Here is a 57,386-nt window from a genome sequence, read left to right as displayed (position 1 = left end):
GGACCGCCATGGCCAGCCTCATCGCGGGCACCGGAAAGGGCTGGAGCGGCAAGGGCATGTACGGCCTGGCGCCCGGAGCCAGCATCCTTCCGCTGCGCGTCGTGCCCCAGGGCGCCAACGAGGCCGTCTTCGCGGAGAGCTTCGCGCAGCAGATGTCCGCCGCCCTCCGGGCGGCAGCGGACAGCAGCGCGCAGATCATCAACATCTCGATGGGACAGGTAGAGAACGAGCCGAGCGTGCACAGCGCCGTCGACTATGCGCTGTCCAAGGGCAAGCTGATCGTTGCTGCGGTCGGCAACGACGGGGCGGACGGGAACCCCGTGGAGTACCCCGCTGCTTTCCCCGGGGTTGTGGGAGTCAGCGAGACGGACAAGAACGGGAACGTGGCGAGCGAGTCGGAGCACGGCTCGGAGGTGTCGCTGAGTGCCCCCGGCGCGGGCATGTACGAGGCGTGCGTGGGGCCGTCCGGCTACTGCAACGGACACGGGACGAGCGACTCCACCGCGATCACCTCGGCCTCTGCGGCGTTGATCTGGTCGGTGCACCCCACCTGGACCGCAGACCAGGTCATCCGGGTGCTGAAGAACACGGCCAACGCGGGGAGCAGGCCCGGCTTCCAGGACCCGTACTACGGCTACGGCCTGATCCGCCCCCGTGTCGCGCTGGCCACGCCGGGGGATCCCGGGCCCGCTGATGTGAATCCGCTGGTGCCTGCCGCGGCGAGCGCTCCGGCTGCGCCCCGGGCGGGTGGGTCGGCGGCGGCGTCCGCGCCGGCGGGGGGCGCGCGGGCTGCCGCGGGCGCGGGCACGGGCGGGGGTGGTCGGCGGCGGAGGTCGCGGGGGTCGCGGTGGCCGGGCTGGCCGTCGTCGCCGCGGTGGGGCTGGTGGTGAGCCGACGGCGCCGGAACCGGCCCGGGCCGCCGCCTCCGCCGTCCGCCACGCCGCAGGACCCGTACGCCCACCTGCCGCACCAGTGACGATCACCCGTGTGCGTGATCGTCTTCGCGGAGAAACGGGGCTAAGAATGATGATATGTCAGATAAACCTCCGTTTCGGGTGGTTTCGGCCGTCGTCATCGGCTCCGCCACCGAGTTCTACGACTTCTTCATCTACGGGACTGCCGCCGCGCTGGTCTTCGGGCGCGCCTTCTTCCCGCATCTGAGCACGGCCGGCGGCCTGCTGGCGGCCTTCTCGGTGTACGCCGTGGGCTTCCTGGGGCGGCCCACCGGGGCGGTGCTGTTCGGACACCTGGGCGACCGCTGGGGACGCAAGCGGGTCCTGATCGGGTCGCTGCTGCTCATGGGGCTGTCCACGGCCGGGGTCGGCCTGCTGCCCGGCTACGGCGCGTGGGGCGTGTGGGCGCCGCTCACCCTCACCGCGCTGCGCTTCCTGCAGGGCGTCGGCCTCGGCGGGGAGTTCGGCGGGGCCGCCCTGCTCGCCACCGAGCACGCGCCGCCGGACCGGCGCGGACGCTACGGGGCCTATGTGCAGTTCGGGCCCTGCCTGGGCTTCGCCCTGGCCACCGGGCTGTTCTGGGCGCTGTCCGCGCTCCTGCCGGAGGCGGAGTTCCGGGCCTGGGGCTGGCGGCTGCCGTTCCTCGGCTCGCTCGTCCTGGTCGCGGCCGGGCTGGTGGCCCGGCTCCGCGTCCAGGAGTCCCCGGTGTTCCTGGCGGCCGCCGCCGAGGGCCCCGTCCGGGCGCCGCTGCTGACCGTGCTGCGCCACCACCGCGGGCCGCTGCTGCTGGGCGCGGGCACCGTCGTCAGCGGCTCGGTGTTCTTCTACGTCTCCACGACCTGGGTCCTCTCCCACGCCACCGCCGACCTGCACCTGCCGCGGACCCGGATGCTGGGGCTGCTGCTGGTCGGCAATCTCCTCCTCGGCGCGGCCACCTACGCCGCCGCCCTGCTCTCCGACCGCTACGGACGCCGCCGGGTGATCCGCTGCGGCATGCTGGTCGCGCTGCTGTGGGCGCCGCTGCTGGTGCCGCTGCTCGACACCGGGCGCACCCCCCTGATCATGCTGGCGCTGGCCGGGGCCATGGTGGCGCTCGGCCTGCTGCACGGGCCGCTCCCGGCGTTCCTCCCGGCGCTGTTCCCCTCCCGGGTGCGCTGCTCGGGCGCGTCCGTCGCGTACAACCTGGGCTCGCTCACCGGGGGCGCCCTCGCCCCGCTGATCGCCACCCGGCTGACGGCCACCGTCGGTTCCTACGCGGTGGGCTGGTATCTGATCGCGGCCTGCTGCTGCTCGCTGCTCTGCATCCGCGCGCTGCCCCGGCCCCACCCGGAGGGGCCGCTGCTGGCGACCGCCCAGGAGGCGATTTCGTACTCCGGGCAGTGATCCGGTATTGTCTTCCTCGTTCGCCCCTATAGCTCAGTCGGTAGAGCGTCTCCATGGTAAGGAGAAGGTCTGCGGTTCGATTCCGCATGGGGGCTCGGTAAGGACTGTAGGCCCCCCGCCCGTGTGGCGGGGGGCCTACGGCGTTTCTTCACCCGATCGTGTGGCTTCCGGCGCTGATGATCCGGTGGCTGCGGCTCCGGGCGGACTTCACCAGCTCGCCGTTGGGCCGGTCGTTGTCGGCGATCCGGCTGCGGGTGCGCTCCGCCGAGGAGCCGTTGCCCCGGTGCCGCTCCTCCAGCCGCTGCTCGCGCAGGTCGTCGGGGGCGTCCAGGTACCAGAGCCCGTCGAGCAGTGCCGCCGCCTCGCGCCAGCCGGCGGCGTCCAGCCCCAGGTAGTTGCCCTCGGTCACGACCAGCCGGACGCCGGGCCTGATCACGTGCCGCGCGGCGACCGGCTCGTGCAGGGCGCGGTCGTAGTCCGGCGCGTAGACGTCGTGCTCCGGCGGCGGCACCCCGCCGACCCGGCGCAGCAGCGCGACATAGCCGTGGACGTCGAAGCTGGGCGGCGAGCCCTTGCGGTCCGCGAGGCCGAGTCGTTCCAGCTGACGGTTGGACAGGTGGAAGCCGTCCAGCGGCAGATAGGCGGCAGTGTCAGTGCCGAGGCGTAGGTTGATTCCGTCCACGAGGGCACGGGCGAGTACGGACTTCCCTGCGGCGGGCGGTCCGCACAGCCCGAGCAGGCGCCGCCCGGGGCGGTCGAGCATCCGGGCGGCGTCGTCGGTCAGTGCGTCGGTTCCAGGGAGAGGGGGCATGGGTCCAGCCTGCCAAAGCCGTTCCGGCGCGGGCGGCCGGGCGGGGGTCTGGCGGCGGTGGGCGGTGCCGTGCGGCGCGGTCGGATGCGGACGACCTGGTGAAGTGCTGGCGGTCCGTGCACGGAATGCGCTGTGATGGTGCGTCACGGCCGGGAACGGCCGAGTGAGAGGGGGCGCCACCGTGGGCGTACGGCTCGTGGTGATGGACGACCATCGACTGCTCGCGGAGGCGCTGGCGACGGCGCTGCGGCTGCGGGGGCACCGGGTCCTGGCCGTGGGCACCCCCGTGGGGTCGGCCGCGGAGCTGGTGGTGAACCGCAGGCCGGAGGTCTGCCTGCTGGGCATGGCGCACCCGGAGGAGCCGTCCGCCTTCGACGTGGTGCGGCGGATCCGGCGGGAGCGACCGGAGGTCGCCGTCGTCGTCATGGGCGGCGTGGTGCACCTGGCCGGGGTCGCCGCGGCGCTGGCCGCGGGCGCGGCGGGGTACGTGCGGCAGGACGAGCGGATCGAGGTCGTCGAGCGGGCGCTGACGCGCGTCCGCGCGGGGGAGGCCGCGATCGCCCCGGACCTGCTGCAGTCGGTCTTCGAGCACCTGCTGCGGCCCGCCGCCGAGCCGGACGACGAGGCGGTCCGGCTGCTGCGGGTGCTGACCCGCCGCGAGGTCCAGGTGCTGATACGGATCGCCGAGGGAGAGGACACCCGCGAGATCGCGGACGGCATGGCGATAGCCCCGAGCACGGCCCGGACGCATGTGCAGCGGGTGCTGATGAAGCTGGGCGTCCGCACCCGCCTCGAAGCAGCCGCCCTCGCCGCCCGCACCGGCCTACTGGACCTCCCCCCAGAACCCTGACCGCCGCCCCCGCCGCCCGCCTGGCAGGCCCTCGTGGGGCGGGAGGTCGGCAGCTGGACGGCGCCCTGCGGCCGGAGGTCGGCCGCCGGGCGATGCACCACGTGCCGGTCGCTGGTGCGGTGCCGCCCCTGATACCGACTGGTGCCGCCGGGCCGCACACGGTCGCCGGTGCGGCTCACGCCGGACCGGGCTCAGGTGCCCGCTGCGCGCGTCCGCTCGCGTCCGCCCGCAGCGCACCCGCCGTTCCGCGCTCACCCGCCCCACGCCGCCCTGCACCGCCCGCCTGCCTGGGCGGCGCTACGGGCCTGCCCGGCGTTGCGCGCCTGCGCCGCCGTGCCCGGCCCGCGCACGGCCGTCTCCCCTCGCGGCCCGCGCCCGCTGCTCCGCTCTCGCCTGCGCGTCCGCGCGTCTGCGCGCCCCGCTCGGGGGTCGGGGAGATCACCGACCCTGCATCTGTTGGGTACTGAGTCATTGTGTTTGAATGTGTTGGCATGCGGTTCAGGTTGGTGTGAAGGTGGAGCGAGTGAAGAAGACCAGCACCCGTTTGGCGGATGGGCGTGAGTTGATCTACTACGACTCGCGGGACGACGCCGTCCGGGACGTCCCCGACCGGAGGCCCCTGGGCTCCACGGAGACCGCCTCCGAGCTGCGCTACGATCCGCTGCTGGACGAGTGGGTGGTCGTCGCCTCGCACCGGCAGGGCCGGATCTACCACCCCCCGGCCGACGAGTGCCCGCTGTGCCCCTCCCGGGACGGCCGGCTGAGCGAGGTCCCCGCCGCCGACTACGAGGTCGTCGTCTTCGAGAACCGGTTCCCCTCGCTCACCACCGCCGGTGCCGGGCTCCCCGAGACCGTCAGCGGCGCGCTGCCGCACCTGGCGCGGGCCGGGAACGGCCGCTGCGAGGTGGTCTGCTTCACCTCCGACCACGACGCCTCCTTCGCCGACCTGACGCCCGCGCAGGTCGGACTGGTCCTCGACGCCTGGACGGACCGCACCGCCGAACTGTCCGCACTGCCCGGTATCGAGCAGGTGTTCTGTTTTGAGAACCGCGGCGCGGAGATCGGCGTCACCCTCGGCCACCCGCACGGCCAGATCTACGCCTACCCCTTCGTCACCCCCCGCACCGAGCGCATGCTCGCCGCCGCTGCCGCCCACCGCCGCCGCACCGGCCGCAACCTCTTCGACGACCTCCTCGCCGCCGAGCGCGCCGCCGCCGGCACCCCGGACGACCGGGTCGTCGTCGCCGGTGAGCACTGGACGGCGTTCGTCCCCTACGCCGCCCACTGGCCGTACGAGGTGCACCTCTACCCCCACCGCCGGGTCGGCGACCTGCTCGCGCTGAACGACGCCGAACGGGCCGAGTTCTGCACCCTCTACCTCGACCTGCTGCGCCGCTTCGACCGGCTCTTCGAGGGGACCGGCAACCGCACCCCGTACATCGCCGCCTGGCACCAGAGCCCGGTCGGCTCCGGCCCGGGGAACTGCGGCGAACTGGCACTGCACCTGGAGCTGTTCACGATCCGTCGTACCGTAGGCAAGCTCAAGTTCCTGGCGGGCTCCGAATCCGGCATGGACGTGTTCATCAACGACGTGTCGCCGGAGACGGCGGCACAGCGCCTACGAGAGGTCTCCCCATGAGCAAATACCTGGTCACCGGCGGCGCCGGCTACGTCGGCGGGGTCGTCGGCGCGCACCTCGTCGAGGCCGGCCACGAGGTCGTCGTGCTCGACGACCTGTCCACCGGCCACCGCCGCTCCGTGCCGGCCGGTGCAGCCTTCGTGCAGGGCCGGATCCAGGACGCCGCCGACCTCCTGGACGGCTCCTTCGACGGCGTGCTGCACTTCGCGGCCAGCTCCCAGGTCGGCGAGTCCGTCGCGGACCCGGAGAAGTACTGGCGCAACAACGTCGCCGGCTCGCTGGAGCTGCTGACGGCCATGCGCAAGGCCGGTGTGCGGCGGCTGGTGTTCTCGTCCACGGCCGCCGTCTACGGGGAGCCCGAGACCAGCCCCATCGAGGAGACCGCCCGCACCGCGCCGACCAACCCCTACGGCGCCACCAAGCTCGCCGTCGACCACATGATCACCAGCGAGGCCCGGGCCCACGGGCTGGCCGCCGTCTCGCTGCGCTACTTCAACGTCGCCGGGGCCTACGGCGTCCAGGGCGAGCGGCACGACCCCGAGTCGCACCTGATCCCGCTGGTGATCCAGGCCGCCCTCGGCAAGCGCCCGCACATCGCCGTCTACGGCGAGGACTACCCCACCCCCGACGGCACCTGCGTCCGCGACTACATCCACGTCGCCGACCTGGCCGAGGCCCACCTGCTCGCGGTCGCCGCCGCCACCCCCGGCGAGCACCTGATCTGCAACCTCGGCAACGGCAGCGGCTTCTCCGTCCGCCAGGTCATCGAGTCGGTGCGCCGGGTCACCGGACGCGACATCACCGCCGTCACCGCCGAGCGCCGCCCCGGCGACCCCGCCGTCCTGGTCGCCTCCGCCGCGCGCGCCCGCAGCGTCCTCGGCTGGCAGCCCAGCCGCGCCGACCTCGACGGCATCGTCGCCGACGCCTGGGCCTTCGCCCTGGCCCAGGAACCCGACCAGCAGGACTGACCAGTAACACACACGGTCCGCACGGACCGGAAGAGGAGCAGCCGTGTCCCACCTCGACAGCGCCGTCAAGGGCTTCCGGTCCCGCTACGGCGCCGACCCGGACGGCGTCTGGCAGGCCCCCGGGCGGGTCAACCTGATCGGCGAGCACACCGACTACAACGACGGCTTCGTGCTGCCGCTGGCGCTGCCGCAGGCCACCCGCGTCGCCGCCGTCCGGCGCGACGACGGGCTGCTGCGGCTGCACAGCGCCCAGGCCGCGCAGGTGACCGAGGTCGAGGTGGCCCGGCTGGGGCCGGGGGCGGTCGGCGGCTGGGCGGTCTACCCGGCGGCCGTGGTCTGGGCGCTCGGCCGGGCCGGTCACCGGGTGGGCGGCGCCGACCTGTACGTCGACAGCGACGTGCCGGTCGGCGCCGGGCTGTCCTCCTCGGCGGCGCTGGAGTGCGCCGTCGGCCTGGCCTACGACGACCTGTACGGGCTGGGCCTGGACCGGCCCGGGCTGGCGCTGCTGGCGCAGCGCGCCGAGAACGACTTCGCCGGGGTGCCCTGCGGGGTGATGGACCAGATGGCGTCCAGCTGCTGCACCGAGGGCGCCGCGCTGTTCCTGGACACCCGGGACCTCAGCGCCCGGCAGGTGCCGCTGGACCTGGCCGCCCGGGGGCTGGTGCTGCTGGTGGTGGACACCCAGGTCAAGCACGAGCTGGCGGACGGCGCGTACGCGCAGCGGCGCGCCGGGTGCGAGCGCGCCGCGCGCCTGCTCGGCCTGGCCGCCCTGCGGGATCTGCCGTACGCCGAGCTGGAGGCCGCGCTGGAGCAGCTGCCGGCGGGCGAACTGCGGTCGCTGACCCGCCATGTGGTCACCGAGGACGCCCGGGTGGAGCGGGTCGTCGCCCTGCTGGACGGCGCAGACGGGCCGGAAAGCCCCGGCGGCCCCGACGGCCCCGGCGGCCCCGGCGGCGCCGCGGCCGGTCTGCGCGCCGTCGGGCCGATCCTGACCGAGGGCCACGCCTCGCTCCGCGACGACTTCGCGGTCTCCTGCGCCGAGACCGATCTGGTGGTGGCCGCGGCCAACGCCGCGGGCGCGCTCGGCGCGCGGATGACCGGCGGCGGCTTCGGCGGCTCGGTGGTGGTCCTGGCCGAGGAGGGCGCCGCCGACGGGATCGCCGACGCCGTCGCCGACGCCTTCGCCGCCGAGGGCTGGAAGTCCCCGCGCTCCTTCGCCGCGGTGCCCTCGGCGGGCGCCCGGCGGCTGCTCTGAATTGCGGTATCGCGGCGGTGGCGGACGCCGCTAGCATGACCCGGCTGCCATGGTCCCGAATGCAGGAGTTCCGGCGGGCAGCCGCACAGTACGTGCCCGAATCTGGGGGAATTTTGATACTTCGTTCGCGCCGCTCTCTCGCGGTGCTCTCGTCCGCCGCCACCCTGGCGGCGGGCATCGTCGGCACGCTCGGCGCCACCGCCGCCCACGCGGCGACCCCGGCCGCCGGCGTGCTGGCCTTCCGGACCAGCTCCGGCGAGGCCGCCGTGATCAACAGCGACGGTTCGGGCGAGCGCCTGCTGCCCGCCCTCTCCTACGGCTCGTTCGGACGGGTCGCCTGGTCGTCGGACGGCAGCCGGGTGGCCTCCGCCGTCAACGGCGTGCTCGCCAGCAGCCGGCCGGACGGCAGCTCCGCCTTCCAGCTGACGCCCGCCCAGGGCAACGCCGACGACGCGGCCTTCGGCTGGAGCGGCAGCGACCTGCTGACCGACGCCGACGGCCAGATCTACGCCCAGACCTCGGACGCCGTCGGTGCCCCGGTGCGGCTGATGAACAGCAGCACGGAGCCCGCCTCGGACCAGGACACCCAGCCCGACGTCTCGCCCACCGGCCTGGTCGCCTTCGCCCGCAGCACCAACGGCGGGACGCAGAACATCTGGACGTACAGCACCGGCACCGGCAAGGCCGCCGAACTCGTCGGCAACGCCTACCAGCCGGTCTACTCCGCCGACGGCTCCACGCTGCTGTTCCTGCGCCAGGTGGACGGCCAGCCGGCCCAGGCGTACGCGATCAAGGCCAACGGCACCGGCACCGCCGTCCAGCTGACCGACGACCCCAACGGCGTCCAGTCCGCCAGCCTGTCGCCGGACGGGCACACCCTGGCGTACGCCAGCTACGAACCCGCCGCCGCCGACCAGGTCGTCAAGACGCTGGCCCTGGGCGTCGCCGGAGCCTCGCCGGTCACCGTCGCCCCGGGCACCGACCCGGTCTGGCAGCCGGTGCAGGCGCAGCAGAACGGGCTGTTCGACATCTACGGCACCGGCGGCCTGGGCACCGACGACGCCGCCTCCCGCTGGGACTACAACGCCGCCGGCACCAGCAAGGCCGGGCTGGTCACCGCGTTCAACGCGGTGCTGGTCAACCGCTCGGACCAGGGCGACGCCCCGGCCGCGGTGGCGCTGGCCGCCGAGAAGCAGGGCCCGCTGCTGATGACCTCCGGCGGCTCCCTGGACACCGCCGCCGCCAACGAGCTGAAGCGCTCGCTGCACCAGGGCTGGACGGTCTACCTGGAGGGCAGCACCTCCGAGCTGTCCGCCAGGGTCGCCGCCCAGGTCCAGGCGCTCGGCTACAAGGTCGACCGGATCAGCGCGGGCAACCCCTCCGACGAGTCGGTCGCCACCGCCCGGGCCACGACCTCCGCGCCCACCTGGATCGTCCTCGCCGACGACATGGACTACCGGACCGCGCTGTCCGCGGCCGCCACCGCCGGGAGCGGCGGCTACCACGGCCGCCTGGTCGTCCTGCTCAACAGCACCTGGGGCCTGCCCGGCTCGATCGCCTCCTACATGAACGGCCTCAACCCGTCCTCCACCCACCTGGTGGCGGTCGGCGGCCGCAGCATCTACGCGCTGGAGCACACCACCGCGCTGCACAAGGTCTGGTACTTCTGGACGGTCGACAACAGCAGCAACGGCGAGACCCTCTCCTTCGCGCTGGCCGACTTCTGGTGGGGCGGCGAGGGCGAGGCCACCGTCGCCAACAACACCGGCTGGCAGGACGGCGCGGTCGCGGCCTCCGCCGCCGCCACCTACGGCCCGCTGGTGTGGACCTCGCCGAAGTACCTGTCGCCGGACACCGTCGCCTTCCTGGAGCACGAGTCGGCGTCCGTCAACAGCGTCCAGATCTACGGGACCGCCGGCTTCCCCGGCAACACCCTGTACGAGATCGAGGACTCCGTGGCCGCCGCCGGCACCGAGCTGGTCAAGGTGCCCAACGGCCGGCCCCCGGCGCTGCCGACGGTGCGTACGGCCGCGACCGGAACCGGGCAACTGCCCGCCCCGATCCGCGCCGCGGCCACCGCGCCGCAGCCCCGGCTGAGCGACCCGCAGAGCACCACCGCCGCCGGCTGACCCCGGCCCGGCGGACCGTCGACGCCCCGAGCCCCCCGGGCCCGGGGCGTCGACCCCCTGGACGGCGGGGCTCGGGCCGGGCACGATCGCCCTTCGGAACGATTGCGGTCCCGCGCTTCCCATGCTGTGGACGCTCCGTTGGCCCTACCCTGGGTCTGCGGAGCGGCGGGGGGCCGGTGCCGCACTAAGGGGTGAGCTGTGGGGCGTATCCGGGTCCTGGTCGCCGACGGGCACCGCATCTTCGCGGAGGCACTCGCCACCGCTCTCGCGGCCGAGCCCGATATCGACGTGGCCGCGGCCGGAGGCACGTCCACGGCCGAACGCGCCCTGGACCGCGCCGCCGCCGAGAACCGGCCCTTCCAGGTCCTGCTGGTGGACGCCGACCTCGGCCCCGGACCGCAGCTCCCCCCGATCGCCGACCCGGCCCGGACCGCGACGCCGCCGCCCGCACCGGCCGCACCCATCGGCGGCGGGCACGGCACCGGGCACAGCCCCGGGCACGGCAGCAGCCCCGGGCACAGCAGCGGCCCCGGGCACGGCCCGGGCGGCCAGGGCCCTGCGGCGCCGAGCCGGGCCGCCACCGCCCCCGGACGCGACGACCCGGCCGGGCCGCACCGCCCCGACCGGCCCCGCACGGCCACCACCCGCGCCGTGCTCCCGCTGCCCGCCCAGCGCCGACCCGCGACCGTCGCCCGGATCGCCCCCGCCACCCCGGCCGCCGCCACGCCCGCCGCCACCCCGGTCCCCGGCGCGGCGCACCTCCCCGCACCCCGGCCCGACCGCGCCGCCCAGGACCGCGACGGGGACGGCCGCGAGCCGCGCACCCTCGCCGACACCGGCGACGGCATCGCCCTCGCCGCCCGCGCCCGCGCCGCCCACCCGCAGCTCCGGGTCATCGTCCTGGCCGCCGCCGACGACGACCCGCGCCGCACCGTCCGCGCCCTCCAGGCCGGCGCCAGCGGTTGGGTCGCCAAGGAGAGCTCGCTGGGACGGCTCACCGCCATCGTCCGCGGCGTCCTGCGCGACGAGACGCACATCCCGCCGCTGCTGCTCACCGGTGTGGTCCGGGAGCTGACCGCCGCCCGCCGGGACCGCACCGAGAGCGAACGGCTGGTCGAGTCGCTGACCCCGCGCGAGCGCCAGGTTCTGCGGTGCATGGTCGCCGGGCTCGGACGCCAGGCCGTCGCCGACCGGCTCTACCTCTCCCCGCACACCGTCCGCACCCACATGCAGAACGTCCTCGGCAAGCTCGGCGTCCACTCCACCCTCGCCGCCGTCGCCCTGGCCCGGCGGGCCGGCCTCGGCCCGGCCGACTAGCGCCCGGCTAGGCCGCCGCCGCCCGGGACGTCCGCCGGACCTGCTCCGTCAGCGGACCCACCGCCAGCACGCTGCGCAGCGCGCTCGCCGTCCGCCCCCACTGCCACCCCACCACCTCGCCGTAGCCGGACACCGCGAGCGCGCACGCGATCGCGCACAGGTGCTCGGCCCCGGCCAGGTTCGGCAGCAGTGCCTCCTCCAGCACCATCCCCAGCACCACCGCGCCCCCGGTCACCCAGGCCCGGTAGCGCCAGGCCACGCAGACGGCCAGCGCCACCACCGCCGCCGACGGGCCGGTGTCCCGCACCAGCGCGTCCACCGGCGGCAGCCCGAACGGGCTCCCCGGCCCCAGCCGGACGCCGTTGCGCGCGTACAGCGTCCCGGCGAGCGACCCCAGGTAGGCCACCGCCAGCGTCCGCCACCGGCCCAGCGCCAGCTCCGCGATCCCGAACACCAGGAACACCTGCGCCGCCGCACCCCACACCGGCAGATCCGGCGCCGGCACGAACAGCGACAGGGGAGTGCGCAGCAGCTCCCGCCACAGCGGCAGCGACGCCTGGACCACCCCGATCCGTCCCACCAGCGCCGCCCCGCCCGCCGAGTGCTGAACCACCTGGAACACCAGCACCGCCGCCGTCGCCACCAGCGTCAGCGGAACCGCCGCCCAGCGCCGCCGCAGCAGCGCACCGCGCACCGCCCGGAACAGCGCGCCCCACTCGGCGTCGGCCGCCCGCACCACGTACCGTCGGCACCGGTCACGCAGGGTGCCGGTGTCGGAGGCGCCGGGTCGGCTGCTGCTCACGCCGCTCCTCCGTTCCCGCCGGGGCCTCCCGCCGGGGCCCTGCATCCACGCTAGATCCGTTGCGCCACGCCCGCCTCGGGGACGCGGCTGTGTCGGCGCTTGAACAGGCTGGGCAGGCTGGGCGTGGTGATGAAGCCCTCGGCCCGCGCCGAGGCCAGGCCGATCCGCGGCAGGTCGCCGCTGCGCTCGAACAGCAGGTAGCGGGGCTCCCAGATCGGCCGGTACTTGGCGTTCGCCCGGTAAAGGGACTCGATCTGCCACCAGCGGGAGAAGAACAGCAGCACCGAGCGCCACATCCGCAGCACCGGCCCCGCGCCCAGCTTCGAGCCGCGCTCGAAGACGGCCCGGAACATGGCGAAGTTCAGCGACACCCGCTCGAAGCCGAGGACCTTGGCCTGACCGATCAGCTCGATCACCATGAACTCCAGCAGGCCGTTGTCGGACTCCCGGTCCCGCCGCATCAGGTCCAGCGACAGGCCGTCGCGGCCCCAGGGCACGAAGCTGAGCAGGGCCCGCAGCTCGCCCGTGCCGTCACGGCACTCCAGCATCACGCACTGGCCGTCGTCCGGATCGCCCAGCCGGCCCAGCGCCATCGAGAAGCCGCGCTCGGTCTGGCCGTCGCGCCAGTGGTCGGCGCGCTGCAGCAGGGTGTCCATCTCGTCGTCCGGGATGTCCGCGTGGCGGCGCACCCGGACGGTGTAACCGGCGCGCCCGACCTTCTTGTGCGCCTGGCGGACGTTGCGCATCGCGCGCCCCTCCAGGGTGAACTCGTCGACCTCGACGATGGCCTCGTCGCCCAGCTCCAGCGCGTTCAGCCCGTGCCGGGAATAGACCGTGCCGCCCTCCTCGCTGGCCCCCATCACCGCCGGCACCCAGGCGTGCTCGCGGGCCTGCGCCTGCCAGCGCTCGATCGCGCCGGGCCACGCCTCGACGTCCCCGATCGGGTCGCCCGAGGCCAGCGACACCCCGCCGACCACCCGGTACACCACGGCGGCCTTGCCGGAGGGCGAGAACAGCACCGATTTGTCACGGCGCAGCGCGAAGTAGCCCAGCGAGTCCCGCTCGCCGTTCTTGTCCAGCAGCTCGCGCAGCCGCGCTTCGTCCTCCGGGGCCAGGTACTCCTTGCCCTTGGGGGCGCGGAACAGCGCGTACAGCACCAGCAGGAAGATCAGCACGCTCATCACGTTGATGCTGATGTCCACCCAGTGCGGGGTCACGATGTCGTCGTAGCGGCTGCCCGAGGGCGCCAGCGTGTAGACCCGCATCAGGGTGTAGCTGGTCCGGTCCCACAGGGTCGAGCCGCTGGCGGTGTCCGTCGCCGACACCAGCGCGGTGCCCAGCAGCACGGCCACCGCGCCGCCGCCGATCAGCGCGGCCAGCGCCAGCAGCGGATTGGAGCGGTCGCCCTTGGCCCGGAACTCGCGGCGGCCGACCACCAGCGCGATCAGCAGCGCCAGCGTGAGCACCAGCGAGATCCAGTTGAACCACAGCCCCTTGGCCTGCGGGTAGACCGCCAGGAACAGCACCACCACCAGCAGGTACAGGCTCACCAGCACCACGTTGAACAGCCAGGCGGCCCGCTTGCGTCGGCGCAGCATGACCGCCATGAACAGTGCCAGCGCGCCCGAGGTGAAGCCCGCGCTGAGCAGGTACGGGGTGAAGAAGTCGCCGGTGTTGTGCCGGGTGACCTGACTGCGGAAGGGGGCGGAGACGGCTCCGACGAAGTTCAGCAGCGCGGCGATCCGCAGGTACCAGACGGCCACGGCGCCCGCCCGCACACGCCAGACACCGGAGCTGTTCGTCACAGTTTCGGAGGACACGTCCCTCCCCATCCTTTATCAGAGGATCTTTATAGTTGCATACAGTTTTCTCCTTTCTGGTCCTCCGGAAAACGGAGAGCCCGCCCCCCGAACGGCGGGGGCGGGCTCTGCTGCGGCCGTACGGCCGGGAAGGCGCCTCAGCGGCGGCCCTCCAGCACGCGCTCGAAGACGTTGGCGATGACGCCGTAGCCCAGCGTGTTGGCGTGGATGTTGTGGTACGGCGTGCACTCCCAGGTCCACTCGCAGACGTGGGCCACGTTCAGCGGCACCCGGCCGATGCCGGGCAGCGTCACCGGGCGGCCGAAGTCGTCGGTGGCGAAGGTCCGGGAGACGTCCGCCAGCTGGAAGCCCGAGCTGTGCAGCCCGGCCTGGACGGCGGCGTTGAAGCCGGTCGACAGGGTCACCGAATCCTTCGCCAGCTGCTGTCCGGCCGCGCCGGTCAGCCAGGCGGCGAGGAAGGGGTCGTAGTAGTTCATGCCGACGTACCGCGGCGTGGCGCCGCCGGCCTTGTGCACGGCCCCGGCGATCTGCGGCAGCTCGGCGGCGACGGTGGCGATGCCCTGCTCGGCGCAGGCCATGTCCAGCCCGGTCGCGGTGGTGCAGCCGTCGACGTCGTTGGCGCCGATGTCCAGGGTCACGTACGACACCTGGCCCTTGTGCGCGTCCAGGAACTTCACCGCGGCGTCCAGCTGCGAGGAGGCCCCGGCGTAGGAGCAGATCCCGCCGCTGATCATGGTCTGGGTGGTCTCGCCGCTGCAGCCGAGCTTGACGTGCACCAGGTTCGGGTCGTGCTTCCTGAGCCGCGCGTACAGCTGGTCGGTGTAGGACTCGTCGGTGTTGCCGCCCGCGTTCGGCTGGTATCCGGCGGCGAGGGAGTCGCCGAGGGAGACGTAGTAGTCCGGGGCGTGGTGCGTGGAGCCGTGTGCGTCCGGTGCGGTGGTGCTGTGCGCGACGGCGGCCGGCGCCGTGGCGCCCGTCAGCGCGGCCGCGGCCAGGGCCGCGGAGGCGACGCCCATGAGACAGCGGGCGGTGCGGGAGGTGCTGAGCACGAGTGGGACCCCCTCAGTGGGGCGCCGCGTTCGGATGCGGCCCCCGGTTCCAGGGAGTATGGCAACCGGTGAGTAGCCCTTGGCAAGACTTCTGCAGACACGTGATCAAAAGACATGCGGTCAGGGGACGCGCGATCAGGCCCGTGCTGCCGCCGTGGCCGTGGGCGCGGCCGGGCGGGCTACTCCGGGAGGTTGTCGAACGGCGCGACCAACTGCCGCAGCAGCCCGGCCAGATCGGCCTGCTGGGCCGCGGAGAGCTCCGCCAGCAGCGCCCGCTCGTGGGCCAGCAGCCCCGCCAGCGCCTCGTCCGCGCGGTGCTGCCCGGACTCGGTCAGCCGCACCAGGACGCCCCGGCGGTCGCCGGGGTCGGGCAGCCGCTGGACCAGGCCCTTGCCGGCCAGGCGGTCGATCCGGTTGGTCATGGTGCCGGAGGTCACCAGAGTCTGCGTCAGCAGCTGCCCGGGGGACAGCTGGTAGGGCGCGCCGGTCCGGCGGAGCGCGGTGAGCACGTCGAACTCCCACGGCTCCAGGCTGTGCTCGGCGAAGGCGGTACGGCGCGCCCGGTCCAGGTGCCGGGCGAGCCGGCTGACCCGGCTCAGCACTTCCAGCGGCTCCACGTCGAGGTCCGGGCGCTCGCGGCGCCACGCCATGACCAGCCGGTCGACCTCGTCCTCCATGGAGATCAGTGTATCGGTGGATGTGTCGATGTGAAGTCTCTTGACATCAAGAAACAGACGCGAGCACACTGAAAGTATCTTGATATCGAGATACTTTGGACCCGTCCACCCCTGGAGCCACCATGACCACCGACACCTGGGACCCCGCCCAGTACCTCCGCCACGCCGACCACCGCAGCCGGCCCTTCCACGACCTCGTCGCCCGCATCCCCGGCACCCCCCAGCGCGTCGTCGACCTCGGCTGCGGCCCCGGCAACACCACCGCCACCCTCCCCCGGCGCTGGCCCCGCGCCCGGATCACCGGCATCGACAACTCACCCGCCATGATCCGCCAAGCCCGCCACGACCACCCCGACATCGACGTCCAGCCCGGCGACATCACCACCCACCGCCCCGACGCCGACCTCATCCTCTCCAACGCCGCCCTCCAGTGGATCCCCGACCACACCCGCCTCTTCCCCCGCTGGATCGACGCCCTGCCCGCCGGCGGCACCCTCGCCTTCCAGGTCCCCGGCAACTTCGACCAGCCCAGCCACACCCTCCTCGCCGACCTCCGCGCCACCCCCCGCTGGGCCCACCTCCCCCCGGTGCACACCCCCGCCGTCCACCCGCCCGCCCACTACCTCCACCTGCTCACCGACCTCGGCTGCACCGTCGACGCCTGGGAGACCACCTACCTCCAGCTGCTCACCGGCGACCGCCCGGTCCTCGACTGGATGCTCGGCACCGGCCTGCGCCCCACCCTGACCGCCCTCACCGACCCCGCCGACCGCGAGGCCTTCCTCGACCAGTACGCCGCCCTCCTCGACCGGGCCTACCCCGCCACCCCGCACGGCACCGTCCTGCCCTACCGCCGTATCTTCGTCATCGCCACCAAGGCTCCCGCCACCGAGACGCCCGCCACCGACCGCCCCGCCGCGAACTGAGGAACAGGCCATGATCGTCGCCCTCGACCACGTCCAGCTCGCCGCACCCGCCGGCAGCGAGGACCAGCTGCGCGGCTACTACGCCGGCATCCTCGGCATGACCGAGCTCCGCAAGCCCCCGCTGCTCGCCGCCCGCGGCGGTTGCTGGTTCCAGGCCGGCCCGGTCCAGCTCCACCTCGGCATCGAGGACCCGTTCACCCCTGCCAGGAAGGCCCACCCGGCCCTGCGGATCAGCGGCATCCACGCCTACGCCAAGCAGATCGCCGCCCTCGGCGCGCCCGTCACCTGGGACTACGACCTCCCCGGCCACCACCGCTTCTACTCCCACGACCCGGTCGGCAACCGCATCGAGTTCCTCGAACCCGTCGCCCGGAAGCCCGCCGGATAGGCGCGTGCGGGGGGCCCGGGCGGGCCCGGGCGGCTAGTTCTTGCGCCGCCCCACCAGCTGCGGACGCCGCTCCATCCCCTCCAGGCCGTGCCAGGCCAGGTTCACCAGGTGCGCCACCACCTCGGCCTTCACCGGCTTCCGCACGTCCAGCCACCACTGCCCGGTCAGCGCCACCATCCCCACCAGCATCTGCGCGTACATCGGCGCCAGCTTCGGGTCGTACCCGCGCGACTTGAACTCGTGCCCCAGGATGTCCTCCACCTGGGTGGCGATGTCGTTGATCAGCGAGGCGAACGTCCCCGTCGACTGCGCCACCGGCGAATCCCGCACCAGGATCCGGAAGCCGTCCGTCGACGTCTCGATGTAGTCCAGCAGCGCGAACGCCGCCTCCTCGCACAGCTCCCGGGGGTGCCCGCCGGTCAACGACCCGGTGACCATGTCCATCAGCAGCTGCATCTCCCGGTCGACCACGACCGCGTACAGCCCCTCCTTGCCGCCGAAGTGCTCGTACACCACCGGCTTGGACACGCCGGCCTGCGCCGCGATCTCCTCCACCGACGTCGCCTCGTAGCCCCGCTCCGCGAAGAGCATCCGGCCCACGTCCAGCAACTGCTCCCGGCGCTGCTTCCCGCTCATCCGCACCCGGGCCGTGCGTCCTCCCGCCGCCGGGGCCCTGCGCGCGCGTGCCGCCTTCGCGGGGACCGCCGAGCTCCCCGCGCCCCCTGAACCACCGCTGCTGTCACTCACAGGACCATCATGCCGCCCGCCGCGCCTCGACCCGCTCCGGGCTCGGCCAGCGGACGTCCCGCGCCCACCCGGCCAGCTCGAACCAGCGGATCAGCCGGGCCGAGGAGTCCACCTGCCCGCGCAGCACCCCGTGCCGGGCCGAGGTCGGGTCCGCGTGGTGCAGGTTGTGCCAGGACTCGCCGCAGGACAGCACCGCCAGCCAGGCCACGTTGCCGGAGCGGTCCCGGGACTTGAACGGACGCCGCCCGGAGGCGTGGCAGATCGAGTTGATCGACCAGGTCACGTGGTGCAGCAGCGCCACCCGCACCAGCGACCCCCAGAAGAACGCCGTCACCGCGCCCTGCCAGGACCACGACCACAGGCCGCCGGCCAGCGGCGGGAGCAGCAGCGAGGTCGCGGTGAAGAAGGCGAACTGCCGCGACACCCAGGAGACGTCCCGGTCGCCCACCAGATCCGGCGCGTAGGTCTGCTGCGGGGTCTGCTCCTCGTCGAACAGCCAGCCCATGTGCGCCCACCACAGGCCCTTGAGCAGGGCGGGGACGGACTCGCCGTAGCGCCACGGGGAGTGCGGGTCGCCCTCCTTGTCGGAGTAGCGGTGGTGCTTGCGGTGGTCGGCCACCCAGCGCACCACCGGACCCTCGATGGCCAGGCTGCCGGCCACCGCCAGGGCGATCTTGAGCGCCCGGTTGGCCTTGAACGAGCCGTGGGTGAAGAACCGGTGGAAGCCGATGGTGATGCCGTGGCAGGCGGTGAAGTACATCACCACCATGATCACCACGTCGTGCCAGCCCAGCCCCCAGCCCCAGGCCACCGGGACGGCGGCGAGCAGCGCCAGGAACGGCACCACGATGAAGGACCCGAGCGCGAACTGCTCCGCGAAGCCCTTGGTCTCCCCGCCGCGGGTGGCCGGGGCGGCGGACGGCGGGCGCGGCTGTGACAGGACGGCCGTCGCGGCGGGCGCGCCGTTCTCGTCAGCGGGTTGAGTGGTCATGTCTCGCTACCTCGCGGCCTGGGAGGGGTAAGGGGCGGGGGCCTGCCTACGGTTCCGTAACCTACGGCATCGTAGGTTGATTGCCCCGCTCCGTGCGCGTCCAATCGCGGCGAGCGTGCCGGAGCGATGAGCACACCATCACTCGAACGAGTGATGCGGGCGGCTGTCCGGCCCGCGCCCGGACGGCCGCGCCCAGAGTGGTTCGTATGGACACCGAAGAGGCCCTGCGGGAGCAGGCGGTCGCGCTGCGGCGGGGCGGCATGAGCCGCCGTCAGATCAGGGACGAGCTGAAGATCTGGAACAACGACCGGCTCACCCGCATGCTCGCGGGCGAACCACCGCCCGAATGGACCAGGCGGCCCAACGCCAAGGACGACCTCCGCGAGCAGGCGCGCCGGCTGCGGCGCGAGGGGCGGACGTACGACGAGATCGAGGAGGCACTGGGGGTGTCGCGCAGTTCGGTGTCGCTGTGGGTGCGGGATCTGCCGAAGCCGCCGCCGCGGTTCACCCGCGAGGAGCTTGCCCGGCGGGCCTCGGAGGCGCGGTGGGAGCCGCTGCGGCGGCTGCGCGACGCGGAGCGGCGGACCGCCAAGGAGGCTGCGGCCGCGTCGATCGGGGACGTGAGCGACCGGGAACTGTTCGTCATGGGCGTGGTGCTGTACTGGGCGGAGGGCACAAAGGACAAGGCGTACGCCCGTCGTGAGTCCGTGGCGCTGATCAACAGCGATCCCGATGTGATCACGGTCTACCTGGCCTGGCTGGACCTGCTCGGCGTGGACCGGTCGCGGCTCCGCTTCCGCGTGCACATCCACGAGTCCGCTGACGTCGACGGGGCCCAGGGGTTCTGGGCCGACCTGGTCGGCGTGGACGTCGCCGAACTCCGGCGTCCCACGCTGAAGAGGCACAACCCCCTGACGGTGCGCAAGAACACCGGTGAGGACTATCGGGGATGTCTCGTCATCAACGTTCTCGGGAGCGCCGATCTGTATCGGCGCATCGAGGGCTGGTGGGGCGGATTGGTGTTGGAGACGAAGCGCCGGAAGCCGTAGGCTATGAGCGTTCCGAGAGGAGAAATATTCTCCGCTTGACAAATGATCCGCTGTAGTGTAATTGGCAGCACGACGTCTTTTGGTGGCGTTCGGTCTAGGTTCGAGTCCTAGCAGCGGAGCTTGTGTTCGACGCCTGACCGGCCCGGCCTGGTCATCGGTCGAACCGACCCCGCTATCCTCGAACCGTTCGGGCACGCCTGTGCGATACCCCCTGCGGTAGTGGTGGCCCGGAGCGCATTCTTCCCTCCACCACCCCGTGACGCCGAGGAGCCACCACCCGTGAGCCCGACCCCCCCGGCCGCTGTCATCGTCCTCGCCGCCGGCGGGGGCACCCGGATGAAGTCGGCGGTCCTGCCGAAGATCCTGCATCCGCTCTGCGGGCGCAGCCTCGTCGGGCATGCCGTCGCCGCCGCCCGGGAGCTGACGCCCGACCACCTCGTGGTCGTCGTCGGGCACATGCGGGAGCAGGTGTCCGCGCACCTCGCCGAGATCGACCCGGGTGTCCGGGTCGTCGTGCAGGAGGAGCAGAAGGGCACCGGGCACGCCGCCCGGGTCGCGCTGGAGGCGCTGGCCGCCGAGGGCACCGTGCTGGACGGCACGGTCGTGGTCAGCTACGGCGATGTCCCGCTGCTCACCGCCGACACCCTGCGCCGCCTGGCCGGGGCGCACGCCGCCGACGGCAACGCCGTCACGGTGCTGACCGCCGAGGTGCCGGACGCCACCGGCTACGGCCGGATCCTGCGCGGCCCGGCCGGCGAGGTGCGGGCGATCGTCGAGCACAAGGACGCCAGCGAGGACGAGCGGGCGATCACCGAGATCAACTCCGGCGTGTACGCCTTCGACGGCAAGCTGCTGGCGCAGGGCCTGGGCGAGGTGCGCACCGACAACAGCCAGGGCGAGGAGTACCTGACCGACGTCCTCGGCATCCTGCGCGAGGCCGGGCACCGGGTGGGCGCGCTGGTGGCGGCGGACTTCCGGGACGTCCTCGGGATCAACGACCGGGTGCAGCTGGCGGAGACCCGGCGGATCATGAACGACCGGCTGCTGGACTCCGCGATGCGGGCCGGGGTCACCGTGGTGGACCCGGCGACGACGTGGCTGGACGTCCAGGTGACGTACGAGCCGGACGCGCTGATCCACCCGAACACCCAGCTGCAGGGTGCGACCAGCATCGCGGCCGGGGCCGAGGTCGGGCCGAACTGCACGCTCAAGGACACCCGGGTGGGTGCCGGAGCGCATGTGAGTAATGCCACAGCCGACCAGGCGGTCATCGGTGAGGGCGCCCAGGTCGGGCCGTACGCGTACCTGCGTCCGGGCACGGTGCTGGGGGTGCGGTCGAAGGCCGGGACGTACGTGGAGATGAAGAACGCGGTCGTCGGCGACGGCAGCAAGGTGCCGCATCTCACGTATGTGGGGGACGCCACCATCGGCGAGGGCAGCAACATCGGCGCGGCCTCGGTGTTCGTCAACTACGACGGCGTGAACAAGCACCGTACGACCATCGGAAGCCACTGCCGGACGGGTTCGGACAACATGTTCGTGGCCCCGGTGACGGTCGGGGACGGGGCCTACACGGCCGCCGGATCGGTCATCTACAAGGACGTTCCGGCCGGTGCGCTCGGGGTCACCCGGCCGCAGCAGCGCAATGTGGAGGGCTGGGTCGAGCGCAAGCGCCCGGGGACGGCCGCGGCGGAGGCGGCGGCCGCCGCGCGCGCCGGGAGCGCCCCCGCGAACGCCTCCGTCAGCACCCCGGCGGCCGACCCGGAGGCGACGGAAGCCGCTCCCGACGCGTAACCTGGTGGACATCCGAGCGCCGCGGACGTGCAGTGCAGTCCCCAGGTGTTCAGCCAACCCCCACAGCAGCTGTGCCGCGAGCGGCGGCTAGCCCAGCGCGCGTCAGCAACGAGGAGACGGTGCAGTGACCGGGATCAAAACGTCCGGTGAGAAGAACTTGATGCTCTTCTCCGGCCGCGCACACCCCGAGTTGGCGCGGGAGGTGGCGGAGCAACTGGGTGTGGACCTGGTTCCGACGAAGGCTCTGGACTTCGCCAACGGTGAGATCTACGTGCGCTACGAGGAGTCGGTCCGCGGGGCCGACGCCTTCGTGCTGCAGAGCCACACCGCCCCGATCAACCAGTGGATCATGGAGCAGCTCATCATGATCGACGCCCTGAAGCGGGCGTCGGTCAAGAGCATCACCGTGATCATGCCGTTCTACGGCTACGCCCGTCAGGACAAGAAGCACCTGGGCCGGGAGCCCATCTCGGCGCGGCTGATAGCGGACCTGCTGAAGCAGGCGGGCGCCGACCGGCTGATGTCGGTGGACCTGCACACCGCGCAGATCCAGGGCTTCTTCGACGGCCCGGTGGACCACCTGTTCGCGCTGCCGCTGCTGGCGGACTACGTGGCCAGCCGGGTGGACCGGGACCGGCTGACGATCGTCTCGCCGGACGCGGGCCGGGTGCGGGTGGCGGACCAGTGGTCCGACCGGCTGGCGGCGCCGCTGGCGATCATCCACAAGCGGCGCGACCCGAACGTGGCCAACAAGGTGATGTCGGCCGAGGTCGTGGGCGACGTCAAGGGCCGGGTGTGCGTGCTGGTGGACGACATGATCGACACCGGCGGCACCATCTGTGCGGCCGCGGACGCGCTGTTCGACCAGGGCGCGGCGGACGTGATCGTGGCGGCGACGCACGGTGTGCTGTCGGGTGCGGCGACGGACCGGCTGAAGAACTCGCGGGCCAGCGAGTTCGTCTTCACCAACACCCTGCCGACCCCGGGCGAGCTGCAGTTGGACAAGGTGACGACGCTGTCGATCGCTCCGCTGATCGCCCGGGCGATCCGTGAGGTCTTCGACGACGGTTCGGTGACCAGCCTGTTCGAGGACGCCTGAGCGATCCACTGCTCCACTGCTCCACTGATTGACTGATCGTTTTGGGGCCCTCGCCGGGTCTGGGCTAGACTCCAGGAATTGCCCGGCGAGGGAGTCCCGACTTCGCGTGACTCCGTGATCGACGCGCTGCACCGCACAGGCTGCGGACGGTTGTGCGAGACGCCACCGGGCGACTCATCCAAGAATTCTTTCGGGTGAGGTTCTGCCGGTGGCTTTTTTCATGCGTGCGTCCAGCGCGCGTGCGGGGGCTGTGCCGGACGGCGCCCGCCCTGTGTACGAGGAGTGCCGTCGTGTCTGAGATCCGCCTTGAGGCCCAGCCCCGCAACGAGTTCGGCAAGGGCGCCGCGCGTCGCGCCCGCCGCGAGGGCCTGGTCCCGGCCGTCGTGTACGGCCACGGCCACACCCCGGTCCACGTGAACCTGCCGGGCCACGCGCTGATGCTGGCGCTGAAGACCCCGAACGCCCTGTTCACCCTGGCGATCGACGGCAAGGACGAGTTCGTCCTGCCGAAGGCCGTGCAGCGCGACCCGATCAAGCGCTCGCTGAAGCACGTCGACCTGCTGCTGGTGAAGAGCGGCGAGAAGGTCACCGTCGAGATCCAGATCAACACCGAGGGCGAGCTGGCCCCCGGCGGCAACCTGCTCGAGCACATCCTGAACACCCTGCCGCTCGAGGCCGAGGCCACCCACCTGCCCGAGTCGGTCACCGTCTCGATCGAGGGCCTGGAGGCCGGTACCTCCATCCTGGCGAAGGACATCACCCTGCCGAAGGGCGCGACCCTGGCCGTGGAGCCGGAGACCGTGGTCCTGCAGGTCGTCTCCGCGCAGATCGAGGCCCCGTCCGAGGACGCCGAGGCGACCACCGAGGCCGCTGTCGAGGCCTGATCCTCGCACTGCTCTCCTCCGCTGCCCCGGCCGTGCATCATGGCCGGGGCAGCGGCGTGTGGTTCGGGCGGGTTGCTCGGGCGGTTGGCCCGGGGGCGTGGCTTCGGCAGTGGTTCGGCAGCAGGGAAGGACGACGAGGGTGAGCGACGAGCAGAGCGGTCCGTGGCTGGTCGTGGGTCTGGGCAATCCGGGCCCCGAGTACGCGGGGAACCGCCACAACATCGGGTTCATGGTGGCGGATCTGCTGGCCGGGCGGATCGGGGCGAAGTTCAAGGCGCACCGCAGCCGCAACCAGGTGGTGGAGGGGCGGTTGGCGGGGCAGCGGGTGGTGCTGGCGAAGCCGACGTCGTTCATGAACCTGTCGGGCGGTCCGGTGGCGGCGCTGCGGGACTTCTACAAGGCGCCGCTGGACCGGCTGGTGGTGGTCCACGACGAGCTGGACGTGGACTACGCGGCGCTGCGGCTGAAGCTGGGCGGCGGTGACAACGGCCACAACGGGCTGAAGTCGATCACCAAGTCGCAGGGCCCGGACTACTACCGGGTGCGGGCCGGGGTGGGGCGTCCGCCGGGGCGGATGGAGGTCGCGGACTTCGTGCTGCGGGACTTCTCCTCGACCGAGCGCAAGGAGCTGGACTGGTTCGTGGACCGGGCGGCCGACGCGGTGGAGGCGTTGATCTCCGAGGGCCTGGAGCGGGCGCAGACGACGTACAACTCGTAGGCACGGCACGGCACGGCACGGCACTGCAAGGCGCGGCGCAAGGCGCGGTACGGCGGCGGCCCGCAGTCCTCCCGGTTCGGGGGGCTGCGGGCCGCGCGGTGTTACTGGCGTGCTGTCAGCCGGTGTTGCGCAGGCCGGCGGCGATGCCGTTGACGGTGAGCAGCAGGGCGCGGGCGCGCAGCGGGTCGTCGTCGGGGCCCTGGTCGGCGTTCTCGCGCTGGCGGCGCAGCAGGGCGACCTGGAGGTAGGAGATGGGGTCCAGGTAGGCGTCGCGGATGGCGAAGGTCTGCTTGAGCACGGGGGTGTGTTCGAGCAGTTCGTTCTCGCCGCTGACGTGCAGGACCTCCTTGAGGGTGAGCGCGTGCTCGGCCTCGATGAGGTCGAAGATGTGCCGGAGGTGGTCGGGGACGAGCTGGTCGACGTAGTGGCGGGCGATCCGCAGGTCGGTCTTGGCCAGCGTCATGGCGACGTTGGACAGGAAGTTGCGGAAGAAGTGCCACTCGTTGTGCATCTCCTGCAGGATGTCGCCGAGTCCGGCCTCGCGGGCGGCGGCGAGTCCGGCGCCGACGCCGTACCAGCCGGGGACGATCTGCCGGGACTGGGTCCAGCCGAAGACCCAGGGGATGGCGCGGAGTCCGTCGAGTCCGGCGCCGCTGTCGGGGCGGCGGGAGGGGCGCGAGCCGAGGTGCAGGGCGGCGAGCTGGTCGACGGGGGTGGCGGCGAAGAAGTAGGCGGGCAGGTCCGGGTCCTCGACCAGGCGCCGGTAGGCGGTGTGGGCGCCGTCGGAGACGGTGTCCATGGTGGCGTCCCAGCGGGCCAGGGCCTCGGGGGCCTGGCGGGGCGCGGTGTGCAGGGCGCTGGCTTCGAGGGTGGCGGAGACGGTGAGTTCCAGGTTCTCCCGGGCGAGGGCGGGGATGAGGTACTTGTCGGAGATCACCTCGCCCTGTTCGGTGACCTTGATCTCGCCTTCGAGGGTGCCGTAGGGCTGGGCGAGGATGGCCTCGTGGGAGGGGCCGCCGCCGCGGCCGACGGTGCCGCCGCGGCCGTGGAAGAGGCGCAGCCGGATGCCATAGCGGTGGGCGACGTCGCGCAGCCGGCGCTGGGCGCGGTGGATCTCCCACTGGCTGGTGGTGATGCCGCCGAACTTGCTGGAGTCGGAGTAGCCGAGCATGACCTCCTGGATGTCGCCGCGCAGGGAGACCAGCAGCCGGTAGGAGGGGTCGCGCAGCATCTCGTCGAGGATGGTGTCGGCGGCGCGGAGCTCGTCGGTGGTCTCCAGCAGCGGCACGATGCCGATCTTGGCGATGCCGGCGTGCAGGTCGATGAGTCCGGCCTCGCGGGCCAGGACGGCGGCGGCGAAGACGTCGTCGGCGCCCTGGCACATGGAGATGATGTAGCTCTCGACGATCTCCGGGCCGAAGCGTTCGAAGCTCTCGCGGATGGTCTCGAAGACGCCGAGGGTCTTGGCGCCGGCGGCGTCCAGCGGGGCCGGGGTGGGGGCGAGCGGGCGGCGGGACTTGAGCTCCTTGGCGAGCAGCCGCTGGCGGTACTCGCGGGGCATGTCGGTGTAGCGCCAGGCCTCCTCGCCGAGGCGGTCGAAGAGTTGGCCGAGGGCGTGGTGGTGGGCGTCGGCGTGTTCGCGGACGTCCATGGTGGCGAGCTGGAGGCCGAAGGCGGCGATGGTGCGGATGGCGCGGGAGAGGCGTCCGTCGGCGATCAGCCGGCCGCGGTGGGCGCGCAGCGAGTCCTGGATGATCTGCAGGTCGGCCAGGAGCGGGGCGGTGCCGAGGTAGTCGCGGCCCTCGACGTGGGGGGTGCCCGCGGAGAGCCGGTCGCGGGTGTTGATGAGCTTCTGCCGGATGCAGGTGGCCTTGAGCCGGTAGGGCTCCTCGGCGTTCATGCGCTTGTAGCGGGGGCTGATCTCGGGGAGGTTGGCGAGGTCGGCGTCGAGCGAGCCGATGAGTTCGTCGCTGGCGCCGGAGAGCCGCACGGAGGAGGAGAGGGCGCCGCGGAGGTCGTCGATGACGTCGAGGGCGTCCTTGATGCCGTACTCGTGCTGCAGGACGAGGACGTCGAGGGTGACGGCGGGGGTGACATTGGGGTTGCCGTCGCGGTCGCCGCCGATCCAGGTGCCGAAGGTCAGCGGGCGGACGCCCTCGGGGATGTCGGCGCCGATCCGGGCGAGTTCCTCGTTGAGCTCCTCGAGCACGTCGGGGACGGCGCGCTTGTACAGCTCGTCCAGGTAGTAGACGGCGTTGCGGGCCTCGTCGCCGGGTTCGGGGCGGGCGATGCGCAGTTCGTCGGTCTGCCAGAGCAGGTCGATGACCTCGGCCAGGCGGCGGTCGGCCTGGCGGCGGCCGGTGGGCCGGGTGGGGGTGTCGGTCTGCTCGAGGAGTTCGGCGATGCGGCGGAGCTTGGTGAGGACGCTGCGGCGGGCGGCCTCGGTGGGGTGCGCGGTGAAGACGGGCCGGACGGCGAGGTGGGCCAGGGTGTCGGCGAGGTGCTGCGGGTCGGCCTCGGCCAGCTTGTCGGCGGTGCGGGCGAGCAGCGAGCCCTCCTGGGCGCGGTGGATGCCCAGCTCCCGGCCGCGGTGCACCTGTTCGGCGACGTTGGCCAGGTGGAAGTAGGTGGAGAAGGCGCGGACCAGCTTGGCCGCGGTCTCGACATCGGTGTCCTCCAGCAGGGCGGCGGCGGCCTCGCCGTCGCTGCGGGTGAGGGCGCGTACCTGTTCGACGAGGTCGAGGAGTTCCTGGCCCTCCTGGCGGACCAGGGTCTCGCCGAGGAGTTCGCCGAGGCGGCGGATGTCGGCGCGCAGGGCGGAGTTGTCCGGTTCGGCGGTGCCGAAGGCGCCGGGGGCCGTGCCGGCGGCGGTGCTGGAGGGCGGGGTCGAGGCTGGGCCCGGGGTCGGGGTGTAAGCCTCGCGTGCGTCGCTCACGCTGGTGCTCCCTTGCAGGTGGATGGGGCATCGGCTCTGCGGACCGCGCTGTCCGACGCGACCAGCATAGGTGTGGGCCCTGCCGGGGCACCTCTGGCGGCCGTATGCCGGACACCGCGGCGCGGCCCCGGGCGAGGGGGCGAGGACGGCAGGGGGACAGCCCTACCGACGGCGGGCCGGGGCTTCCGTAGGCTGGCCCCATGAGCATGGCGACGCCCGGGGTGGGCGCGGGGGACGTGGCGGGGCTGTGGCCCCGGCGGCGCAGCATGTGGTTCGACCTGGGGGTGGCGCTGGCGGCGGCGACGGAGTGCGCGTCCAGCGCGGCGAACTTCGTCCGCAACCAGGGGTTCGGCCCGGCGTGGATGGTCGGCGTCGGGGTGTTCGGGGTGCTGGCCAGCCTGACGCTGGTGGTGCGGCGGCGCTGGCCGCTGGTGCCGGTGGTCGCGGCGCTGGCGACCATTCCGTTGCAGGCCGGGTACCTGCTGCTGATGGTGGGTCTGTACACACTCGGCGCGTACCGGCCGGAGGGGGCGGCCCGGCGGTTCGCGGAGCGGCGGGCGATGACGCTGCTGTGCGTGGTGGCGATCCTGGAGACGGCGCTGGTGTCGTCGCTGACCATCGGCACCCAGCAGGCGGCGGCGCTGCGCAGCGGGTTCCCGGAGTACGTGCTGTTGCTGCTGTCGGTGCTGGTGGCGGTGGGGATCACGGTCGCGCCGACGATGCTGGGCCTGTACGTGGGGGCGCGGCGGCGGCTGATGGAGGCGCTGCGGGAGCGGGCGGAGGGGCTGGAGACGGAGTTGGCGCTGCTGGCCGAGCAGGCGAGCGAGCGGGCGCGGCGGGCGCAGACGGAGGAGCGGGCGCGGATCGCCCGGGAGATGCACGACGTGGTGGCGCACCGGGTGAGCCTGATGGTGGTGCATGCGGGCGCGTTGGAGCGGGTGGTGGAGCGGGATCCGGTCCGGGCGGCGGAGAGCGCGAAGCTGATGGGGGACATCGGCCGGCAGGCGCTGGACGAGCTGCGGCAGATCCTGGGGGTGCTGCGGACGGTGGAGTCGGCGCCGGTGAGCGGTCAGGAGGCGGCGGCGGTGCTGGCGGTGCCGACGTCGGACGCGCCGGGGCTGGCGGACATCCCGCGGCTGGTGGACGAGTCGCGGGCGGCCGGGCTGGGGGTGCGGTTGACGGTCGGCGGGGCGCGGCGGGGGCTGAGCGCGGAGACGGAGCGGACGGCGTACCGGGTGGTGCAGGAGGCGCTGACCAATGTGCTGAAGCATGCGCCGGGGGCGGACGCGGAGGTGGTGGTGGCGTACGTCCCGGGCGGGGTGGCGCTGGCGGTGTCCAACGCCTGCCCGACGGAGGCGGGGGCGGAGGCCGTCGGCGGCGGGGCCGGACGGGCGCTGCCGAGCGGCGGGAACGGCCTGGTGGGGATGCGCGAGCGGGTGACCGGGCTGGGCGGGACGTTCACGGCGGGGCCGACGGAGGCGGGCGGCTTCCGTGTCGAGGCCCGGCTGCGGGGCGCGCGGTGACGCGGGGGCGGGGGCGGTGACGGGCGGCGCGGTGACGGGCGGCGCGGTGACGGGCGGCGCGGTGACGGGTGACGCGGTGAAGCGCGGGTGCGCGGGGTGCGGGCAGCCGGTGACGGGCGGCGCGGTGACGGGCGGTGCGGGCATGGCTGGGCGGTGGGGTGCCGTGGCGGGGCGGGGTGCTGTGGCGGTACTACCGTAGGGGGACCGCTGTGCCAGTCCTCCCGGAGGCCCGTTCCGTGCAGATCGTTCTCGACCCCGCCTCGCAGGTTCCGCCGTACGAGCAGATCAGGGCGCAGATCGCCGAGTCGGCGCGGAGCGGCGCCGCGCCGGTGGGGATGCGGCTGCCGACGGTGCGGCGGCTGGCCGAGGAGCTGGGGCTGGCGGTGAACACCGTCGCCAAGGCGTACCGGGAGCTGGAGTCGGCCGGGGTGGTGGAGACCCGGGGGCGGCACGGCACGGTCGTCGCGGCCTCCGGCGACTCCTCGCGCCGGGCCGCCGCGCGGGCCGCGGCCGAGTACGCGCGGCTGGTGCGCGGGCTGGGCGTGCCGCCGCAGGAGGCCCGGGCGGTGGTGGAGGCGGCGCTGCGGGACGCCTACGGCGAGGGCTGACGGCGTCCGGGTGCCGCCCGGCGCCGGACCTGCCGGGGCCGGGCGGCAGGCCGGGCCTGCCGGACGCCTGCCGGGAACGGTCGCGGGCCGGGCCTGCCGGGAGCGGCTAGAGCGCGTCGGCGACGAACTGCAGCCGTTCCGGTGTGGTGCCCACGATCAGGGTGGTCAGCGCGCGGTCCATGGTCTGGCCCAGGAACCATTCGCCGGTGTGGTCCAGGCTGTAGACCCGGCCCAGCGCGTCGATGGCCAGCAGGGCCTGGCCGTCGCGCTCCTCGCCGAGGGGGGCGAGCGGCAGGTCCAGGGCGCGGCCGAGGTCGGCCAGGGTGCGCGGCTGGTGCAGCCCGGCCATGGGGTCGATGGTGAACGGCGTCCGGGCCTGGTCGCGGCCGGCGCCCTCCAGATCGACCGTCAGCCCGCCGAACTCCGCCCAGGCCTCGACGGCGGCGGGGAAGACGGAGTGCCGGTGGCCCTCCGGGGAGCTGTGGTTGATCAGGGCGTCCGCCCACTGCTCGGCGCGGGGCAGCTGGCGGCGGCCGGGGAACCAGCCGGCCTTGGTGAGGACCGATGCTGCGTCGGCGGGGAATCTGACGTCCACGGTGATCCGTTCTGGGTAGTGCGGGGTGCGGCCTCGGCGCGGGTTCAGGCGGAGGCGGGGGCGGAGCCGAGGGCGACGGACTGCACCCCGTAGTGGGCCAGCAGCGGCGCGCAGGAGCGGCAGGGCGGCTGGTGGGTGCCGTGCGCCGGGTCTCCCTCCTCGCGGATGCGGACGGTCGTCATCCGGGCCCCGCGCAGCGACTTGCGGGCGTCGCCCTCGGTGAAGGGCTTGCGCGCGGCGCGCTTGGAGCGGCCTTCCTCGGCGGCGGTGAAGAACTGCGACAGCAGCACGGCCTCCGGACAGCGCCCGGTGAACCGTTCGCGCTGCGCGTCCGGCAGGGCGTCCAGGAACTCGGACACCAGCGGGTGCAGCGGGGGCGGCGGCCCGGTCTTCTCGCCGACGCAGGTGTGGGTGCCGCTGCGCACCGACAGGGCGGCCGCCACGATCGGCATGAGGCTGTCCCGGCGCTGGCGCAGCAGGGGTGCCGCGGCCGCCGGTCGGTGCTCGCCGGTATCCACGTCCATGGGTCCTCCGTGTCCTTGCGCACGGCGGAGCAGGGATACTTGCCGCGCGGCAGCCCCCGTGGGTGAGGGTCGCTCACCGCTGCTGCAGGGTGCCAGCCTGCCAAATGCCCACAGGGATGCGGAAGTCGGGGTGCCGGTGCGGCCCTGCGGAGAATCCGGAGATCCACCGGGCCCGGTCAGCCCCTAGTCTTGGACCGGCAGACAGTTCCAGCAGGGGGCAATCTCGATGACGACAGGTCGGCCCAACGCGGCCTACGCCGGGCAGGTCGTGCACTTCCCCGATCCCGTGCGCGCCGCCAGGTATCCGGGCGGCGTGCGTGTGGACGGTCAGGGGCATCCGGACTTCGGCCCGTACGCGCGGGCGGCGGCCGAGGTGGCCGATCCGCCGCAGGGCTTCGGGGTGGACGAGCTGCGGCTCACCGACTACGTCTCGGCCAATGCCGCGCTGCACGCCCAGGGGCACGAGCTGTGGGCGGGCCTGGAGTCGCCGGTGGCGACCCCGGCGGGCTGGACCTGGCACCACTCGGTGCGCCCGGCGCAGCCCGGCAGCCGCCGGATGGAGTTGATACCGGTCGAGGTGAAGTCGCTGCTGCGGCACCACGGCGGCCTGGCCGTGTCCACCGCGGACCACGGCAAGCGCGGCACCCGTCCGTTGCAGGAGCGGCGGCCGGTGCACTTCGCGCTGGACCCGCTGGAGCCGCAGCCGTCCGGGGCGGAGCCGGACGGGCCGGTCCAGGCCGCGGGGGTGGACGAGACGCGGATGCAGGCGGCGGAGGAGGGGCTGGGCTACAGCCTGCCCGGGCCGTACCGGACATTCCTCAAGGCGGCCGGGGGCCGCGCGCCCCAGGGCATGGCCCTCGACACCGAGCTGGGCGTCCTGGTCGACCAGCCGTTCCTCACCCTGCGTCAGGAGCGCGGCGTCGACGACCTGGTGTACGTCAACAAGTGCCTGCGCGACCACCTGACCAAGGACTACCTCGGGGTGGCCTACGTCCAGGGCGGTCTGATCGCGCTGAAGGTGAAGGGCGCGTCGATCGGCACGGTGTGGTTCCTGCCCTACGACGACGCCCGGGACGACGGCGATCCGGGGCTGACGCCGCAGCAGCGCTGCGAGCGGCTGCTGCTGCCGTGCGGCGACGACTTCGACGGGTTCCTGCTGCGGCTGGCGGGCAGCCCGCCCGAGCTGCAGACGGTGGCACAGCTGATGGTGGACGGCGGCTTCGCCCGCGCCGTCCCGGTGGAGGGGTGAGCCGGGCGTGGTGACCTATGCGGAGGCGCAGCAGCGCGCCGAGGAGTGGATCAACGAGGGTGTGCCCTCGTACCAGCGCCGCGAGGTGCGGGTGCGGGAGTTCGACCTGGGCTTCGTGGCCTGGGCGGTGGACCGCGCGGGCGGCCCCTCGTCGGACGGCGGTGCGGTGCGGCTGGTGATCTCCCGGGACGGCGGGGCGGTCACGCTGTGGCCCGCGCTGCCCGTCAACGATGTGGTGCGCCGCTACGAGGAGGCGTACGGGCGTCCGGTGGGGGCGACCCCGACCAGGACCCCGGCGCCGCCGGACGCGGAGCTGGCGGAGGCGACGTCCTTCCTGCTGAGCCCGCCGCAGTGGCTGCGCGAGGCGGGGGCCGCGGCGATCGCCGCGGAGGCCGCCGGGCTGCCGCTGGGCGCCGGCGCGGGCCGGGAGCCGCACGGCGCTGGCGCGGGGCCGGAGCCGCACGGCGCTGGCGCGGGTCCGGAGGCGCACCGGCAGGCGGTCGAGGAGCCGTCGCTGCTGGTGGCTCCGCCGGTGTCGGACGGCCCGCCGGGGGACGTGCCGACGATGCTGGCCCCGCCCGACGCCCCAGCGGGCCGCGCCCCGGGCGGCCCCGGCGGTCCGGGCGTTCAGGGCGGCCCGGGCGTTCCTGGCATTCAGGGCGGCCCCGGCGTCCCCGGTGTTCCGGGCGGCCAGGGCGGCCCGGGCGGCCCGGGCGGCCCGGTGGACGGCGAGCGTCGGCCGCCGGTGTACGCGCCGCCGTCGGCGCAGTCGGCCTACCTGCCGCCGCAGCCGCCGCAGTCGTCGGTGACGCCGCCGCCCGCCCCGCCCCGCGCGCCCGAGGCGCAGGCCCCGCAGCCGCAGCAGGCTCCGCCGCACACACCGCAGCCGCCGTACGTACCGCAGCCGCCGTACGTACCGCAGCAGGCGCAGGCCCCGCAGCAGGCGCACGCCCCGCAGCCGGGTCGGTCGCCGCAGTCTGTCGGGGGGCCGGGGACGCCCCCGCCCCCGCCGCCCGGGTTCATCCCGGTGCAGCCCGGCGGGGCCGGGCTGGACCATGCGCCGACGATGCTGGCGCAGCCGGGCAGCCTGCCGCCGGTCCCGCCCGGCGCGCCCGCGCCGGTGTCCGCGCATGCGCCCGCGCCTGCCGTCCGTCCGGCCGGGCCGGGGGCGCCGCCTCCGCCTCCGCCGGGGCTGCTGGCCGATCCGGGGCCGTCCGGGGCCGCGTCCCCGGGGCCCGTGTCCTCGGGGCATGCCGGTCCGGGCATGCCTCCGCCGCCGCCCCCGCCGGGGCTGCTGCCGCAGACGCCGGCCTCCGGCGTCCCGGCGGGGGACAGCTACGTCCCGACGCAGTTCGCGCCCGCGCTGGACGGCCGGGCCGGTTCCGGCGCGGTGCCCCCGCCGCCGCCCGCCCCGCCGACGGCGGGCCCGCAGGCGCAGCCGTCGCCGGGGACGCCTCCGCCCGGGGTGCCCGCGGTCGGGCCGGGCTACCTGGCGGTGCTGCGCTACCGAGGCCCGGACGGTTCGGAGCAGCAGATCATCCAGCGGTCCGCGCTGGGCATGCCGCACCCGGAGTGGCAGATCCTGCAGGAGGTCCGGCGGCTGAACGTGCCGCCGGAGCAGGTGCTGGAGCTGCACACCGAGCTGGAGAGCTGCGACCTCCCGGCGGGCTACTGCCGGCGGATGGTGCAGGAGGCGTGGCCCAACGTGCGGGTGAGCAGCATCGCCCCGTACGGGCTGGACCAGGCGGCCCGGCAGCGCGGCGTCCAGCACCTGCTGGAGCACCACACGGAGCTGCACACGCACGCGTCCGGGCCGGCGCCGCAGCGCTCGCAGCGGGTGCCGCTGCCCGCCCAGGGCTCGGTGCCGCCCTCGCCGCCGCTGGCGCCGCAGGCGCTGGCGGACGAGCTGGCACAGGCGTTCGGCGCGCAGAACGTGTTCCGGCACGAGTCGCAGGCGGTCTCCCGGCAGGGCGTGCCCGAGGCCGTCTCGACGGCGCTGATCTGGGCCGGGGTGCCGCTGGAGTTCGGTCCGTTCTTCTGGGCGCAGTCGCAGCCGGGGCGTCCGATGCCGACCCTGGCGGAGCTGGCGGCCGAGCGCGGCATCGCGGCCGGGCCGGACGCGGGCACCTACCTGGTGCTGGGCAACGACTACGGTCGCCAGCTGTGCGTGCAGTACGGCACGGCGGCGATCGTGGCGGTGGATCTGGGGACGCCCGCGCACCCGGCCGGTCCGGAGGCGCAGCGGCCGCGTTTCGTCAACACCGGCCTGCCGGAGTTCATCCGCTGCATGGCGGCGCTGGGACGGCTGTGGCGGTTCCGCTTCGGGCTGACGCCGGAGCAGGCCGCGCGCTGGACGGTGGACCTGCAGACGGAGCTGCTGGCGCTGGACCCGGCGGCGCTGGCCACACCGGAGACCTGGTGGTCGGTGGTGCTGGAGCAGCTGTGGGACGGCCTGTTCTGAGCACGGCTTGTTCTGGGCGCTGGGTGTCGGTCCTCCGGGGTAGGCGATGAGTCTGTGCACAATTGATCAGATACTGATCATTTGCGCACCTGATTCATTCATCGGATGAGAGGACCAGCCCCATGAGCGACGCCGTCTCTCCGCACGGCTTCACCGTCGCCCGCCGCGGCTATGCGATCCCCCAGGTCGAACAGGCCCTGGACGGAATCACCGCCGAGCGGGACCGGGCCTGGCAGCGGCTGGCCGATCTCGGCCGGCTCGCCCGCGGGCTGGAGCAGGAGCTGGACGACGCGCTCCGGGCAGCGGCCCAGGCCGGGCCGCCCGACTTCGCGGAGCTGGGCGAGCGCGCCGTCCGGCTGCTGGACCTCGCCGAGGAGGAGGCCCGGGCGGTGCGCACCGGGGCCGAGGAGCAGGCCGGGCAGCTGGACGCCCAGGCCCGCGCCGACGCCGCCGCGCTCGCCGTCGACACCCGCAGCTACGCGACCCGGGTGACCACCGGGGCGGACGAGGCCGCCCGCCGGGAGCTGGCCTGGGCCCGCAGCGAGGCCGACGCGGAGCTGGCCGAGGCCCGGCGCGAGGCCCGCGCCCAGGCCGAGGCCGCCGAGGCCGACGCCGAGGAGGTCCGGGGCCGGGCCGCGGCCGCCGCGCACGACTCAAAGACCTCGCTGGCGGCCCGGCAGCTCGCCGCCGACCGGGAACAGGACGCGCTGGAGGCCGACGCCACCGCCGTGCTGGAGACGGCCGCCGCCGCGGTGGAGCGCCGCCTGGCCGACGCGGAGCGCTACCGCAAGGCCATGCTGGCACAGGCCGCGGACATCGAGGCCGAGGCCGCCACCCAGGCCGAGCGGCTGATCGGGGCCGCCCACCGGGAGGCCGCCCGGATCGCCGACGCCTCGGTCCGCGAGGAGGAGGTCTTCGCCGAGCACCGCGCCGAGCTGCGGGCCCACCTCGACCACATCCGGCAGACCCTGACCGCCCTGGTCGGCGTGGCCCCGACCGCCCCCGACCCGGACGCCGACGCCGACGCCGACACCGCCACCGTCGCCGTCGCCGGTGCCGATGACGGCGGGCCAGGCCCCGGCGCCGGTGCGCAGGCAGATGCGCCCGCGCCCGCCGACCGCGCCCCCGCCGCCCAGGGCCCGGGAACGGCCCGGGCCGGGCACGACGCCACAGGCGCCGCCGGGCTGCCCGGCCGCGCCGGGCGCGCGCTGGGGGCGTCGCCGCTGTCGGCGGGGCCCGCGCCGTTCCCCGGCTCACCGGGCGCCCGGGGCCAGGCCGGGCCGGTCGGTTCCGGGCCGGGCAGCAGTGCGGCCCGTCCCCAGGCTGTGGACAGCGCTGTGTCCGACAGCGCTGTGTCCGACAGCGTCGTGTCCGAAGAGGCGTAACCGGCGTAACGGCCGGGCGGCGCCCCCGGCCGGGGGCGTACGCTGGAGGCCCCCCGGCTGCCGCGCAGACGGGGTGCTGCGCGTTGCCCCCGGCTGAGAGAAGTCCATGAGCCTGACCGGCCTGCTTGACGTTGTCGCGTCCGACCCGGCCCTTGCCGAGGCGGCGCAGTCCGCGCTTGCCGGGGACCGCCGCCACCTCGACCTGGTCGGCCCGCCCGCCGCCCGGCCCTTCGCCGTGGCGGCGCTCGCCCGCACCCTCGCCGACGCCGCCCGGGACAGCCGCGGCCGGCTGGTGCTGGCGGTCACCGCCACCGGCCGCGAGGCCGAGGACCTGGCGGCCGCCCTGGGCTCGCTGCTGCCGCCCGACTCCGTGGCCGAGTTCCCCGCCTGGGAGACCCTGCCGCACGAGCGGCTGTCGCCCCGCTCCGACACGGTCGGCCGACGGCTGGCGGTGCTGCGCCGGATCGTCCACCCGCGCGCCGACGACCCGGCCGCCGGGCCGCTGCAGGTCGTCGTGGCGCCCATCCGCAGCGTGCTCCAGCCGCAGGTCAAGGGCCTGGCGGAGCTGGTGCCGGTGAGCCTGGCGGTGCGCCAGGAGGTGGATCTGGAGGATCTGGTCCGCCGCCTGTCCGCAGCCGCCTACCAGCGGGTCGAGCTGGTCGAGAAGCGCGGCGAGTTCGCCGTGCGCGGCGGCATCCTGGACGTCTTCCCGCCGACCGAGGAGCACCCGCTGCGGGTGGAGTTCTGGGGCGACGAGGTCGAGGAGATCCGCTACTTCAAGGTCGCCGACCAGCGCTCGCTGGAGGTCGCCCAGCACGGCCTGTGGGCGCCGCCCTGCCGTGAGCTGCTGCTCACCGACGAGGTGACCGGCCGCGCCGCCGAGCTCGCTGCCCAGCACCCGGAGCTGGCGGACATCCTGGACCGGATCGCCCAGGGCATCGCCGTCGAGGGCATGGAGTCGCTCGCCCCGGTGCTGGTGGACGACATGGAACTGCTGGTGGACGTGCTGCCGCAGGGCAGCGTCACGGTCGTCTGCGACCCGGAGCGGGTCCGCACCCGAGCCGCCGACCTGGTCGCCACCAGCGAGGAGTTCCTGCACGCCTCCTGGGTGGCGGCGGCCTCCGGCGGGGACCGCCCGCTGGACGTCGGCGCCGCCTCGCTGTGGTCCATCGCCGACGTCCGGGCGCACGCCGCCGAGATCGGCCTGCCCTGGTGGTCGGTCAGCCCGTTCGCGGCCGACGACGAGGTGCTGACCGGGCCGGACGTGCTGCACCTGGGGATGCACCCGGCCGAGGCGTACCGGGGCGACACCGCCCGGGCCATCGCCGACGCCAAGGGCCGGCTGGCCGAGGGCTGGCGGGTGGTGCTGGTCACCGAGGGCCACGGGCCCGCGTCCAGGATCGCCGAGATGCTCTCCAACGAGGGCATCGGCACCCGGCTGACCCCCGACCTGACCGAGCCGCCCACCCGGGACGTGGTGCACGTCGCCTGCGGCTCCATCGAGTTCGGGCTGGTCGCCGAGGGCCTCAAGCTGATGGTGGTCACCGAGACCGACCTGGCCGGGCAGAAGTCCTCCACCAAGGACATGCGGCGGATGCCCTCGCGCCGCCGCAACGGCATCGACCCGCTGGCGCTCCAGTCGGGGGACTACGTGGTGCACGAGGCGCACGGCGTGGGCCGCTACGTCGAGATGGTCCAGCGCACGGTGCAGGGCGCGACCCGCGAGTACCTGGTGCTGGAGTACGCCCCGGCCAAGAAGGGCCAGCCCGGCGACCGGCTGTTCGTCCCCACCGACCAGCTGGAGCAGGTCACCAAGTACGTCGGCGGCGAGGCCCCGTCGCTGCACCGCCTGGGCGGCGCCGACTGGACCAAGACCAAGTCGCGGGCCAAGAAGGCCGTCAAGGAGATCGCCGGGGACCTGATCCGGCTGTACTCGGCGCGGATGGCCGCCCCCGGGCACGCCTTCGGCGCGGACACCCCCTGGCAGCGCGAGCTGGAGGACGCCTTCCCCTACGCGGAGACGCCGGACCAGCTCACCACCATCGCCGAGGTCAAGGAGGACATGGAGAAGTCCGTCCCGATGGACCGGCTGATCTGCGGCGACGTCGGCTACGGCAAGACCGAGATCGCGGTGCGGGCGGCCTTCAAGGCGGTGCAGGACGGCAAGCAGGTGGCCGTGCTGGTGCCGACGACGCTGCTGGTCCAGCAGCACTTCTCGACCTTCGCCGAGCGCTACAGCAACTTCCCGGTGGTGGTGAAGGCGCTGTCCCGGTTCCAGACCGACTCCGAGGCCAAGGCCGTGCTGGAGGGCCTGCGCGACGGCAGCGTGGACATCGTCATCGGCACCCACCGGCTGTTCTCCTCGGAGACCCGGTTCAAGGACCTCGGCCTGGTCATCGTGGACGAGGAGCAGCGCTTCGGCGTCGAGCACAAGGAGCAGCTGAAGAAGCTGCGCGCCAACGTGGACGTGCTGACCATGTCCGCCACGCCGATCCCGCGCACCCTGGAGATGGCGGTCACCGGCATCCGCGAGATGTCCACCATCACCACCCCGCCCGAGGAGCGGCACCCGGTGCTGACCTTCGTCGGCGCGTACGACGAGAAGCAGATCTCCGCGGCGATCCGGCGCGAGCTGCTGCGCGAGGGCCAGGTCTTCTACATCCACAACCGGGTCGAGTCGATCGACAAGGCGGCGGCCAAGCTGAAGGAGCTGGTCCCGGAGGCCCGGATCGCCACCGCGCACGGCCAGATGGGCGAGACCGCGCTGGAGAAGGTCGTGGTCGACTTCTGGGAGAAGGAGTTCGACGTCCTGGTCTCCACCACGATCGTGGAGTCCGGCATCGACATCTCCAACGCCAACACGCTGATCGTGGAGCGCGGCGACACCTTCGGCCTGTCCCAGCTGCACCAGCTGCGCGGCCGGGTCGGGCGCGGGCGCGAGCGCGGCTACGCCTACATGCTGTACCCGCCGGAGAAGCCGCTGACCGAGACCGCGCACGAGCGGCTGGCGACCATCGCCCAGCACACCGAGATGGGCGCGGGCATGTACGTGGCCATGAAGGACCTGGAGATCCGCGGCGCGGGCAACCTGCTCGGCGGCGAGCAGTCCGGGCACATCGCCGGGGTCGGCTTCGACCTGTACATCCGGATGGTCGGCGAGGCCGTCGCCGAGTACCGGGACAACGTGGACGGCGCCGGCGAGCCGGAGGAGGAGCCGCTGGACGTCAAGATCGAGCTGCCGGTCGACGCGCACCTGCCGCACGACTACGCGCCCGGCGAGCGGCTGCGGCTCCAGGCGTACCGCTCGATCGCGGCGGTCAACTCCGAGGAGGACATCGCGGCGGTCCGCGCCGAGCTGACCGACCGCTACGGCAAGCTGCCCGAGCCGGTGGAGAACCTGCTGCTGGTGGCCGGTCTGCGGCTGTTCGCGCGGCGCTGCGGCATCGGCGACATCACCCTGCAGGGCCAGAACATCCGCTTCGGCCCGGTGGAGCTGCGGGAGTCGCAGGAGCTGCGGCTGCAGCGGCTCTACCCGCGCAGCCAGGTGAAGGCGTCCACCCGGCTGCTGCTGGTGCCCCGGCCCGGCACCGGCCGGATCGGCGGCAAGCCGGTGGTGGGCCGCGAGCTGCTGGCGTGGTGCGCGGAGTTCCTGAGCGCGATCTTCGACGAGCTGGCGACGGCGGCGCCGCGCTGACGCGGGGTGGGCGCTGACGCGGGTGGGCGCTGACGTGCGGTGACGGGTTCCGCCGCCGGGGCGGATAGGCTCGACGTATGCTCTTCGGACTCGTCATGGCGCTCGCCGCCGCACTGTTCTTCGGCGTCGCCATGGTCCTGCAGGCCCTCGGCGCGCAGCGGCACTCGCCCGCCGCCGACGGCTCGGGCCTGCTCGGCACCGTCCGGGCCATGGTCAATCTGCCCTTCGCGGCCGGGCTGCTGCTGGACGGCCTGGGCTTCGTCGCCCAGCTGATCGCGCTGCGCTCGCTGCCGCTGTACGTGGTGCAGGCCGCGCTGGCGGGCGCGCTGGCGGTGACGGCGGTGCTGGGCGCGGCGATGCTGAAGATCCGGCTCGGCCGCGCCGAGTGGCTGGGCGTGGCCGGGGTCTGCGTCGGCCTGGCCGTCCTCGGCGCGACCGCCGGGGCGGAGGGCCACCGGCAGCCGTCCACGGCGTTCCACTGGATGCTGCTGGCGGCGGTGGCGGTGATCGCGGCGGTCGGCGGCTTCGTCTGGCGGCTGCGCGAGCCGCTGCGCGCGGCGGTCATGGGCGCCCTGTGCGGCCTGGGCTTCGGCGTGGTCGGCCTGGCGGTGCGGGTGCTGCCGGCGGTGCACGGTATGGACCTGGTGCCGCTGCTGACCGATCCGGCCACGTACGCGCTGCTGGCGGGCGGCGCGGTGTCCTTCGTGTTCATGACCGAGGGTGTGCGCGGCGGCAAGGTGACCACCGCGACCGCGGCGATGGTGCTCGGCGAGACGGCGCTGCCGGCCGTGCTCGGGGTGGTGCTGCTGGGCGACCGCACCCGGCCCGGGATGGTCCCGCTGGCGATCGCCGGCTTCGCGGTGGCGGTGGCGGGCGCCCTGGCGCTGGCCCGCTTCGGCGAGGTCACCCCGGTTCCGGAGGCCGCCGCTGCGGACGAGCCCACCCGGGTCGGCTGACCCGCCGCCGCCGACCTGGTGACAGTGGTGCTCCGGCGCGCCTATTCTCCCTCTCGGACAGGTGATCAGACGTATCGTCAGTCGCATGCGTGCCCTGTGCCCGCAGCGCCGTCACTGCCAGGAGGCCCTGTGAACCGCCGTCGTCGCCGTACCGCCGTTGCCGCCCTCGCCGCGTGCGCGGCCGCGGCCCTGACCGGGTGCTCGGCGGGGAGTGAGCACCCCGGCGCCGCCGCCGTGGTGGGCGGCCACCGGATCGCCGTGGCGACGCTGCAGGCGGACGTCACGGCCTACCAGACGGCGCTGGCCCAGGACCCGACCGCCCAGCAGGGCTCGGCGGTCTCCGGGCAGACGCTGCAGCTGCTGGTGCTGGCGCAGGTGGTGCAGCAGACGCTGGCCGCGCAGGGGCTGCCCGCGGTGACCGAGGGCCAGGTGCAGCAGGCGGAGGCGGCCGACGCGGCGCAGGCGGGCGGCGCGCGGGCGCTGTCGCAGGACTTCGTCCAGCAGCTGTCGCTGGCGCCGTCGGCGATGGACACGTACTACCGGATGCGCGCGGGCGAGCTGGAGCTGCTCCAGCACGCGGGCGTGGACCCGACCGCCAGTGACGCCGGGACGCAGCTGCAGAAGATCGTCTCGGCCGCCGCCGACCGGCTCGGGGTCACCGTCAACCCGCGCTACGGGGTCTGGAGCGACCAGAAGCTGACCCTGGCCGCGCCGTCGGAGCCCTGGCTGCGGGCGTAACGCGGGGCGTAGCGCCGAGCGCGGTGCGGACGGCGCGGCGGTGCGGCGCGGCGGTGCGGCGCGGCGGTGCGGCGCGGCGGTGTGGCGCGGCGGTGTGGCGCGCCTGCGCGGGAATCGATGCGGCGAAATGGACAATATGGGTCAAATCGCCCCACGAGATATCCTCAGGCAAAGGTCGCGCCCATGGAGACTGCCGGTTCCCGCCGCCCGCTGCGCACCCCCGCGCTGCTCGCCCTCGCGGCTGCGCTGCTCGCCGCGTCGGCCGGGTGCAGCAGCGGCTCCTCCTCGGCGTCCTCCCGCTCGTCCACGGACGCCGGCAGCGGGACGCCCGCGCCCGCGCCGAGCGTCAGCAGTGACCTGCAGACGCAGTACGAGAACACGGTCGCCGGGGTGCTGCCCTCGGTGGTGCAGATCACCGCGGGCGACAGCCTGGGCTCCGGCATCGTCTACGACAGCAAGGGCGACATCGTCACCAATGCCCATGTCGTCGGCAGTGCCACCAGCTTCCAGGTGACGCTGGCCGACAGCTCCTCGACGCTGGCGGCGACGCTGGTCTACTCGTACCCCACCAACGACCTCGCGGTGATCAAGCTGACCAGCCCGCCCTCCGGGCTGAAGCCGGCGGTCTTCGCCGACAGCGGCAAGGTCGCCGTCGGGCAGATCGTGCTGGCGATGGGCAATCCGCTGGGCCTGTCCAGCAGCGTCACCCAAGGCATCGTCTCGGCCGTCGGGCGGACCGTCTCCGAGCCGCGCGGCGAGGACTCGCCGGGGGCGACCATCCCCAACATGGTGCAGACCTCGGCCGCGATCAACCCCGGCAACAGCGGCGGCGCGCTGGTCAACCTGTCCAACCAGGTGGTCGGCATCAACACGCTGGCCGCCGGCGACTCCAACGAGAGCGGCGGCCAGGCCCCCGGCATCGGCTTCGCCATCCCCGCCTCGACCGTCACCGACCTGGCCAACCAGATGATCAAGGACGGCAAGGTCGTCGACTCCGGCCGGGCCGCGCTCGGGATCACCACCCGCACACTGCTCGCCGACAGCTCCGGCTCCGGCTCGGAGACCGGCGCGGGCGTGGTCGGGGTCACCTCCGGCGGCCCGGCGGCCAAGGCCGGCATCCAGCCCGGGGACGTGATCACCAAGCTGGGCGGCACCGCCATCACCAGCTCCTCGCAGCTCAGCCAGGTGCTGGCGACCATGCAGCCGGGGCAGAAGGTCCCGGTCGGCTACGTCCGGGGCGGTTCGACCAGGAGCACCACGGTCACCCTCGGCACGCTCTGACCGCGACCGGCCCGCCGCAGCACCCGCACCGACCGGGCCCGCCGCGTCCGCACCCGGTGCGGTGACGCCGCTCCCGCAAGCTGTTTCCCCACCGCCCGGCGCCCGTTCTGCCTGTCCGCCGCCGGGCGACCCGAGCCCCGCCGCCCGCACCCCGGGCGGCGGGGCGCCTCCCTGAGCCGGGGCCGTCCGCACTCCTGACGCACCGTCAGATCGGCGGTAGCCTGGCCGACATGGACAGCTTCCCGTGGATCATCTCGGTGGACGACCACACCGTCGAACCGCCGAACGTCTGGCAGGACCGCCTGCCCAAGAAGTTCCTCGCCGCCGGGCCCCGGATCGTCCGCGCCCCGCTCGCCGACATGACCTTCGTCGGCGGCCGGTTCGCCCCGGTCATGGGGGAGCCCGGCAGCGCCGGAACCATCGCCGACTGGTGGGTCTACGAGGACCTGCACCGGCCGCTGACCAGGCTCGACACCGCCGTGGGCTATCCGCGCGAGGAGGTCCGGCTGGAGGCCATCACCTACCAGCAGATGCGGCCCGGGTCGTTCTCCGTGCCCGAGCGGCTGGCCGACATGGACACCAACCACGTCCAGTCCGCGCTGTGCTTCCCGACCTTCCCGCGCTTCTGCGGCCAGACCTTCACCGAGGCCGCCGACCGCGAGCTGGGGCTGCTGTGCGTGCGCGCCTACAACGACTGGATGGTCGAGGAGTGGTGCGGCCCGCAGGCGCGGGGCCGGATGATCCCGCTGGCCATCGTCCCGCTGTGGGACGCCGAACTGGCCGCCGCCGAGGTGCGCCGCAACGCCGACCGGGGCGTGCGCGCGGTGTGCTTCAGCGAGATACCCCCGCACCTGGGGCTGCCGAGCATCCACACCACCGCCTGGGATCCGTTCCTGCGGGCCTGCCAGGAGACCGGCACGGTCATCGCCATGCACATCGGCTCCTCCTCGCGGATGCCCTCCACCTCGGCCGACGCGCCCCCGGCCGTCGGCTCCACCATCACCTTCGCCAACTGCTGCTTCTCCATGGTCGACTGGCTGATGAGCGGCGTCTTCGACCGCTTCCCGGGCGTGCGGATCATGTACGCCGAGGGCCAGATCGGCTGGATCCCCTACATCCTCGCCCGCGCCGACGTGGTGTGGGAGGAGAACGCCGCCTGGGGAGGCGTCGCCGACAAGGTGCTCACCCGCCCCAGCGAACTGTTCGCCCGGCACATCTACGGCTGCTTCTTCGACGACCCGCACGGCGTGCGCAACCTCGACGCCATCGGCGCCGGCAACGTCCTGTACGAGACCGACTACCCGCACTCCGACTCCACCTGGCCCCGCAGCCGCGAGGTCGCCGAGTCGCAGATGGGGCACCTGGAGCCGGACATCATCGAGCAGTTGGTGCGCGGCAACGCCGTCCGGCTGCTCGACCTCACCCCGGAGGGGCTCTGGAAGGGGTACGCCGACCATGCCTGACGCAACGTCACCAAGCCTCCTGCAGTACGGTATCCAGCTGCCGGTGCAGTCGCAGAGCACCCTCTACCGGGAGCCCTGGGAGACCACCGCCGGACCGGACGAGCTGGCCCGCGCCGCCCGCGCCGCCGACCGCCTCGGCTACGCCTACATCGCCTGCTGCGACCACGTCGCCATCCCCGCCCGGCTGGCCGACGCCATGGGCACCACCTGGTACGACCCGGTCTCCACGCTCGGCTGGCTGGCCGCGCTCACCACCCGCACCCTGCTGCTCTCCCACGTCGCGGTGGCCCCGCTGCGGCACCCGCTGCTCTCCGCCAAGCAGTACGCCACGCTGGACCTGCTCAGCGGCGGACGGCTGCTGCTGGGCGTGGGCGCCGGACACGTCCCGGAGGAGTTCGAGGCACTGGGCGTCGACTTCCACCAGCGCGGACCCGTCCTGGACGAGACCCTCACCGCCCTGTCGGCGGCGCTCACGGACGAGTACCCGAGCCACCCCGGGCCGCGCTTCCCCTTCTCCGGGCTGGCCGTCAGCCCGCGCCCGGCGCAGCGCCCGCGCCCACCGATCTGGGTCGGCGGCTCCTCCCCGCGCGCGGTCCGGCGGGCCGCACTGCTGGGCGAGGGCTGGCTCTCCCAGGGCGACAGCCTCGAACAACTGCCCGCGCAGCTGGGCCTGATCGCCTCCGTCCGCGAACAGGCGGGCCGCAGCGGGCCGTTCGCCGTCAACGCCATCCCCCCGGCGCTCTACGTCGGCGAGCCCGGCTGGGAGACCGGCCGCCGCGCGCTCACCGGCAAGCCCGAGCGGCTCGCCGCATCCCTGCGCCGCTACGCCTCCCTGGGCGTCACCCATCTGCAACTCCGGCCCCGCAGCCGCAGCCTGGACGAGTACCTGGACCAGCTCGAAGCCGTCGCCACCGACGTGCTGCCGCTGGTCTGACCGCACCGCCCCGCCCCCGTAGCCCGGACAAGAGGAGCCCGCCATGCCGAAACTCGACGGCCGCACCATCCTGGTCACCGGAGCCGCCCGGGGCCAGGGCGAGCAGGAGGCGCGACTGTTCGCCGCCGAGGGCGCGCAGGTGATCGCCGCCGACATCCTGGACGACCGGGGCGAGGCCCTGGCCAAGGAGCTCGGCCAGCTCCACGGCCCGGGCCGGGTGCGCTACCAGCACCTGGACGTGGGCGACGAGGACGACTGGGCGGCGGCCGTCGAGGCCGCCCACACCGCCTACGGCAAGCTCGACGGCCTGGTCAACAACGCCGGAATCCTGCGCCTCAACGAGCTGGTGAGCACCCCGCTGGAGGAGTTCCAGCTGGTGGTGCGGGTCAACCAGACCGGCTGCTTCCTCGGCATGCGCGCGGCCGCCCCGGCGATCGAGGCGGCCGGCGGCGGCACCATCGTCAACACCGCCTCGTACACGGCGCAGACCGGGATGGCGCTGCTCACCTCGTACGCGGCGACCAAGGGCGCGATCCTCAGCATGACCAGGGTGGCGGCGCTGGAGCTGGCGGCCAAGGGCATCCGGGTCAACGCGATCTGCCCGGGAGCGGTGGACACCCCGATGGCCGACCCCGCCAACGCCCTGCCCGGCGGCGCGCAGGAACGGGCGCGGCCGACCGACCCGGCCGAGGCGGCGGCGCTGGCCCGCGCGGTGGCGGGGCTGTACGCGAAGGCCGTGCCGCTCGGGCGGATCGGCCGGCCGGAGGAGATCGCCCGGCTGGCGCTGTTCCTGAGCAGCGCGGACTCCTCGTACATCACCGGTCAGCCGATCGTGGTGGACGGCGGCTGGCTGGCCGGCGTCTCCATCGGCTGATACGAGTGCAGAGCAGCCTATCTGACGGTGCATCAGCTATTGACGGGCCTGCGGGCCGGTGCCAGAGTCGGCCTATCTGATGGACCGTCAGATAACGTCGGAGCCGACAGGACGGTGGAACGATGGAGTTCGGAGTCTTCATCCAGGGCTACGTGCCCAGGAGCCGCTCGCAGGCCGATCCGCAGGCCGAACACCACGCCCTGATGGAGGAGATGGACTACGTCGTCCAGGCCGACCGCGCGGGCTTCAAGTACGCCTGGGTCACCGAGCACCACTTCCTGGAGGAGTACTCCCACCTCTCCGCCAACGACGTGGTCATCGGCTACCTCACCCACGCCACCCAGCGGATCCACCTCGGCTCGGGCATCTTCAACCCGCTCGCCAAGGTCAACCACCCGGTCAAGGTCGCCGAGCGGGTCGCCATGCTCGACCACCTCTCCGGCGGGCGCTTCGAGTTCGGCAGCGGGCGCGGCGCCGGGAGCCACGAGATCCTCGGCTTCATGCCCGAACTCACCGACATGAACGGCACCAAGGAGATCTGGGAGGAGACCATCGGGGAGTTTCCCAAGATGTGGCTCCAGGACGAGTACCAGGGCTTCCAGGGCAAGCACTGGTCGCTGCCGCCCCGCAAGATCCTGCCCAAGCCGTACGGCGGCGCGCACCCCGCCATGTGGTACGCCGCGGGCAGCCCCTCCTCCTACGAGATGGCCGCCCGCAAGGGCCTCGGCGTGCTGGGCTTCAGCGTGCAGAAGGTCTCCGACATGGAGTGGGTGGTCAACTCCTACAAGAACGCCGTCCGCGACGCCGAGCCGGTGGGCGCGTTCGTCAACGACAACGTCATGGTCACCTCCACCGCCATCTGCGCCGAGACCAGCCGCGAGGCCCGCCGGATCGCCGTCGACGGCGGCCTCAACTACCTGCAGTCGCTGCTGTTCCGCTACCACGACACCTTCCCCCGCCCGGAGGGGATACCGGTCTGGCCGGAGCTGCTGCCCGAGTACAGCGAGGAGCTGATCGACCTGCTGGTGCAGGAGGAGCTGATGATCTGCGGCGACCCGGACGAGGTGCTGCGCCAGTGCAAGCGCTGGGAGTCGGCCGGCGCCGACCAGCTCGTCTTCGGGCTCCCCATCGGCATCCCGCCGGAGGCCACCGCCGACACCATCCGGCTCATCGGCGAACACGTCATCCCCAAGATCGACACCGACCCGGTGCACCGCACCACCCGGTTCCGCCAGCAGGCCCGCTAGCGGCCACCACCGTACGGAGGGACCATGCTCGACCACCTCATCCGCGGCGCGACCCTGGTGGACGGCACCGGCGCGCCCTCCCGCAGCGCCGACGTGGGCATCCGCGCCGGGCGGATCGCCCTGGTCACCGGCGCCGGGCAGTGCCGCGAGGACGCCGCCACCCGTGAGGACGCCGACGGCCTGGTCCTCACCCCCGGCTTCGTCGACCCGCACACCCACTACGACGCCCAGCTGTTCTGGGATCCGTACGCCACCCCCTCGCTGGGCCACGGCGTCACCACTGTGGCGGGCGGGAACTGCGGCTTCACCCTGGCGCCGCTCAACCCCGCCCGCCCGCAGGACGCCGACTACACCCGCCGGATGATGTGCAGGGTCGAGGGCATGTCGCTGGCCGCCCTGGAGGAGGGCGTCCCCTGGGGCTGGTCCACGTTCGGCGAGTACCTGGCCGCGCTCGACGGCCGCATCGCCGTCAATGCGGGCTTCATGGTCGGGCACTGCGCGCTGCGCCGCCACACCATGGGCCCCGACGCCGTCGGCGGCAGCCCCACCGAGGCGCAACTCGACGCCATGGTCGCCCTGGTGAAGCAGTGCATGGCGGAGGGCGCCTGGGGCCTGTCCACCACCCAGTCCTCCACCCATGCCGACGGCGACGGCCGGCCGGTCGCCTCCCGGCACGCCTCCCGCGAGGAGCTGATCGCGCTCAGCCGGGCCGTGGGCGAACACCCCGGCACGCAGATCGAAGCCATCGTGGCCGGCTGCCTCGACCAGTTCGCGGACGAGGAGATCGACCTGCTGGTCGACATGTCCGCCGCCGCCGGACGCGCGCTGAACTGGAATGTCCTCACCGTCGACGCCGCCGTGCCCGCCCGGGTGCCGCGCCAGCTGCTGGCGTCCGAACGCGCCCGCGCCGCCGGGGGCCGCATCGTCGCGCTCACCATGCCCATCCTCACCCCGATGAACATGAGCCTCGGCACCTTCTGCGCGCTCAACCTCATCCCCGGCTGGGGCGAGATCCTCGGCCTGCCCGTCCCCGAGCGCATCGCCAGGCTCGCCGACCCCGCCGTCCGCGCCGAGATGCTGCGCCGCGCGGGCAGCCCCGAGGCCGGGGTGTTCCGGCGGCTCGCCGACTTCGGCCGGTACGTCATCGGCGACACCTACACGGCCGCCAACGACGGGCTCTCCGGCCGGGTCGTCCACGACATCGCCGCCGAACGCGGCCAGGACCCGTTCACCGCCCTGGTCGAGATCTGCTCCGCCGACGGCCTGCGGACCGTGCTGTGGCCGATGCCCACCGACAACGACCCCGCCAGCTGGGAGCTGCGCCGCGAGACCTGGGCCCACCCGGACGTCCTGCTCGGCGGCTCGGACGCCGGAGCCCACCTGGACCGGATGTGCGGCGCCCCCTACACCACCCGCTTCCTCGGCGACTGCCTGCGCCGCCGCCGGCTGCTGCCGCTGGAACAGGCCGTCCGGATGCTCACCGCCGACCCGGCCGGGCTGTTCGGGCTGCGCGACCGCGGCACCGTCGCCGTCGGCAACCACGCCGACCTGGTGCTGTTCGACCCCGAGCGGATCGACGCCGGACCGGCCACCCTGGTGCACGACCTGCCCGGCGACAGCCCCCGGCTGGACTCCCGGGCCGAGGGCGTGGTCAGCGTCCGGGTCAACGGGGTGGAGACGGTCCGCGACGACAGGCTGACCGGCGCCGTGCCCGGCCGGGTGCTGCGCTCGGGCCGCGACACCCGCTCCGTCCCGACCCGCTGAACGGACGCTCCGGCGCTCGGGTCCGGCGTTCGGGGCGCTCGGGGCGGTCGGTGCTTCAGCCCGCGAGCAGGCCGCGCACCATCGCCCGCTGGATGCCCGCCACCCCGCGCAGCACCAGCGGGGTGAGCAACAGCAGGAGCAGCCCCAGCGCGCAGCAGCCGGCGATCTCCGGGACCGAGCCCAGGTAGTGCGTGTGGTCGCCGTTCTCGTACAGCTCGATCCCCGGCCGGTGCTCATAGGTCGGGAACACCCACTGCCACAGCGGGTAGGTGACCGCCACCAGCGCCACCGACCAGAGCGTGACCGCCAGCGTGAACGAGGCGATGCCCAGCGGCAGCATCAGCACGGCGTACAGCGCCGCCCGCCACCCCGCCGCGCTGCGCAGCGTCGCGCCCATCCAGGCCACCGGCCCCGGACGGTCCGCGCGCGGCGGCGCGGGCGCGGGCACCGCCAGGTCCAGCAGCGCGGCGGCCCGGGCCCGCTCCATGGCCGCGAAGCCCCGGCAGCCGGCCAGGGTGCAGGCCAGCAGCGGCAGCCCGACGAAGGTCACCGCCGTCCCGAGGCCGCCCGCCAGCAGCGTCACCACGGCGCTGAAGGCGACCACCCCCACCGGCAGGTTGACCACGGCCTGCAGCGTCTCCCGCCAGGTGCGGGCGGAGAACGGGGCCAGCCAGAAGACCGGCCGGGGCGAGCCCGCGCCCTTCACGGCACCCGCACCGGTCTCCCGCGGCCACCCCGTGCTGTCCAGCGTGCTGCTCATCGTCCCCTGCTCTCCTCGAACCCGTGCCGTGCCGTGCGGCGCTGTGTCGTGCCCGGCTCGGTGTGCTGCTGTCTGCCTCCAGCCTGTCGTCCGCCGGGCCGGAAAGCCCTGGTGCCGGTGGCCGTCCCGACCGGGGGTTAACCCCACCCGGCAGGCGCCACCGGCGCCCGGCCTGCCGCCGCCCGCCGCCGCCCGGCCTGCCGGTGCCCCGGGCGGACGCGAGCGGCGGCGGCGTCCGCGCGGCCTCCGCCGCCCGAACGCCGCCGCCACGGCCCGCCTACCGCCCCCGGCAGGCCCCTAGGCCCGGGGGACCGCGCCCCGGGTGCGCCACGGCAGCTCCACCGACACCACCGTCGGCCCGCCGACCGGGCTGTCCACCACGAACACGCCGTCCACCGCCCTGATCCGGTCCGCCAGCCCGGCCAGGCCGCCGCCGGGCCGCTCCAGCGCGCCGCCCCGGCCGTCGTCCCGCACCTGCAGCATCAGCGTCTCCCCGGACCGCCAGGCGTCGACGGTCGCGGTGCGGGCGTCCGCGTGCTTGGAGACATTGGTGAGCAGCTCGCTGACGGTGAAGTAGGCGATGCCCTCCACCGCCGGGTCCGGCCGCGAGGCTCGGTCCGGGCCGCTGGGCAGGTCCGCGTTGACGCGCACGCCGCCCGGCACCGTGCACCGGCTCGCCACCGACGACAGTGCGGCGTCCAGCCCCCGGTCGGTGAGCACCGCCGGGTGGATGCCCCGGGCCAGGTCGCGCAGCTCCTGGAGGGCCAGCTTCACCTCGCCGTGCGCGTCGGCGACCATCTTCGCGGCCGTCTCCGGATCCTCCGCCAGCTTCTCCTTGGCCAGACCGAGGTCCATGGCCAGGGCGACCAGCCGGGCCTGCGCGCCGTCGTGCAGATCGCGCTCGATCCGGCGCAGGTCGGCGGCGGCCGAGTCGACGACCGTGCCCCGGTCGTCCTCCAGTTCCCGCACCCGCTCGGTCAACGGCGTCGGGGCCAGCAGCGAGCCGGCCAGCAGCCGGTCCACCGTCGACAGGCCCCGGACCAGCCACGGCAGCACCGGCCACAGCACGCACAACCCGACCAGCGTCAGCGTGAAGGTGAAGATCCCCCACGGCAGTTTGATCACCAGGTAGAGCGCGGTGCGCCAGGCCAGGCCGTCGGAGAGCACGGCCAGGACCCGCCGCCAGACCGTCGTCTCCCGGGGCCCGGACACCAGCGGCGGCGGCTCGGCGACGTCGAGGTCCAGCAGCGTCCTGGCCAGCCCGCGCTCCACCACCCCGAAGCTCCTGACCAGGAGCAACGCACCGGCCATGATCCAGATCCCGACGAAGGTCACCAGCGTCCCCACCCCCAGGGCCAGCCCGGTGACGGTGAGCACGAAGCCGACGACGCCCAGCGGCAGGCCCAGCAGCAGATAGCCGACCTCACGCCACATGGTCCGGTTGAAGGCGGGGCGTCCCCGGGTCGGGGCGGTGTCGTGTGCCATGGGGTCCATCCTCGGGTACGCGGTTCGGCCGGGGACACGGGCTTCCGGTCCGTGCCCCAAGCCTCGCCGCGGGGGCCGCCGTTGGCGATGGGGTGGATCGGCCTCCCGTTCCGGGGGATAACCCCACCCCCGGCGCGCCCGGCCGCGCCGGTCTCACCACGGGCGGGTCGGACGTCTCGCGTGATGAGTCCCGTTCACGCAGTCGCTGCCGGTGGACCTAGACTCCCGTGCGTACAGAACGTCATGAATATGCAAAGGAACGGACCGGGAGGCAGCGAGCATGGAGGCACTGGCGGCGGCCGCCGCGCCCGCGCAGTCCGGGTACTTCCACGGCTATGCCGTGGTCGGCCTGCTCGCGGTCATCGGTGTGCTGTTCGTGTCCACGGCGTTCGGCGCCAACCGGCTGCTGCGCCCGTACGCGCCGACGCCGGAGAAGCTCCTGGCGTACGAATGCGGCGTGGACCCGGTGGGGGAGGGCTGGGCGCACACCCAGATCCGCTACTACATCTACGCCTTCCTGTACGTGATCTTCGCGGTGGACGCCGTCTACCTCTTCCCCTGGGCCACCGTCTTCGCCGCCCCCGGGTTCGGCGCCGGGACGCTGATCGAGATGTTCGTCTTCATCGGCTTCCTCGCCGTCGGCCTGCTCTACGCCTGGAAGAAGGGCGTTCTGGAATGGACGTGAACCCCCGCCACCCGCACTCCCACGGCGGCGCGGACGCCTCGGCCGCCGTGCCCCTGGGCCTGCCGGACCCGGCCCGGCCCGGCCCCGGCGCGGTCGAGCCGCGCCGGCTCGGCCCGCTCGCCCGGCTCGCCCCGGACCCGGTCAAGGTCGTCCTCAACTGGGGGCGGCGCTACAGCCTGTGGGTCTTCAACTTCGGCCTCGCCTGCTGCGCGATCGAGTTCATCGCCGCGTCCATGGCCAAGCACGACTTCATCCGGATGGGCGTCATCCCGTTCGCGCCCGGCCCGCGCCAGGCCGATCTGATGATCGTCTCGGGCACCGTGACGGACAAGATGGCCCCCGCCATCAAGCGCCTCTACGAGCAGATGCCCGAACCCAAGTACGTGATCTCCTTCGGCGCCTGCTCCAACTCCGGCGGCCCCTACTGGGACTCCTACGCGGTCACCAAGGGCGTCGACCAGATCATCCCGGTCGACGTCTACGTGCCCGGCTGCCCGCCCCGGCCGGAGGCGCTGCTGCAGGGCATCCTCAAGCTCCAGGAGAAGATCGCCCAGGAGTCGGTGGCCGACCAGTACCCGGGCCGTCCCGCTTCCTCCGCCCCCTCGGCTGCCGCCCTGAAGCGCCCGCTGGTGAGCGGGCCCGCGACGGAGGAAGGCCCGCAGACGTGAGCAGCGAACGCACACCGGAGGAGACCGCCGCGGCGATCGGGCCGTGGGCCACGGCGGAGCACGCCTTCGCGCTGCTGACCGTGGACGTCCCGGCGGAGCACTGGACCGAGGCGCTGACGGCCGCCCGCGACCGCCTCGGGCTGGCCTTCTTCGACTGGCTCAGCGCCGTCGACGAACTGGCCGAGGGCTTCTCCGTGGTCGCCCACCTGGCCGCCGTCGGCACCGGCGGCCCGCTGACCGCGGTGCTGCTGCGCACCCGCGTCGCCCGGGACGCCGCCGCGCTGCCCACCGCGACCGGGGTGTTCGCCGGGGCGGCCTGGCACGAGCGCGAGACCCACGAGATGTTCGGCATCGACTTCACCGGGCACCCGGACCTGGCCACGCTGCTGCTGCCCGAGGGCTTCGAGGGCTACCCGCTGCGCAAGGAGTTCGTGCTGGCGGCGCGGGTTGCCAAGGCATGGCCGGGCGCCAAGGAACCGGGCGAGAGCGACCACCCGGGCGAGGGCGGCGCACCGGCCGCGCGCCGCCGGATGCTGCCGCCGGGCGTCCCCGACCCGAACGAGTGGGGCCCGCTCGCGGGCACGCTCCCGCCCGTCCCCGAGCGGCCCGCTCGGGGTGCGGGCCGGGGCCCGCGCGCGGCGGCCGCCGCCGAGGGCGCCGCCGCAGCGGCGGCGGGCGAGCGCCCGGTCCGCGCGGACCGTCCCCGCCGCACCCGCAGCGTCGACCAGGGCTCCGCCAGCCAGGCCGCCCCCGCGGCGCCCGCCCCCGCAGCCGCGCCCGAGGCACCCCCCGCGCCCACCCCGGACGCCCCCTGGCAGCTCCCCACCCCCGAGCCGCCACCGGCCGAGCCCCCTGCCGGGCCCGCCGCCGAGCCGCCTGCTGAGCCCCCGGCGGCACCGTCGCAGGACGCCGCCGGTGAGGGCGGGGACGATCCGCAGCCGACAGGAGACGACGCATGACCACCGCGCTTGACGCGCTGCTCCGCTGCGTGGTGATCCTGGCGGTGTTCCTGGTCGTGCCGCTGGTCATCGGGCAGACCGAGCACAAGGTCATGGCCCACATGCAGGGCCGGCTGGGCCCGATGTACGCGGGCGGGTTCCACGGCTGGGCGCAGCTGGTCGCCGACGGGGTCAAGTTCGCGCAGAAGGAGGACGTCGTCCCCGCCGACGCGGACCGCCGGATCTTCCAGCTGGCGCCCGCCGTGGCCCTGCTGCCGTACCTGCTGGTGCTGGTCGCCATCCCGGTCGGTCCGGGCGGCCTGGTCGGGCAGGACCTCGACGCCGGGCTGTTCTTCGTACTGGCGGTGATGGGCGTCGGCGTCCTCGGCTCGCTGATGGCGGGGTGGGCGTCGGCCAACAAGTTCTCGCTGCTCGGCGGCATCCGCACGGCGGCCCAGCTGATGGCGTACGAGCTGCCGATGCTGCTGGCCGCCGCCTCGGTGGCGATGGCCGCCGGGACGGTCTCGCTGACAGGCATCATGGGCGCCTTCCACTGGTGGTGGGTGCCGTGGCAGATCGTCGGCGGCTTCGTGTTCTTCACCGCCGGGCTGGCCGAGCTGCAACGCCCGCCCTTCGACATGCCGGTGGCCGACTCCGAGATCATCTTCGGCGCCTACACCGAGTACACCGGCCTGCGGTTCGCGCTGTTCCTGCTCTCCGAGTACGCGGGCATCCTCGTCCTGTGCGCGCTGACCTCGGTGCTGTTCCTGGGCGGCTGGCACGGCCCGCTCGCCGGGGACCTCGGCTGGCTGTGGACCCTGCAGAAGACCTTCGCCCTGGCCTTCGTGGTGATCTGGCTGCGCGTCACCTACCCCCGGCTGCGGGAGGACCAGCTGATGCGCTTCGCCTGGACCGTCCTCATCCCGCTCTCCCTCGCCCAGCTCGCCCTCACCGGCGTCGTCAAGGTGGTGATCTCCTAGTGGCTCCCCTCCCCGGCCGTCACGGCGGCGGCGTCCCCGGGCGCGGCCTGGCCAAGGGCCTCGCCGTGACCCTGCGGACGATGACCAGGCGCACCGTCACGCACCAGTACCCGGACGTCCAGCCCGAGCTGCCGCCGCGCTCGCGCGGGGTGATCGCGCTGCTGGAGGAGAACTGCACGGTGTGCATGTTGTGCGCGCGCGAGTGCCCCGACTGGTGCATCTACATCGACTCGCACAAGGAGACGCTCCCGGCGGTGGAGCCCAACGCCCGGGCCCGCACCCGGAACGTGCTGGACCGTTTCGCCATCGACTTCTCGCTGTGCATGTACTGCGGCATCTGCATCGAGGTCTGCCCCTTCGACGCGCTGTTCTGGTCGCCGGAGTTCGAGTACTCCGAGACGGACATCCTGGACCTCACCCACGAGCGGGAGCGGCTCCGCGACTGGATGTGGACCGTCCCGGCGCCGCCCGCGCTGGACCCGCTGGCCGAGGAGGCCAAGGAGGTGGGCGCGGCCCGCAAGGCCGCCGACAAGGCCGCCGCCGCAGAAGCGGCAGCCGCCGCAGCCGAAGCCGCCGACAAGCCCGATCCGGAGGCCACCTCGTGACCGGCTCGCTCAGCTCCCAGGGGCACTCCTTCCTGACGCCCGGCGGCGTCGAGATCGTCTTCGTCCTGGTCGGCCTCGCCGTCCTCGGCGCGGCCCTGCTCACCGTCACCACCAAGCAGCTCGTCCACGCCGCGCTGTGGCTGGTCGTGGCCCTCGGCGGGCTCGCCATCGAGTACCTCCTGCTCACGGCCGAGTTCATCGCCTGGGTCCAGGTCCTGATCTACCTCGGCTCGGTCGTCGTGCTGGTCCTGTTCGGGCTGATGCTCACCAAGGCGCCCATCGGCGCCTCACCCGACGCCGACTCCGGCAACCGCTGGGTCGCCCTGGGCGTCGCCGTCGCCGCCGCCGCGACGCTGGTCACGCTGGTCGTCGACGCCTTCCGCAGCACCTGGATCGACCTCGCCGCCGGCGGCGGCAGCACCCGGGCCAACGGCACCATGCTGTTCCGCTACTGGGTCCTGCCGTTCGAGGCGCTGTCCGTGCTGCTGCTCGCCGCGCTCGTCGGCGCCGTCGTCATCTCGCGCCGCCACCGAGAGGAGCGCTGACCCGGGATGCATCTCGTCTATCCCGCCGTTCTCGCCGTCCTGCTGTTCAGCGTCGGCCTGTACGGGGTGCTCGCGCGCCGCAACTCCGTGCTCGTCCTGATGTCCGTCGAGCTGATGCTCAACGCCGTCAACCTCGACCTGGTGGCCTTCGACGTCTGGCTGCGCGACACCCTGCACGCCGGCCAGGCCCTCACCCTGTTCACCATCACCATCGCCGCCGCCGAGATCGGCCTCGGCCTGGCCATCGTCCTCATGGTCTTCCGCACCCACGGCACCGCCGACATCGACCGGCTGCGCATGCTCGCCGACCGCCCCGGAGACCCCGGTGCGGACTCCGGCACCGGCACCGAGGACAGCATGGCACCCGGCACCGACACGACCGCCCCGGCAGACGCCCCCCAGGGGAAGGCCACCGTCGCATGATCCTCAGCATGGCGGTCCTCGTCCCGCTGCTGCCCCTCCTCGGATCGCTGGCCGGCCTCGCCGCCGGCCGCCGCGTCCCCGGCCTGGTCCGGCCGCTGGCCGTGCTGCCGACCCTGGCCGCCGCCGTGCTCGCCGTCGCCGTCGCCGCCGACCTCGGCAGCGGGCACCACCTGGACGCCGCCACCCGGCTCACCCCCACCGGCGGCATCCCGATCGACCTCTCCTTCCACCTGGACGGCTTCTCCACCCTGCTGGCCGTCCTCGTCGGCGTGGTCGCCACCTGCGTCCAGGTCTACTCGACCTCCTACCTGCGCAACGACGCCCGCTACCCCTCCTACACCGCGCTGGTGTCGCTGTTCACCGCCGCCATGCTGCTGGTCCTGTACTCCGGCGACCTGATCGTGCTGCTGGTCGGCTGGGAGGTCATGGGCATCTGCTCGTACTTCCTGGTCGGCCACCACTGGGAGAACGAGGACGCCCGCTCCGCCTCCATCAAGGCGTTCCTGGTCACCAAGCTCGGCGACGTGCCCTTCCTCTTCGGCATCCTCGCCCTGGGCAGCGCCGCCGGGACCTTCGGCATCAGCGGCATCCTGCAGGCCGCCGCCGACGGGCGGATCCACCACCCCACCGTCATCGCGCTGCTGCTGCTCTGCGGCGTGGCCGGCAAGTCCGCCCAGTTCCCGCTGCACACCTGGCTGCCGGACGCCATGGCCGGCCCCACCCCGGTCTCCGCGCTCATCCACGCCGCCACCATGGTCGCGGCCGGCATCTACCTGGTCGCCCGGCTGCTGCCGGTCTTCCTGCTCTCCTCGGCCGCCCTGGCCGTGCTCGGAGCCATGGCCGCCGTCACCATGGTCGGCTCGGCGCTGTGCGCCCTCGCCCAGGACGACATCAAACGCGTCCTGGCCTACTCCACCGTCGGCCAGCTCGGCTACATGGCCGGGGCCCTGGCCGTCGGCGACCGCGACGCGGCCGTCTTCCACCTGCTCACCCACGGCGCCTTCAAGGCCCTGCTGTTCCTCGCCGCGGGCGTCGTCATCCACGCCGCCCACACCAACTCGCTGACCGCCATGTCCCGCATGGCGGACCTGCGCCGACGCGTCCCCGACGCCTACTGGACGATGACGATCGGCCTGCTCGCCCTGGCCGGAATCCCGCCCTTCTCCGGCTTCTTCAGCAAGGACGCCGTGCTCACCGCCGCCGAGGACGCTGCCCGGGGCCGCGCGCTCACCGGCGGCCTCGGCCCGGCCTCCGCCGTCCCGCACGCCGTCGGCTGGACCGTCCTGGTCGCCGGACTGCTCACCGGACTGCTCACCGCCGTCTACGCCACCCGGCTGTGGCTGCTGACCTTCCGCGCCCCCGCCGCGCTCGCCGCAGCCGGGCCCGCCCCGGCCCCGGGCGCCGAGGAACCCGGCGCCATGCGCTGGCCGCTGTGGCTGCTCGCCGTGCCCGCCGTCGCCCTCGGCCTGGCCGGACTGCGCACCGGCTGGCTGCCCTCCTTCCTCGACGGCACCTCGCTCGTCCCCTCCGGCACCACCGCGATCCTCGGCACCGCCGTCGCCCTGGCCGGGGTGCTCATCGCCTACGCCGCTTGGCGCCGCGCCACCGCCCTGGTCAGCGACGCGGCCACGGCCCCGGCGGCGCTGGCCGCGCACGAACTCGACGAGGCGACCCGGCCCGCGGCCACCCTCGCCCACCCGGACCAGGCCGCCGCCGACCTCGCCGACATCCCCGGCGTCAGCCTCGACCAGGCCATGGCCGACGCCGCAGCCTCCGCCCGCGACGCCCGGCTCGCCCCCGACCCGGCCCGGCTGCTG

The 57,386-nt window shown here is 73.9% G+C and carries 49 protein-coding genes and 2 tRNA genes (2 of these 51 running past the window's edge); 39 read left to right on the top strand and 12 right to left on the bottom strand.

Annotation, left to right across the window (positions count from 1 at the left end; translation table 11 throughout):
* The 3 genes from GXW83_RS30755 to GXW83_RS30745 all read left to right on the top strand — a co-directional run.
* Positions 1-890: the 3' portion of a S8 family serine peptidase gene (locus GXW83_RS30755; RefSeq protein ID WP_182446287.1), read on the top strand. It extends 313 nt beyond the left edge of the window; only the last 890 of its 1,203 coding nucleotides appear in the window; the start codon falls outside the window, past its left edge; it ends in the stop codon at positions 888-890.
* 141 nt (positions 891-1,031) lie between these two features.
* Entirely contained in the window at positions 1,032-2,336 is a 1,305-nt protein-coding gene (locus GXW83_RS30750) for an MFS transporter (protein WP_182446286.1), read from the top strand.
* Positions 2,337-2,358: 22 nt separating this feature from the next.
* Positions 2,359-2,431, top strand: a tRNA-Thr gene (locus GXW83_RS30745).
* Positions 2,432-2,484: 53 nt separating this feature from the next.
* Here GXW83_RS30745 and GXW83_RS30740 read toward each other — a convergent pair.
* Entirely contained in the window at positions 2,485-3,147 is a 663-nt protein-coding gene (locus tag GXW83_RS30740; protein WP_225447347.1) for a nucleoside/nucleotide kinase family protein, read from the bottom strand.
* A 181-nt stretch (positions 3,148-3,328) separates the two neighbouring features.
* Here GXW83_RS30740 and GXW83_RS30735 point away from each other — a divergent pair, with 181 nt between their 5' ends.
* The 6 genes from GXW83_RS30735 (at position 3,329) to GXW83_RS34605 (ending at position 11,305) form a co-directional block, all read left to right on the top strand.
* A complete protein-coding gene (locus tag GXW83_RS30735; RefSeq protein ID WP_182446285.1) occupies positions 3,329-3,997 on the top strand; it encodes a response regulator transcription factor in 669 nt (222 codons plus the stop codon).
* Positions 3,998-4,520: 523 nt separating this feature from the next.
* A complete protein-coding gene (gene galT, locus GXW83_RS30730; protein WP_182446284.1) occupies positions 4,521-5,636 on the top strand; it encodes a galactose-1-phosphate uridylyltransferase in 1,116 nt (371 codons plus the stop codon).
* The gene (gene galE / locus GXW83_RS30725; protein WP_182446283.1) at positions 5,633-6,604 is read left to right on the top strand and encodes a UDP-glucose 4-epimerase GalE; all 972 of its coding nucleotides are present in this window, start codon (positions 5,633-5,635) and stop codon (positions 6,602-6,604) included. Before galT ends, galE begins: the two co-directional genes overlap by 4 nt.
* 43 nt (positions 6,605-6,647) lie before the next feature.
* Positions 6,648-7,859 (top strand): galactokinase, encoded by a 1,212-nt coding sequence (gene galK, locus GXW83_RS30720; protein WP_182446282.1) that lies wholly within the window; start codon positions 6,648-6,650, stop codon positions 7,857-7,859.
* A gap of 143 nt (positions 7,860-8,002) precedes the next feature.
* A complete protein-coding gene (locus GXW83_RS30715; protein WP_182446281.1) occupies positions 8,003-9,988 on the top strand; it encodes a PD40 domain-containing protein in 1,986 nt (661 codons plus the stop codon).
* A gap of 651 nt (positions 9,989-10,639) precedes the next feature.
* Positions 10,640-11,305 (top strand): LuxR C-terminal-related transcriptional regulator, encoded by a 666-nt coding sequence (locus tag GXW83_RS34605; protein ID WP_370466901.1) that lies wholly within the window; start codon positions 10,640-10,642, stop codon positions 11,303-11,305.
* Positions 11,306-11,312: 7 nt separating this feature from the next.
* Here GXW83_RS34605 and GXW83_RS30705 read toward each other — a convergent pair whose 3' ends face one another.
* From GXW83_RS30705 to GXW83_RS30690, 4 genes are all read right to left on the bottom strand, one after another.
* A complete protein-coding gene (locus tag GXW83_RS30705; RefSeq protein ID WP_182446279.1) occupies positions 11,313-12,107 on the bottom strand; it encodes a hypothetical protein in 795 nt (264 codons plus the stop codon).
* Between the two features lie 50 nt (positions 12,108-12,157).
* The gene (locus GXW83_RS30700; RefSeq protein WP_182446278.1) at positions 12,158-13,939 is read right to left on the bottom strand and encodes a phosphatidylglycerol lysyltransferase domain-containing protein; all 1,782 of its coding nucleotides are present in this window, start codon (positions 13,937-13,939) and stop codon (positions 12,158-12,160) included.
* A 125-nt stretch (positions 13,940-14,064) separates the two neighbouring features.
* Complete coding sequence (locus GXW83_RS30695) at positions 14,065-14,976, bottom strand: SGNH/GDSL hydrolase family protein (protein ID WP_225447345.1); 912 nt, start codon at positions 14,974-14,976, stop codon at positions 14,065-14,067.
* A 179-nt stretch (positions 14,977-15,155) separates the two neighbouring features.
* Positions 15,156-15,653 carry a MarR family winged helix-turn-helix transcriptional regulator gene (locus GXW83_RS30690; RefSeq protein ID WP_182446277.1) on the bottom strand — a complete coding sequence of 166 codons (498 nt, stop codon included), beginning with the start codon at positions 15,651-15,653 and terminating at the stop codon, positions 15,156-15,158.
* Positions 15,654-15,775: 122 nt separating this feature from the next.
* On the opposite strand from GXW83_RS30690, the gene GXW83_RS30685 reads away from it, so the two are divergent.
* The gene (locus tag GXW83_RS30685; protein WP_182446276.1) at positions 15,776-16,579 is read left to right on the top strand and encodes a trans-aconitate 2-methyltransferase; all 804 of its coding nucleotides are present in this window, start codon (positions 15,776-15,778) and stop codon (positions 16,577-16,579) included.
* A 10-nt stretch (positions 16,580-16,589) separates the two neighbouring features.
* Positions 16,590-16,967, top strand: a complete 378-nt coding sequence (locus GXW83_RS30680) for a VOC family protein (RefSeq protein ID WP_182446275.1) — start codon at positions 16,590-16,592, stop codon at positions 16,965-16,967.
* 33 nt (positions 16,968-17,000) lie between these two features.
* On the opposite strand, the gene GXW83_RS30675 is transcribed toward GXW83_RS30680, so the two are convergent.
* A complete protein-coding gene (locus GXW83_RS30675; RefSeq protein WP_370466809.1) occupies positions 17,001-17,714 on the bottom strand; it encodes a TetR family transcriptional regulator in 714 nt (237 codons plus the stop codon).
* Between the two features lie 7 nt (positions 17,715-17,721).
* Positions 17,722-18,705, bottom strand: coding sequence for an acyl-CoA desaturase (locus GXW83_RS30670; protein ID WP_182446273.1), 984 nt, complete (start codon positions 18,703-18,705; stop codon positions 17,722-17,724).
* Positions 18,706-18,911: 206 nt separating this feature from the next.
* Here GXW83_RS30670 and GXW83_RS30665 point away from each other — a divergent pair, with 206 nt between their 5' ends.
* From GXW83_RS30665 to pth, 6 genes are all read left to right on the top strand, one after another.
* Entirely contained in the window at positions 18,912-19,754 is an 843-nt protein-coding gene (locus GXW83_RS30665) for a hypothetical protein (protein WP_182446272.1), read from the top strand.
* Positions 19,755-19,800: 46 nt separating this feature from the next.
* Positions 19,801-19,873 (top strand) — tRNA-Gln (locus GXW83_RS30660).
* 160 nt (positions 19,874-20,033) lie between these two features.
* Positions 20,034-21,548: a bifunctional UDP-N-acetylglucosamine diphosphorylase/glucosamine-1-phosphate N-acetyltransferase GlmU gene (gene glmU, locus GXW83_RS30655; RefSeq protein WP_182446271.1), complete on the top strand. Its 1,515-nt coding sequence runs from the start codon at positions 20,034-20,036 to the stop codon at positions 21,546-21,548.
* Between the two features lie 124 nt (positions 21,549-21,672).
* The gene (locus tag GXW83_RS30650; RefSeq protein WP_182446270.1) at positions 21,673-22,647 is read left to right on the top strand and encodes a ribose-phosphate diphosphokinase; all 975 of its coding nucleotides are present in this window, start codon (positions 21,673-21,675) and stop codon (positions 22,645-22,647) included.
* 290 nt (positions 22,648-22,937) lie between these two features.
* The gene (locus GXW83_RS30645; protein WP_182446269.1) at positions 22,938-23,531 is read left to right on the top strand and encodes a 50S ribosomal protein L25/general stress protein Ctc; all 594 of its coding nucleotides are present in this window, start codon (positions 22,938-22,940) and stop codon (positions 23,529-23,531) included.
* A gap of 139 nt (positions 23,532-23,670) precedes the next feature.
* On the top strand, positions 23,671-24,249 hold the full coding sequence (pth, locus tag GXW83_RS30640) for an aminoacyl-tRNA hydrolase (protein ID WP_182446268.1): 579 nt from the start codon (positions 23,671-23,673) through the stop codon (positions 24,247-24,249).
* 115 nt (positions 24,250-24,364) lie between these two features.
* On the opposite strand, the gene ppc is transcribed toward pth, so the two are convergent.
* Positions 24,365-27,064 carry a phosphoenolpyruvate carboxylase gene (gene ppc / locus GXW83_RS30635; protein ID WP_225447581.1) on the bottom strand — a complete coding sequence of 900 codons (2,700 nt, stop codon included), beginning with the start codon at positions 27,062-27,064 and terminating at the stop codon, positions 24,365-24,367.
* 320 nt (positions 27,065-27,384) lie between these two features.
* On the opposite strand from ppc, the gene GXW83_RS30630 reads away from it, so the two are divergent.
* On the top strand, positions 27,385-28,707 hold the full coding sequence (locus GXW83_RS30630) for a sensor histidine kinase (protein ID WP_182446266.1): 1,323 nt from the start codon (positions 27,385-27,387) through the stop codon (positions 28,705-28,707).
* Positions 28,708-28,943: 236 nt separating this feature from the next.
* The gene (locus GXW83_RS30625) at positions 28,944-29,315 is read left to right on the top strand and encodes a GntR family transcriptional regulator (RefSeq protein ID WP_225447344.1); all 372 of its coding nucleotides are present in this window, start codon (positions 28,944-28,946) and stop codon (positions 29,313-29,315) included.
* A gap of 106 nt (positions 29,316-29,421) precedes the next feature.
* On the opposite strand, the gene GXW83_RS30620 is transcribed toward GXW83_RS30625, so the two are convergent.
* Both GXW83_RS30620 and GXW83_RS30615 read right to left on the bottom strand, forming a co-directional pair.
* A complete protein-coding gene (locus GXW83_RS30620; protein ID WP_370466808.1) occupies positions 29,422-29,910 on the bottom strand; it encodes an SUKH-3 domain-containing protein in 489 nt (162 codons plus the stop codon).
* A gap of 44 nt (positions 29,911-29,954) precedes the next feature.
* On the bottom strand, positions 29,955-30,434 hold the full coding sequence (locus GXW83_RS30615) for a YwqJ-related putative deaminase (protein ID WP_182446264.1): 480 nt from the start codon (positions 30,432-30,434) through the stop codon (positions 29,955-29,957).
* A gap of 226 nt (positions 30,435-30,660) precedes the next feature.
* Between GXW83_RS30615 and GXW83_RS30610 the strand changes: the two genes are divergently transcribed.
* From GXW83_RS30610 to GXW83_RS30555, 12 genes are all read left to right on the top strand, one after another.
* Positions 30,661-31,683: an HNH endonuclease gene (locus GXW83_RS30610; protein ID WP_182446263.1), complete on the top strand. Its 1,023-nt coding sequence runs from the start codon at positions 30,661-30,663 to the stop codon at positions 31,681-31,683.
* A gap of 7 nt (positions 31,684-31,690) precedes the next feature.
* Positions 31,691-34,144: an SUKH-4 family immunity protein gene (locus GXW83_RS30605; RefSeq protein ID WP_182446262.1), complete on the top strand. Its 2,454-nt coding sequence runs from the start codon at positions 31,691-31,693 to the stop codon at positions 34,142-34,144.
* A 122-nt stretch (positions 34,145-34,266) separates the two neighbouring features.
* Entirely contained in the window at positions 34,267-35,529 is a 1,263-nt protein-coding gene (locus GXW83_RS30600; protein ID WP_182446261.1) for a hypothetical protein, read from the top strand.
* Between the two features lie 106 nt (positions 35,530-35,635).
* Entirely contained in the window at positions 35,636-39,223 is a 3,588-nt protein-coding gene (mfd, locus tag GXW83_RS30595) for a transcription-repair coupling factor (protein WP_182446260.1), read from the top strand.
* Between the two features lie 77 nt (positions 39,224-39,300).
* Positions 39,301-40,179, top strand: coding sequence for a hypothetical protein (locus GXW83_RS30590; protein WP_182446259.1), 879 nt, complete (start codon positions 39,301-39,303; stop codon positions 40,177-40,179).
* 129 nt (positions 40,180-40,308) lie between these two features.
* Positions 40,309-40,917: a hypothetical protein gene (locus GXW83_RS30585; protein WP_182446258.1), complete on the top strand. Its 609-nt coding sequence runs from the start codon at positions 40,309-40,311 to the stop codon at positions 40,915-40,917.
* 183 nt (positions 40,918-41,100) lie between these two features.
* The gene (locus tag GXW83_RS30580; RefSeq protein WP_182446257.1) at positions 41,101-42,198 is read left to right on the top strand and encodes a S1C family serine protease; all 1,098 of its coding nucleotides are present in this window, start codon (positions 41,101-41,103) and stop codon (positions 42,196-42,198) included.
* A gap of 230 nt (positions 42,199-42,428) precedes the next feature.
* Complete coding sequence (locus GXW83_RS30575; RefSeq protein ID WP_182446256.1) at positions 42,429-43,661, top strand: amidohydrolase family protein; 1,233 nt, start codon at positions 42,429-42,431, stop codon at positions 43,659-43,661.
* Positions 43,654-44,595, top strand: a complete 942-nt coding sequence (locus tag GXW83_RS30570) for a TIGR03619 family F420-dependent LLM class oxidoreductase (RefSeq protein ID WP_182446255.1) — start codon at positions 43,654-43,656, stop codon at positions 44,593-44,595. The genes GXW83_RS30575 and GXW83_RS30570 overlap by 8 nt, the downstream gene beginning before the upstream one ends.
* A 43-nt stretch (positions 44,596-44,638) precedes the next feature.
* Entirely contained in the window at positions 44,639-45,469 is an 831-nt protein-coding gene (locus GXW83_RS30565; RefSeq protein WP_182446254.1) for an SDR family NAD(P)-dependent oxidoreductase, read from the top strand.
* A 122-nt stretch (positions 45,470-45,591) separates the two neighbouring features.
* Positions 45,592-46,716: an LLM class flavin-dependent oxidoreductase gene (locus GXW83_RS30560; protein ID WP_182446253.1), complete on the top strand. Its 1,125-nt coding sequence runs from the start codon at positions 45,592-45,594 to the stop codon at positions 46,714-46,716.
* Positions 46,717-46,740: 24 nt separating this feature from the next.
* Positions 46,741-48,480: an amidohydrolase family protein gene (locus GXW83_RS30555; protein WP_182446252.1), complete on the top strand. Its 1,740-nt coding sequence runs from the start codon at positions 46,741-46,743 to the stop codon at positions 48,478-48,480.
* 55 nt (positions 48,481-48,535) lie between these two features.
* Here GXW83_RS30555 and GXW83_RS30550 read toward each other — a convergent pair whose 3' ends face one another.
* On the bottom strand, positions 48,536-49,240 hold the full coding sequence (locus GXW83_RS30550; RefSeq protein WP_182446251.1) for a sensor domain-containing protein: 705 nt from the start codon (positions 49,238-49,240) through the stop codon (positions 48,536-48,538).
* 297 nt (positions 49,241-49,537) lie between these two features.
* The gene (locus GXW83_RS30545) at positions 49,538-50,725 is read right to left on the bottom strand and encodes a sensor histidine kinase (RefSeq protein WP_182446250.1); all 1,188 of its coding nucleotides are present in this window, start codon (positions 50,723-50,725) and stop codon (positions 49,538-49,540) included.
* Between the two features lie 280 nt (positions 50,726-51,005).
* On the opposite strand from GXW83_RS30545, the gene GXW83_RS34600 reads away from it, so the two are divergent.
* From GXW83_RS34600 to GXW83_RS30510, 8 genes are all read left to right on the top strand, one after another.
* Positions 51,006-51,410: an NADH-quinone oxidoreductase subunit A gene (locus GXW83_RS34600; RefSeq protein ID WP_225447343.1), complete on the top strand. Its 405-nt coding sequence runs from the start codon at positions 51,006-51,008 to the stop codon at positions 51,408-51,410.
* Positions 51,401-52,078, top strand: a complete 678-nt coding sequence (locus GXW83_RS30540; protein WP_225447342.1) for an NADH-quinone oxidoreductase subunit B — start codon at positions 51,401-51,403, stop codon at positions 52,076-52,078. The genes GXW83_RS34600 and GXW83_RS30540 overlap by 10 nt, the downstream gene beginning before the upstream one ends.
* A complete protein-coding gene (locus GXW83_RS35160; RefSeq protein WP_182446249.1) occupies positions 52,075-53,037 on the top strand; it encodes an NADH-quinone oxidoreductase subunit C in 963 nt (320 codons plus the stop codon). The genes GXW83_RS30540 and GXW83_RS35160 overlap by 4 nt, the downstream gene beginning before the upstream one ends.
* The gene (locus GXW83_RS30530) at positions 53,034-53,996 is read left to right on the top strand and encodes a complex I subunit 1 family protein (RefSeq protein ID WP_182446248.1); all 963 of its coding nucleotides are present in this window, start codon (positions 53,034-53,036) and stop codon (positions 53,994-53,996) included. The genes GXW83_RS35160 and GXW83_RS30530 overlap by 4 nt, the downstream gene beginning before the upstream one ends.
* 80 nt (positions 53,997-54,076) lie before the next feature.
* Positions 54,077-54,601 (top strand): 4Fe-4S binding protein, encoded by a 525-nt coding sequence (locus GXW83_RS30525; protein ID WP_182447661.1) that lies wholly within the window; start codon positions 54,077-54,079, stop codon positions 54,599-54,601.
* Positions 54,598-55,146, top strand: a complete 549-nt coding sequence (locus tag GXW83_RS30520; RefSeq protein ID WP_182446247.1) for an NADH-quinone oxidoreductase subunit J — start codon at positions 54,598-54,600, stop codon at positions 55,144-55,146. Before GXW83_RS30525 ends, GXW83_RS30520 begins: the two co-directional genes overlap by 4 nt.
* Before the next feature lie 6 nt (positions 55,147-55,152).
* On the top strand, positions 55,153-55,569 hold the full coding sequence (gene nuoK / locus GXW83_RS30515) for an NADH-quinone oxidoreductase subunit NuoK (RefSeq protein ID WP_182446246.1): 417 nt from the start codon (positions 55,153-55,155) through the stop codon (positions 55,567-55,569).
* Positions 55,566-57,386 carry the 5' portion of an NADH-quinone oxidoreductase subunit L gene (locus tag GXW83_RS30510; protein WP_182446245.1) on the top strand. 270 nt of this gene lie beyond the right edge of the window, so 1,821 of the gene's 2,091 nt are visible here — the first part of the coding sequence; it begins with the start codon at positions 55,566-55,568; its stop codon lies beyond the right edge, outside the window. Before nuoK ends, GXW83_RS30510 begins: the two co-directional genes overlap by 4 nt.

Source organism: Streptacidiphilus sp. PB12-B1b (assembly GCF_014084125.1).
GTDB lineage: Bacteria > Actinomycetota > Actinomycetes > Streptomycetales > Streptomycetaceae > Streptacidiphilus.
This window is presented reverse-complemented; position numbering and strand designations above follow the sequence as displayed.

What these genes read in the sequence shown, in the direction of transcription:
- GXW83_RS30740 (WP_225447347.1), bottom strand. Translation starts at nt 3,147, where the DNA reads ATGCCCCCTCTCCCTGGAACCGACGCACTGACCGACGACGCCGCCCGG.
- GXW83_RS30570 (WP_182446255.1), top strand. Translation starts at nt 43,654, where the DNA reads ATGCCTGACGCAACGTCACCAAGCCTCCTGCAGTACGGTATCCAGCTG.
- GXW83_RS30610 (WP_182446263.1), top strand. Translation starts at nt 30,661, where the DNA reads ATGACGACAGGTCGGCCCAACGCGGCCTACGCCGGGCAGGTCGTGCAC.
- GXW83_RS30670 (WP_182446273.1), bottom strand. Translation starts at nt 18,705, where the DNA reads ATGACCACTCAACCCGCTGACGAGAACGGCGCGCCCGCCGCGACGGCC.
- GXW83_RS30680 (WP_182446275.1), top strand. Translation starts at nt 16,590, where the DNA reads ATGATCGTCGCCCTCGACCACGTCCAGCTCGCCGCACCCGCCGGCAGC.
- GXW83_RS30630 (WP_182446266.1), top strand. Translation starts at nt 27,385, where the DNA reads ATGAGCATGGCGACGCCCGGGGTGGGCGCGGGGGACGTGGCGGGGCTG.
- GXW83_RS30750 (WP_182446286.1), top strand. Translation starts at nt 1,032, where the DNA reads ATGTCAGATAAACCTCCGTTTCGGGTGGTTTCGGCCGTCGTCATCGGC.
- GXW83_RS30525 (WP_182447661.1), top strand. Translation starts at nt 54,077, where the DNA reads ATGACCAGGCGCACCGTCACGCACCAGTACCCGGACGTCCAGCCCGAG.
- GXW83_RS30555 (WP_182446252.1), top strand. Translation starts at nt 46,741, where the DNA reads ATGCTCGACCACCTCATCCGCGGCGCGACCCTGGTGGACGGCACCGGC.
- GXW83_RS30615 (WP_182446264.1), bottom strand. Translation starts at nt 30,434, where the DNA reads ATGGACGTGGATACCGGCGAGCACCGACCGGCGGCCGCGGCACCCCTG.
- nuoK (WP_182446246.1), top strand. Translation starts at nt 55,153, where the DNA reads ATGCATCTCGTCTATCCCGCCGTTCTCGCCGTCCTGCTGTTCAGCGTC.
- GXW83_RS30690 (WP_182446277.1), bottom strand. Translation starts at nt 15,653, where the DNA reads ATGGAGGACGAGGTCGACCGGCTGGTCATGGCGTGGCGCCGCGAGCGC.
- GXW83_RS30545 (WP_182446250.1), bottom strand. Translation starts at nt 50,725, where the DNA reads ATGGCACACGACACCGCCCCGACCCGGGGACGCCCCGCCTTCAACCGG.
- mfd (WP_182446260.1), top strand. Translation starts at nt 35,636, where the DNA reads ATGAGCCTGACCGGCCTGCTTGACGTTGTCGCGTCCGACCCGGCCCTT.
- GXW83_RS34600 (WP_225447343.1), top strand. Translation starts at nt 51,006, where the DNA reads ATGGAGGCACTGGCGGCGGCCGCCGCGCCCGCGCAGTCCGGGTACTTC.
- GXW83_RS30530 (WP_182446248.1), top strand. Translation starts at nt 53,034, where the DNA reads ATGACCACCGCGCTTGACGCGCTGCTCCGCTGCGTGGTGATCCTGGCG.
- GXW83_RS30580 (WP_182446257.1), top strand. Translation starts at nt 41,101, where the DNA reads ATGGAGACTGCCGGTTCCCGCCGCCCGCTGCGCACCCCCGCGCTGCTC.
- galE (WP_182446283.1), top strand. Translation starts at nt 5,633, where the DNA reads ATGAGCAAATACCTGGTCACCGGCGGCGCCGGCTACGTCGGCGGGGTC.
- GXW83_RS30550 (WP_182446251.1), bottom strand. Translation starts at nt 49,240, where the DNA reads ATGAGCAGCACGCTGGACAGCACGGGGTGGCCGCGGGAGACCGGTGCG.
- GXW83_RS30560 (WP_182446253.1), top strand. Translation starts at nt 45,592, where the DNA reads ATGGAGTTCGGAGTCTTCATCCAGGGCTACGTGCCCAGGAGCCGCTCG.
- GXW83_RS30685 (WP_182446276.1), top strand. Translation starts at nt 15,776, where the DNA reads ATGACCACCGACACCTGGGACCCCGCCCAGTACCTCCGCCACGCCGAC.
- GXW83_RS30700 (WP_182446278.1), bottom strand. Translation starts at nt 13,939, where the DNA reads ATGGGGAGGGACGTGTCCTCCGAAACTGTGACGAACAGCTCCGGTGTC.
- GXW83_RS30600 (WP_182446261.1), top strand. Translation starts at nt 34,267, where the DNA reads ATGAGCGACGCCGTCTCTCCGCACGGCTTCACCGTCGCCCGCCGCGGC.
- GXW83_RS30665 (WP_182446272.1), top strand. Translation starts at nt 18,912, where the DNA reads ATGGACACCGAAGAGGCCCTGCGGGAGCAGGCGGTCGCGCTGCGGCGG.
- GXW83_RS30590 (WP_182446259.1), top strand. Translation starts at nt 39,301, where the DNA reads ATGCTCTTCGGACTCGTCATGGCGCTCGCCGCCGCACTGTTCTTCGGC.
- GXW83_RS30575 (WP_182446256.1), top strand. Translation starts at nt 42,429, where the DNA reads ATGGACAGCTTCCCGTGGATCATCTCGGTGGACGACCACACCGTCGAA.
- GXW83_RS30565 (WP_182446254.1), top strand. Translation starts at nt 44,639, where the DNA reads ATGCCGAAACTCGACGGCCGCACCATCCTGGTCACCGGAGCCGCCCGG.
- GXW83_RS30540 (WP_225447342.1), top strand. Translation starts at nt 51,401, where the DNA reads ATGGACGTGAACCCCCGCCACCCGCACTCCCACGGCGGCGCGGACGCC.